At 73.8% G+C, this 55,512-nt stretch carries 57 protein-coding genes (1 of these 57 only partly in view); 24 read left to right on the top strand and 33 right to left on the bottom strand.

What is annotated here, in order from left to right:
- On the top strand, positions 1–754 hold the 3' end of the coding sequence (locus IH00_RS0128490; protein ID WP_031078551.1) for an alpha/beta hydrolase. Its footprint begins 809 nt before the window's first position; the window shows 754 of its 1,563 coding nt (coding positions 810–1,563); its start codon lies off the left edge, out of view; its stop codon occupies positions 752–754.
- Positions 755–923: 169 nt separating this feature from the next.
- Here the strand turns inward: IH00_RS0128490 and moeZ are convergent, their stop codons facing one another.
- The 7 genes from moeZ to IH00_RS0128455 form a co-directional block, all read right to left on the bottom strand.
- Positions 924–2,102 carry an adenylyltransferase/sulfurtransferase MoeZ gene (moeZ, locus tag IH00_RS0128485; protein ID WP_031078548.1) on the bottom strand — a complete coding sequence of 393 codons (1,179 nt, stop codon included), beginning with the start codon at positions 2,100–2,102 and terminating at the stop codon, positions 924–926.
- Between the two features lie 70 nt (positions 2,103–2,172).
- A complete protein-coding gene (locus IH00_RS0128480) occupies positions 2,173–2,949 on the bottom strand; it encodes a spherulation-specific family 4 protein (protein WP_031078546.1) in 777 nt (258 codons plus the stop codon).
- Positions 2,937–3,959 (bottom strand): SDR family oxidoreductase, encoded by a 1,023-nt coding sequence (locus tag IH00_RS0128475; RefSeq protein ID WP_031078544.1) that lies wholly within the window; start codon positions 3,957–3,959, stop codon positions 2,937–2,939. The genes IH00_RS0128480 and IH00_RS0128475 overlap by 13 nt, the downstream gene beginning before the upstream one ends.
- Positions 3,960–4,125: 166 nt before the next feature.
- Positions 4,126–5,334: a hypothetical protein gene (locus IH00_RS0128470; RefSeq protein WP_039947505.1), complete on the bottom strand. Its 1,209-nt coding sequence runs from the start codon at positions 5,332–5,334 to the stop codon at positions 4,126–4,128.
- Positions 5,327–7,000, bottom strand: coding sequence for a DUF3492 domain-containing protein (locus tag IH00_RS0128465; RefSeq protein ID WP_052411689.1), 1,674 nt, complete (start codon positions 6,998–7,000; stop codon positions 5,327–5,329). Before IH00_RS0128465 ends, IH00_RS0128470 begins: the two co-directional genes overlap by 8 nt.
- Before the next feature lie 226 nt (positions 7,001–7,226).
- Entirely contained in the window at positions 7,227–8,549 is a 1,323-nt protein-coding gene (locus tag IH00_RS0128460; RefSeq protein ID WP_031078537.1) for a DUF3152 domain-containing protein, read from the bottom strand.
- A gap of 8 nt (positions 8,550–8,557) precedes the next feature.
- Complete coding sequence (locus IH00_RS0128455; RefSeq protein ID WP_031078535.1) at positions 8,558–9,544, bottom strand: alpha/beta fold hydrolase; 987 nt, start codon at positions 9,542–9,544, stop codon at positions 8,558–8,560.
- 140 nt (positions 9,545–9,684) lie between these two features.
- On the opposite strand from IH00_RS0128455, the gene IH00_RS0128450 reads away from it, so the two are divergent.
- The 4 genes from IH00_RS0128450 to IH00_RS0128435 all read left to right on the top strand — a co-directional run bounded on the left by IH00_RS0128450 (position 9,685) and on the right by IH00_RS0128435 (position 11,804).
- Entirely contained in the window at positions 9,685–9,915 is a 231-nt protein-coding gene (locus IH00_RS0128450; protein ID WP_031078533.1) for a hypothetical protein, read from the top strand.
- A 237-nt stretch (positions 9,916–10,152) separates the two neighbouring features.
- Positions 10,153–10,815, top strand: coding sequence for a TetR/AcrR family transcriptional regulator (locus IH00_RS0128445; RefSeq protein ID WP_031078532.1), 663 nt, complete (start codon positions 10,153–10,155; stop codon positions 10,813–10,815).
- Between the two features lie 330 nt (positions 10,816–11,145).
- Positions 11,146–11,373, top strand: a complete 228-nt coding sequence (locus tag IH00_RS0128440; protein WP_031078531.1) for a DUF3107 domain-containing protein — start codon at positions 11,146–11,148, stop codon at positions 11,371–11,373.
- A 164-nt stretch (positions 11,374–11,537) separates the two neighbouring features.
- Positions 11,538–11,804, top strand: a complete 267-nt coding sequence (locus IH00_RS0128435) for a hypothetical protein (protein ID WP_031078529.1) — start codon at positions 11,538–11,540, stop codon at positions 11,802–11,804.
- A 24-nt stretch (positions 11,805–11,828) separates the two neighbouring features.
- Here the strand turns inward: IH00_RS0128435 and IH00_RS0128430 are convergent, their stop codons facing one another.
- Positions 11,829–12,563, bottom strand: coding sequence for a ferritin-like fold-containing protein (locus IH00_RS0128430; protein WP_031078528.1), 735 nt, complete (start codon positions 12,561–12,563; stop codon positions 11,829–11,831).
- 504 nt (positions 12,564–13,067) lie between these two features.
- On the opposite strand from IH00_RS0128430, the gene IH00_RS0128425 reads away from it, so the two are divergent.
- Positions 13,068–15,269 (top strand): DEAD/DEAH box helicase, encoded by a 2,202-nt coding sequence (locus IH00_RS0128425; RefSeq protein WP_031078527.1) that lies wholly within the window; start codon positions 13,068–13,070, stop codon positions 15,267–15,269.
- Between the two features lie 154 nt (positions 15,270–15,423).
- Positions 15,424–16,326: an alpha/beta fold hydrolase gene (locus IH00_RS0128420; RefSeq protein ID WP_052411688.1), complete on the top strand. Its 903-nt coding sequence runs from the start codon at positions 15,424–15,426 to the stop codon at positions 16,324–16,326.
- On the opposite strand, the gene IH00_RS0128415 is transcribed toward IH00_RS0128420, so the two are convergent.
- A complete protein-coding gene (locus tag IH00_RS0128415; RefSeq protein WP_052411692.1) occupies positions 16,311–17,225 on the bottom strand; it encodes an NYN domain-containing protein in 915 nt (304 codons plus the stop codon). The genes IH00_RS0128420 and IH00_RS0128415 overlap by 16 nt on opposite strands.
- Positions 17,226–17,369: 144 nt before the next feature.
- Between IH00_RS0128415 and IH00_RS43465 the strand changes: the two genes are divergently transcribed.
- Positions 17,370–17,522, top strand: coding sequence for a hypothetical protein (locus tag IH00_RS43465; protein WP_199819824.1), 153 nt, complete (start codon positions 17,370–17,372; stop codon positions 17,520–17,522).
- Positions 17,523–17,629: 107 nt separating this feature from the next.
- Here IH00_RS43465 and IH00_RS0128405 read toward each other — a convergent pair whose 3' ends face one another.
- From IH00_RS0128405 to IH00_RS0128395, 3 genes are all read right to left on the bottom strand, one after another.
- The gene (locus tag IH00_RS0128405; RefSeq protein WP_031078524.1) at positions 17,630–18,235 is read right to left on the bottom strand and encodes a MarC family protein; all 606 of its coding nucleotides are present in this window, start codon (positions 18,233–18,235) and stop codon (positions 17,630–17,632) included.
- A gap of 107 nt (positions 18,236–18,342) precedes the next feature.
- Complete coding sequence (locus IH00_RS0128400) at positions 18,343–19,212, bottom strand: PHP domain-containing protein (RefSeq protein ID WP_031078522.1); 870 nt, start codon at positions 19,210–19,212, stop codon at positions 18,343–18,345.
- A gap of 159 nt (positions 19,213–19,371) precedes the next feature.
- Positions 19,372–20,010, bottom strand: coding sequence for a DUF6758 family protein (locus IH00_RS0128395; protein WP_031078520.1), 639 nt, complete (start codon positions 20,008–20,010; stop codon positions 19,372–19,374).
- Positions 20,011–20,169: 159 nt separating this feature from the next.
- On the opposite strand from IH00_RS0128395, the gene IH00_RS0128390 reads away from it, so the two are divergent.
- Entirely contained in the window at positions 20,170–21,387 is a 1,218-nt protein-coding gene (locus tag IH00_RS0128390; RefSeq protein WP_031078518.1) for an MFS transporter, read from the top strand.
- 37 nt (positions 21,388–21,424) lie between these two features.
- Here IH00_RS0128390 and IH00_RS0128385 read toward each other — a convergent pair whose 3' ends face one another.
- Positions 21,425–22,009, bottom strand: a complete 585-nt coding sequence (locus IH00_RS0128385) for a suppressor of fused domain protein (protein WP_031078517.1) — start codon at positions 22,007–22,009, stop codon at positions 21,425–21,427.
- 476 nt (positions 22,010–22,485) lie between these two features.
- Between IH00_RS0128385 and IH00_RS0128380 the strand changes: the two genes are divergently transcribed.
- Positions 22,486–23,613 carry a magnesium and cobalt transport protein CorA gene (locus tag IH00_RS0128380; RefSeq protein ID WP_031078515.1) on the top strand — a complete coding sequence of 376 codons (1,128 nt, stop codon included), beginning with the start codon at positions 22,486–22,488 and terminating at the stop codon, positions 23,611–23,613.
- Positions 23,614–23,635: 22 nt separating this feature from the next.
- Positions 23,636–24,145 carry a pectinesterase gene (locus IH00_RS0128375; RefSeq protein WP_031078513.1) on the top strand — a complete coding sequence of 170 codons (510 nt, stop codon included), beginning with the start codon at positions 23,636–23,638 and terminating at the stop codon, positions 24,143–24,145.
- A 22-nt stretch (positions 24,146–24,167) separates the two neighbouring features.
- Here the strand turns inward: IH00_RS0128375 and IH00_RS0128370 are convergent, their stop codons facing one another.
- Positions 24,168–24,944 carry a hypothetical protein gene (locus tag IH00_RS0128370; RefSeq protein ID WP_031078509.1) on the bottom strand — a complete coding sequence of 259 codons (777 nt, stop codon included), beginning with the start codon at positions 24,942–24,944 and terminating at the stop codon, positions 24,168–24,170.
- Positions 24,945–25,120: 176 nt separating this feature from the next.
- Between IH00_RS0128370 and IH00_RS0128365 the strand changes: the two genes are divergently transcribed.
- The 3 genes from IH00_RS0128365 to IH00_RS0128355 are packed head-to-tail and all read left to right on the top strand — an operon-like array spanning position 25,121 to position 28,100.
- Entirely contained in the window at positions 25,121–26,413 is a 1,293-nt protein-coding gene (locus IH00_RS0128365; RefSeq protein ID WP_031078508.1) for a magnesium transporter MgtE N-terminal domain-containing protein, read from the top strand.
- Positions 26,391–26,924 (top strand): DUF1003 domain-containing protein, encoded by a 534-nt coding sequence (locus IH00_RS0128360; RefSeq protein ID WP_031078506.1) that lies wholly within the window; start codon positions 26,391–26,393, stop codon positions 26,922–26,924. Before IH00_RS0128365 ends, IH00_RS0128360 begins: the two co-directional genes overlap by 23 nt.
- A 42-nt stretch (positions 26,925–26,966) precedes the next feature.
- A complete protein-coding gene (locus IH00_RS0128355) occupies positions 26,967–28,100 on the top strand; it encodes an Mrp/NBP35 family ATP-binding protein (protein WP_031078504.1) in 1,134 nt (377 codons plus the stop codon).
- A gap of 100 nt (positions 28,101–28,200) precedes the next feature.
- Here the strand turns inward: IH00_RS0128355 and IH00_RS0128350 are convergent, their stop codons facing one another.
- From IH00_RS0128350 to sigE, 5 genes are all read right to left on the bottom strand, one after another.
- A complete protein-coding gene (locus IH00_RS0128350) occupies positions 28,201–28,872 on the bottom strand; it encodes a hypothetical protein (protein ID WP_031078502.1) in 672 nt (223 codons plus the stop codon).
- A 79-nt stretch (positions 28,873–28,951) separates the two neighbouring features.
- Complete coding sequence (locus IH00_RS0128345; RefSeq protein WP_031078501.1) at positions 28,952–29,374, bottom strand: sec-independent translocase; 423 nt, start codon at positions 29,372–29,374, stop codon at positions 28,952–28,954.
- Between the two features lie 105 nt (positions 29,375–29,479).
- Positions 29,480–31,075 (bottom strand): S1C family serine protease, encoded by a 1,596-nt coding sequence (locus IH00_RS0128340; protein ID WP_031078499.1) that lies wholly within the window; start codon positions 31,073–31,075, stop codon positions 29,480–29,482.
- A 97-nt stretch (positions 31,076–31,172) separates the two neighbouring features.
- On the bottom strand, positions 31,173–31,994 hold the full coding sequence (locus IH00_RS0128335; protein ID WP_039947503.1) for an anti-sigma factor family protein: 822 nt from the start codon (positions 31,992–31,994) through the stop codon (positions 31,173–31,175).
- Positions 31,991–32,788 carry an RNA polymerase sigma factor SigE gene (sigE, locus tag IH00_RS0128330; protein ID WP_199819823.1) on the bottom strand — a complete coding sequence of 266 codons (798 nt, stop codon included), beginning with the start codon at positions 32,786–32,788 and terminating at the stop codon, positions 31,991–31,993. The genes IH00_RS0128335 and sigE overlap by 4 nt, the downstream gene beginning before the upstream one ends.
- A 135-nt stretch (positions 32,789–32,923) precedes the next feature.
- Here sigE and IH00_RS0128325 point away from each other — a divergent pair, with 135 nt between their 5' ends.
- The gene (locus IH00_RS0128325; RefSeq protein WP_078888001.1) at positions 32,924–33,589 is read left to right on the top strand and encodes an O-methyltransferase; all 666 of its coding nucleotides are present in this window, start codon (positions 32,924–32,926) and stop codon (positions 33,587–33,589) included.
- A gap of 119 nt (positions 33,590–33,708) precedes the next feature.
- Here IH00_RS0128325 and IH00_RS40625 read toward each other — a convergent pair whose 3' ends face one another.
- Complete coding sequence (locus tag IH00_RS40625) at positions 33,709–33,876, bottom strand: DUF3117 domain-containing protein (RefSeq protein WP_003966491.1); 168 nt, start codon at positions 33,874–33,876, stop codon at positions 33,709–33,711.
- A 327-nt stretch (positions 33,877–34,203) separates the two neighbouring features.
- Here IH00_RS40625 and IH00_RS0128315 point away from each other — a divergent pair, with 327 nt between their 5' ends.
- Positions 34,204–34,992 carry a 2-cyclohexenylcarbonyl CoA isomerase gene (locus IH00_RS0128315; protein WP_031078492.1) on the top strand — a complete coding sequence of 263 codons (789 nt, stop codon included), beginning with the start codon at positions 34,204–34,206 and terminating at the stop codon, positions 34,990–34,992.
- A 165-nt stretch (positions 34,993–35,157) separates the two neighbouring features.
- Here IH00_RS0128315 and IH00_RS0128310 read toward each other — a convergent pair whose 3' ends face one another.
- Entirely contained in the window at positions 35,158–35,748 is a 591-nt protein-coding gene (locus tag IH00_RS0128310) for a DNA-3-methyladenine glycosylase I (RefSeq protein ID WP_031078490.1), read from the bottom strand.
- Entirely contained in the window at positions 35,745–36,176 is a 432-nt protein-coding gene (locus IH00_RS0128305; protein ID WP_078888000.1) for a hypothetical protein, read from the bottom strand. Before IH00_RS0128305 ends, IH00_RS0128310 begins: the two co-directional genes overlap by 4 nt.
- A 52-nt stretch (positions 36,177–36,228) precedes the next feature.
- Here IH00_RS0128305 and folP point away from each other — a divergent pair, with 52 nt between their 5' ends.
- A complete protein-coding gene (gene folP, locus IH00_RS0128300; protein ID WP_031078487.1) occupies positions 36,229–37,089 on the top strand; it encodes a dihydropteroate synthase in 861 nt (286 codons plus the stop codon).
- A gap of 49 nt (positions 37,090–37,138) precedes the next feature.
- Here folP and IH00_RS0128295 read toward each other — a convergent pair whose 3' ends face one another.
- The gene (locus IH00_RS0128295; RefSeq protein ID WP_031078484.1) at positions 37,139–37,912 is read right to left on the bottom strand and encodes an LOG family protein; all 774 of its coding nucleotides are present in this window, start codon (positions 37,910–37,912) and stop codon (positions 37,139–37,141) included.
- 77 nt (positions 37,913–37,989) lie between these two features.
- On the bottom strand, positions 37,990–39,105 hold the full coding sequence (dapE, locus tag IH00_RS0128290; RefSeq protein WP_234334984.1) for a succinyl-diaminopimelate desuccinylase: 1,116 nt from the start codon (positions 39,103–39,105) through the stop codon (positions 37,990–37,992).
- Between dapE and IH00_RS0128285 the strand changes: the two genes are divergently transcribed.
- Both IH00_RS0128285 and IH00_RS0128280 read left to right on the top strand, forming a co-directional pair.
- Positions 39,104–40,069, top strand: a complete 966-nt coding sequence (locus IH00_RS0128285; RefSeq protein WP_420710933.1) for a VldE C-terminal domain-containing protein — start codon at positions 39,104–39,106, stop codon at positions 40,067–40,069. The genes dapE and IH00_RS0128285 overlap by 2 nt on opposite strands.
- A gap of 325 nt (positions 40,070–40,394) precedes the next feature.
- Positions 40,395–40,832: a hypothetical protein gene (locus IH00_RS0128280; protein ID WP_031078480.1), complete on the top strand. Its 438-nt coding sequence runs from the start codon at positions 40,395–40,397 to the stop codon at positions 40,830–40,832.
- Positions 40,833–40,974: 142 nt separating this feature from the next.
- On the opposite strand, the gene IH00_RS0128275 is transcribed toward IH00_RS0128280, so the two are convergent.
- Complete coding sequence (locus tag IH00_RS0128275; protein ID WP_031078477.1) at positions 40,975–42,069, bottom strand: bifunctional succinyldiaminopimelate transaminase/glutamate-prephenate aminotransferase; 1,095 nt, start codon at positions 42,067–42,069, stop codon at positions 40,975–40,977.
- A 98-nt stretch (positions 42,070–42,167) separates the two neighbouring features.
- Positions 42,168–42,488 carry a ferredoxin gene (fdxA, locus tag IH00_RS0128270; RefSeq protein ID WP_031078476.1) on the bottom strand — a complete coding sequence of 107 codons (321 nt, stop codon included), beginning with the start codon at positions 42,486–42,488 and terminating at the stop codon, positions 42,168–42,170.
- 115 nt (positions 42,489–42,603) lie between these two features.
- Between fdxA and IH00_RS0128265 the strand changes: the two genes are divergently transcribed.
- Entirely contained in the window at positions 42,604–43,662 is a 1,059-nt protein-coding gene (locus IH00_RS0128265) for a GNAT family N-acetyltransferase (RefSeq protein ID WP_031078474.1), read from the top strand.
- Positions 43,663–43,667: 5 nt separating this feature from the next.
- The gene (locus IH00_RS0128260) at positions 43,668–44,507 is read left to right on the top strand and encodes a transglutaminase family protein (protein ID WP_031078473.1); all 840 of its coding nucleotides are present in this window, start codon (positions 43,668–43,670) and stop codon (positions 44,505–44,507) included.
- Positions 44,508–44,537: 30 nt separating this feature from the next.
- On the opposite strand, the gene IH00_RS0128255 is transcribed toward IH00_RS0128260, so the two are convergent.
- On the bottom strand, positions 44,538–45,281 hold the full coding sequence (locus IH00_RS0128255; protein ID WP_031078471.1) for a PepSY domain-containing protein: 744 nt from the start codon (positions 45,279–45,281) through the stop codon (positions 44,538–44,540).
- Between the two features lie 60 nt (positions 45,282–45,341).
- Positions 45,342–46,361 carry a LysR family transcriptional regulator gene (locus tag IH00_RS0128250; protein ID WP_031078470.1) on the bottom strand — a complete coding sequence of 340 codons (1,020 nt, stop codon included), beginning with the start codon at positions 46,359–46,361 and terminating at the stop codon, positions 45,342–45,344.
- Between the two features lie 63 nt (positions 46,362–46,424).
- On the opposite strand from IH00_RS0128250, the gene IH00_RS0128245 reads away from it, so the two are divergent.
- On the top strand, positions 46,425–47,351 hold the full coding sequence (locus tag IH00_RS0128245) for a serine hydrolase (RefSeq protein ID WP_031078468.1): 927 nt from the start codon (positions 46,425–46,427) through the stop codon (positions 47,349–47,351).
- An 84-nt stretch (positions 47,352–47,435) separates the two neighbouring features.
- Positions 47,436–48,422: an MBL fold metallo-hydrolase gene (locus IH00_RS0128240; RefSeq protein WP_052411687.1), complete on the top strand. Its 987-nt coding sequence runs from the start codon at positions 47,436–47,438 to the stop codon at positions 48,420–48,422.
- Between the two features lie 136 nt (positions 48,423–48,558).
- Here IH00_RS0128240 and IH00_RS43460 read toward each other — a convergent pair whose 3' ends face one another.
- The 4 genes from IH00_RS43460 to IH00_RS0128220 all read right to left on the bottom strand — a co-directional run bounded on the left by IH00_RS43460 (position 48,559) and on the right by IH00_RS0128220 (position 52,523).
- The gene (locus IH00_RS43460; RefSeq protein WP_039947501.1) at positions 48,559–50,586 is read right to left on the bottom strand and encodes a hypothetical protein; all 2,028 of its coding nucleotides are present in this window, start codon (positions 50,584–50,586) and stop codon (positions 48,559–48,561) included.
- Positions 50,587–50,932: 346 nt separating this feature from the next.
- On the bottom strand, positions 50,933–51,301 hold the full coding sequence (locus tag IH00_RS0128230; RefSeq protein ID WP_031078464.1) for a DUF6113 family protein: 369 nt from the start codon (positions 51,299–51,301) through the stop codon (positions 50,933–50,935).
- The gene (gene mshB / locus IH00_RS0128225; protein ID WP_031078463.1) at positions 51,298–52,182 is read right to left on the bottom strand and encodes an N-acetyl-1-D-myo-inositol-2-amino-2-deoxy-alpha-D-glucopyranoside deacetylase; all 885 of its coding nucleotides are present in this window, start codon (positions 52,180–52,182) and stop codon (positions 51,298–51,300) included. The genes IH00_RS0128230 and mshB overlap by 4 nt, the downstream gene beginning before the upstream one ends.
- Before the next feature lie 146 nt (positions 52,183–52,328).
- Positions 52,329–52,523: a hypothetical protein gene (locus IH00_RS0128220; protein ID WP_031078461.1), complete on the bottom strand. Its 195-nt coding sequence runs from the start codon at positions 52,521–52,523 to the stop codon at positions 52,329–52,331.
- Positions 52,524–52,680: 157 nt separating this feature from the next.
- On the opposite strand from IH00_RS0128220, the gene IH00_RS0128215 reads away from it, so the two are divergent.
- Positions 52,681–54,807 (top strand): S9 family peptidase, encoded by a 2,127-nt coding sequence (locus IH00_RS0128215; RefSeq protein ID WP_031078459.1) that lies wholly within the window; start codon positions 52,681–52,683, stop codon positions 54,805–54,807.
- A 148-nt stretch (positions 54,808–54,955) separates the two neighbouring features.
- On the opposite strand, the gene IH00_RS0128210 is transcribed toward IH00_RS0128215, so the two are convergent.
- On the bottom strand, positions 54,956–55,512 hold a 557-nt coding region (locus IH00_RS0128210; RefSeq protein ID WP_031078457.1), incomplete at its 5' end, for an oligopeptide/dipeptide ABC transporter ATP-binding protein.

Genomic DNA, 55,512 nt, shown 5'->3' with positions numbered 1-55,512 from the left:
CGACACGGCGGGCCACGCCCGCAACCAGACCACCGGTTTCCAGCGGGCGCTGAACAACTACTTCCGGAGCAGGGGCGAGGACCCCGCGGCGGGAACCGCGCGCGTGGCCCGGCTGCTGGAGCGGCTCGACCGCGAACCGCTGCCCTCCAGCAGCGGCCGGAAGGTCACGGAGAGCCTCGCCGTCACCGGTGTCGTCCAGACCCTGTACTCGCAGAGCATGTGGCCGCTCCTCACCCAGGCCCTCGGCGAGGCGGAGGAGCAGGGCACCGGCGACACGCTGCTGCGTCTGGCGGACATGTACAACAACCGTGACGGCAGCGGCCACTACGGCACCCAGCACCACTCGCAGCGGGCGATCTCGTGCGCCGACAGCAGCGAGCGGCCCACGGTCACCGACGCCGAGGCGCTGGTGCCCGAGCTGCGGCGGATATCGCCGGTGTTCGGTCCGTTCCTGGCGTGGGACACGGCCGCCTGGTGCGCGTCCTGGCCGGTGAAGGGCGAGGCGGCCGCGTGGGACGCGAGCGCCCCGGGTGCCGCTCCGATCCTGGTCGTGGGGACCACGGGGGACTCGGCCACGCCCTACGAGGGCGCGAAGCGGATGGCGGACGCGCTCGGCGAGGGCGTCGGCGTCCTGGTCACCAACAAGGGCGAAGGGCACGGAGCGTACGGCACGTCGGCGTGCGTGTCCCGCACGGTCGACGCCTACCTGCTGGAGGGCGAGGTGCCGGCGAACGGCACGACCTGCTCCTCCTGAGCCCCGGCACGGCCCCGGCACACGGTCGGCCCATGGAGGGCGGACGGCGCCGGCGCACGGCCCGGGCACACTCCCCCGGCGCACGGCGAAGGGCCGGACCCACCGGGTCCGGCCCTTCGTACCGTCGAGCGGCGCACCGTACGGGACGGGGCCCCTACGGAGACGTCGTCTAGTAGACCGGCTTCTGCGGCTCGATCTGGTTGACCCAGCCGATGACGCCGCCGCCGACGTGCACCGCGTCCGAGAAGCCGGCGGACTTCAGCACCGCCAGGACTTCCGCACTGCGGACACCCGTCTTGCAATGCAGGACGATCCGCTTGTCCTGCGGCAGGTCCTGGAGGGCGTTGCCCATCAGGAACTCGTTCTTCGGGATCAGGCGGGCGCCCGGGATGGAGACGATCTCGTACTCGTTCGGCTCGCGGACGTCGATGATGTCGATCTTCTCGCCCTCGTCGATCCACTCCTTGAGCTGCTTGGGAGTGATCGTCGCGCCGAGCGCCGCCTCCTGGGCCTCCTCGGACACGACGCCGCAGAAGGCCTCGTAGTCGATGAGCTCGGTGACGGTCGGGTTCTCGCCGCAGACCGCGCAGTTCGGGTCCTTGCGGACCTTGACCTGGCGGTACTGCATCTCCAGGGCGTCGTAGATCATCAGGCGGCCGACCAGCGGCTCGCCCACGCCGGCCAGGACCTTGATCGCCTCGGTGACCTGGATGGAACCGATGGACGCGCACAGCACGCCCAGCACGCCGCCCTCGGCGCAGGAGGGGACCATGCCCGGCGGCGGGGGCTCGGGGTACAGGCAGCGGTAGCAGGGGCCGTACTCGGACCAGAAGACCGACGCCTGGCCGTCGAAGCGGTAGATCGAACCCCAGACGTACGGCTTGTTCAGCAGCACGCACGCGTCGTTGACGAGGTACCGCGTGGCGAAGTTGTCCGTACCGTCGACGATCAGGTCGTACTGGCTGAAGATGTCCATCACGTTGTCGGCCTCGAGCCGCTCCTCGTGGAGGATCACGTTCACGTACGGGTTGATGCCGAGGACGCTGTCCCGGGCCGACTCCGCCTTGGAGCGGCCGATGTCGGACTGGCTGTGGATGATCTGGCGCTGCAGGTTCGACTCGTCGACCTCGTCGAACTCCACGATGCCGAGCGTGCCCACGCCGGCCGCGGCCAGGTACATCAGGGCGGGCGAGCCGAGGCCGCCCGCGCCCACACAGAGCACCTTGGCGTTCTTCAGCCGCTTCTGCCCGTCCATCCCGACGTCCGGGATGATCAGGTGGCGGGAGTACCTGCGGACCTCGTCTACGGTGAGCTCGGCAGCCGGCTCGACCAGGGGTGGCAGCGACACGGAGACCTCATCAATACAGCTGGTCGGTAGTCAGTACGGTTCTGCTTCCGTAACAGTGCCACGGCCCTTCTCATTCCGAGACACCTGGTCCGATACGCGAGACGATTTCGTCCCAGTAGCCGGGCAGCGCCGCGAATGGGTCGGTTGGTCCCCCGTGCTCCCCGGACGTGTCACCGGTGCGGTCGGTGAAGAAGATCGTCCCGGCGCCCTGCCACCGGGCGATGCGCACGGCCTCGTCCAGGTGGGTGCGGGGCACGCCGTGGACGAGGTGCACGAACCGCTCCGGCGGATGGTCCGCGGTCCACTCCGCCACCTGCGACCAGCGGTAATCGGCCCACGATCCGACGAAGGTCACCATCTGGTCGGCGATGTCGGCGTAGCCGGGGTGCGGGTGGCCGCCGTGCCCCAGGACCAGGTGACCGCCGTCGGCGTGCTCCAGGACCACCTCCAGCGTGGCCGTGGTGCGCCGGACGGCGGCGAGGTCGGCCCCGCCCGAGGGACAGTGGCCCAGCAGGAAGCCGTCCACCTGGTACCAGTCGACGAACCGCTGCGCGTCGCCGACGAGGTCGCCGAAGAGGCGGGACCCGTGGCCGAGGTCGAGGTGGCCGAGCACCTTCACGCCCGCGTTGCGCAGCCGGCCCGCCGCTTCCAGGCAGTGCGGGTCGGGCCGGGTCCCGGGGCCGTCCGCGACGTTGAGGACGGCCCAGTGCAGCGGGGCGCCGGGCCGGGTCAGCTCGCCCCACTCGACGGGCGCCACCAGCGGATGGGCGTAGCCCGGGATGCCGATGCCGAGCTCCGCCGCCCCGGTCGCCGACAGCTGCGCGCCCGTCGTGGTCAGATGCGGCATGCGGCCTCCATCCAGATGTCGGCGAGCGACTCCTCCAGGTTGATGCGGGGCCGCCAGCCGAGCCGGTCGCGGGCGGTGCGGACGTCCGCCTGCTGCCAGCTCCCGCAGCCGTCGGGGTACGGGAGGGGCGCGCCGGTCAGCCCTTCCGGCGCGCTCTCGCCGCGCTGCGCGACGATGGCCGGGCCTCCCGGGGAGTGCCCCGCGGGCGCGGGCCCACCGAGCGGGGAGGGGCCGCCGGGGGACGGCCGGCCGGGCGGCACGTCGAGCTCGTGCAGGGCGCCCGCGTAGCCCGCGACCCTGGCGAGGACGGCCGCGGCGTCCCGGAGCCGCACCGCGCGGCCCGTACCGATGTTGACGATGCCCTGCGCGGCGGAGAGGGATGCGGCGTGCACGGCCCGGGCCACGTCCCGGACGTCGACGAAGTCGCGGTGCACGCCGAGGCCGCCCAGCTTCAGCTCCCCGTCGCCGGACTGCATCGCCCGGCGCATGGCCTCCGCGAGCCGCCCGAGCGGCGAGCCGGCCGGGGTGCCGGGCCCGACGGGCGAGAAGACGCGCAGGACGACCGCGTCGAGTCCGGAGCCGAGGACCAGCTCGGACGCGGCCAGCTTCGACACGCCGTACGGCCCTCCGGGGCGCGGGACCGCGTCCTCGGCGGTGGACGAACCGGGCTGCGACGGCCCGTACTCGGAGGCACAGCCGACCTGGACCAGGCGCGCCCCGCAGCCGCTGCGGCGCAGCGCCTCGCACACGGTGGCCACGGCGACGGTGTTGTGCCGGGTCAGTTCCCGGGCACCGCCGCGGGTGGTCCCGGCGCAGTTGATGACGACGCCGGGGTGAACGGCGTCCAGGAAGCGGGTGAGCGCGCCGGGGCTCCCACCGGCGAGATCGAAGCGCACGTCGGCGTCGTCGCCGCGCCCGAGGGCGGTGAGGTGCACGGCCGGGTCGGCGAGCAGCCGGTCGGCGACGAAACGGCCGAGGAATCCATTGGCACCGAGCAGCAGCACCCTCATCGCGCGGTCCCTTCGTGCCGACCGGGCGTTGCTGGGGTTCGGTACGTCATCTCTGTTCTCTCCTAGGGTGATCGTGCCGGTGAGGGCTGTGGGTGCGGCGTCCGTGCGGCCTCGGCGCACGGGCGGCCGCCGGCCGGTGGCGGAACCGGTCGGTGGGGATCCGGGATCAGGGCGCAGCGTGGGCGGAGGCCCGGGCGAGGACGACGGCGGCCCGCGCGAGCAGGGCGAGCGCCGCCGCTCCGCATCCGACCGCCGGTACGGCGCCGGTCCCCCAGGCCGCGACGGCCGCCTCGACGGGCCGGGCGAGGAACGCGCAGCCGGGCACGCGCCCGGCGAGCACGGACGCCAGGGCGGACGCTTCGACGGCGCACGCGCCGAGCAGTCCGGTGGCGGCCGGCCCGGGGAAGCCGTGGACGGTGAGCAGCCGGGCGACGAAGAGCAGCACCCCGAGCGCCCCGCCGGACGCGATGCCTCCGGCGGGGCCCGCGGCACCGAGGAGCGCCGGGTCGCCGGGCCCGCCGGGCCGGATGGCCTCCAGGGCCGGCCCGGCGAGCAGCAGCAGCGCCGTCAGGACCGCCGTGTACAGCGTGACGGCCAGGCCGAGCAGCGGACGCGCGGCGGCGGCGAAGTCGTGCAGGCCAGGGCTGGCCGCGAGGCGGCGGCGCGCCCGTACGGCGAAGAGGCGGGCGCACCAGGCGGCGGGGGCCACGGCGAACGCCAGTGCCACGGGCGCCACGAGGGCCGGGGGCCACGGCCCGGCGGGCCCGCCGGCGACCAGCGCGGCCAGCAGGCCGTCGCCGAACAGGGCATGGGCGATCAGCAGGCCGGCCCACACGCCCAGCACGGGCGCCGTGCGTCCGCGGGCCCGCAGGGGCCCGCGCCGCAGGGACACGGAGAGCGCCACGGCGAAGGCGACGGCCCCCGTCCCCGCGACGACGACGCGCAGCGTTCCGTCCGTCGCCGCGACGCCCGCCAGGGCGGTCGCGCACACGACGCCGGGCAGCAGCGGGAGCAGCACCTGCCCGCGCCCCTGCCCTGCCGGGGGCGACGCGGGCACCGCGGGCACGGCGTCCGCCGCTACAGCCGGCGCGCCGGACGGCCCACCGGGCGGCACACCGTCCGGCCCTCCGCCGTCGCGGCGTGCGCCGTCCGGCCGCTCACCGTCGCGGTGCACGTCGTCCAGCCCTCCGCCGTAGCGCGGCACGCGGGCGTACAGCTCCTCCGCGAGCGAGAAGACGTCGCGGTGCCGGAAGCGGGCGGCGGTGCGGTCGGTGATGCCGTGCGCCTCCAGGCCCGCGGCGATCTCCAGCGGGTCGACGGCCCGCTCGCACAGGGCCCGGTGCCGCTGGAGCAGCGCCCTGACGGGGTCAGCCACGGCCGCCTCCCGCGTGGGCTCCCACCGGCCGTGCGGTGGCCCGGTCCGCCGGGCGCCCGGCCCACGCCGGCGTGGTGCCGCGCCCTGCCGGGCGGCACGTCCAGTGACCGGCCAGGAACGCCTCGGCCGGGTGGGCGAAGGGCACCGGGTCGCCGGCGGCGTTCACCGCCTCGGCGTCGCGGCGCACCGGGGCCTGCGAGAGCAGCTCCAGGTAGATGCCGCGGAATGCCGCCAGGTTCTGCTCCACGGTGAACAGTTCGAGCGCCCGGGCGCGCGCGGCGGCGCCCAGGCGCGCACGCCGCTCGGGGTCGCGCAGCAGCGCGAGGCAGGCGTCGGCGAGCGCCCGCGGATTGCGCGGGGGTACGACCAGTCCCGTACCGCCGATGACCTCGACGACCGCGCCCACGTCGGTGGAGACGGTCGCACGGCCGCAGAGCATGGCTTCCACGAGCCCGACGGGAAAGCCCTCGACCACGCTGGAGAGCACGCTCACGCCGCCCGCGGCGTACGCCTCCGCCAGGGTGCCGAGCGTCTCGAACGACACCGGCGGGTCGGCGGGGTCGGCGGGGAGGAGGCGCGCCGCCAGCTCCTGGCAGTGGGCCAGGTACGCCGCCGAGTCCGGCCGGCGTCCGGGTGCGGTGATCACCCGCAGCCGCGCCGCGGGCTCCTGCGCGTGCACCTCGGTGAAGGCCTGCACCAGCGTGACCAGGTCCTTGGCGGGCTCGGCGCGTCCGACCCAGACCAGGGTGCGCGCATCGGCCGCGCTCCCGGCCCCGTCCGCGGCCTCGCCCACCGCGGCGAAGCGTTCGGCGTCCATGCCCGGGTAGACGGTGCGCAGCCTGGCGGGATCGGCGCCGCACCTCTCCTGCCAGCGGCGGGCGTGCGTGTTGCCGGGGGTGATGACGGCCGCCTGGCGGTACACCTCGGCGGCGAGGAGCCGGTGGAAGGCGGCGAGCAGGGCGCGCACCGGAGGGTTGCCGTGGCTGCCGAGGTAGTGGGCGCGCAGTTGCACGCCGTACTCGGTGACCAGCAGCGGAACCCCGAAGAAGCGTTTGGCCAGCAGGCCCGGCAGGGCCGCCGTGCCGCCCGGAACGGCGTGGCACAGGTCGGCCGCGCCGAGGCCGTCCCGCTCGCCGTACCAGTCGAGGGAGAGCGGCCGCAGCGCGCGCTCCAGCCGCCCGGTGACGTCGAGGAGATCGGTCACGGTGGCGCCGTGCACGCTCCGGCGTGCGCCGGGGGCGCGGCACGCCGACTCCAGGGCGCGCACGGCGGTCTCGGAGCGCAGCGCCGCGTACAGTCCGCCGCGCTCGCGGGCGAGGTCCGCCAGGCCGTACAGCGCCTCGGCGAACGTGTGCCGCGCGGCCGGGCCCTCGTCGGCGGAGCACACCGCAGCGGCGAGCTGCCGGACGTGGGCGGCGAACCGGCGGCGGTCGCGCCGTCCGTGGCTGCGGCCGTCGTCCGCGGGCGCCCGGAGGGCCGCGGTCCGCACGGAGGTGATCTGCGGCGGGAGGGGGAGTCGGCCGCCGTCGTCGTCGCGGGCGCCGCGGCTGAGGGCGTAGACGTCGAACGTGTGCGGCGCGAGGCCGCGTACGAGCCGGTCGCACCAGACCCTGGATTCACCCGCCGCATACGGATACCCGCCTTCGGTGAGCAGTCCGATCCGCACGAGCTACACCCCCGATCTTCCTTGTGTCCGGCCGCCGTTGGTTCCGGCGGCTCGCGGCTGGAAGAACGTAAGCGGATATGCCGGTGACGCGATGGACGGTTGTCCGTCGCGCCACCGGAAGGGGTGAATGCGCGTAACTTTCCCGTACCCGACGCGTTCCGCCGCGCTACGGAAGCGGCCCGTCACGGGCCGTCAGGCGCGCCGCCTCCCCGGTCGGGCGCCGGCGTCAGGAGTCCCCGGGGAAGACCCACGGGTTGGGGCGGCACTTGATGCCGTCGACCTCCAGCGACTTGGTCTGCTGCTGCATGACCGGGGCGAGCGCTCCCGGCGTGCGGCAGGTGACGTGGTTGTGGCCGAGCCGGTGCCCGATCTCGTGGTTGATCAGCATCTGCCGGTACGCGTGCATGGCCTTGGGACCGAACGTCTCCGAGCCCTGCGCCCACCGGTAGGCGTTGATCATCACGCGCTCCGTCGCGGCGGAGTCGCAGGAGACGTTGTCGATCGTCGTGTCCAGGCCGGACTTGGCGCACCAGACGCCGGTGGTGCCGGGGCTGGCGAGCGTGACGACGAACTCCGGGTCGCCGGTCGAGATCCGCTCGAAGGTCATGGCACCGCCGTGCGCCCAGCTGCGGTCGTCGTTGAGGGTCTTCTGGACCGCCTCGGCGAACAGCTCGGCGTCGAGTCCCAGGCCCTTCTCCACGTCGATCCGGTAGCGCACCTTGCGGCCCTTGCCGGGCGCCTCGTCCAGGCCGGGCACGGCCTCGAACTCCCCGGCGCCCTTCAGCTTCGGGTCCATCGGGAACTGCCGGGCCATCAGCTGCTCGTACGTCACCGGGGCGGCCGGGACCCGCGGGTTCGCCGAGGGCTCCTGGGGCGGCGGCACGACGCGCTCGTCGGAGCGGGACGCGGAGCCGTCCTCGGTCCGCTCGGCGGCCTGGCCCGCGGCCCGGCCGGCGGAGAGGTCGGGGCCGACGTCGGTGACCTGCCCGGCCACGACGACGGCGAGGACGGTGGTGACGGCGGCGGCCGCGATGCCGGCGAAGGTGAGGCCCTTGCCGGGCTTCCCGTTCTTCTTCTCCACGGCCACGGCCACGGGCTCGCCCGCGCTCCGCGGCCCGGCATCGGGCCGGAGGCCGGGATCCTGCGCGGCACCGGCCGCGGCCCGGTTCCGGGCCTCCCCGGCCCGGGCGGCGCCGAACGCCTCGAGGTATTCGCGCCGGGGCCCCGGTATCCGCGCCCCGGCACCCACGCCGGTCCGGGCGCCCGCCGCCGCGGGCGTACGGGGTGCGCCGCGCCAGTCGCCGTACCGGCCGGACTCCTGGTGCTCGGGGTGTCCGCCGCGCACCGTCTGCCGCTCGCCGGGGTACGGCGTGCCGTGCTGGGGCGTGTCGTACGGCATCGGGGGCGGCGGGGAGGCCGGCGGACCGGAGCCCTTGCGGCGGCGGCCGCTGCCGGGCTGCTGCCCGGACCGCTCCGCCGGTGCCGCGGGCGCGGCGGTGTCCTCGCCCACGGCCGTCGCGGCGGGGCCCTTGCGACGATGTCGTCCCACGCCCCGGATCAGCTCCCGCCGTTGTCGTCGTCGTTGCCGTCGTCGTAGTCGTCGATCAGCTCCCGTACGGCCTTCGCGACCGTCTCGGGGTACTCCATCATCGCAACGTGGCCCGCGTCCGGAAGCGTCAGCAGCCGCGAGTCGCGGAACGAGGTGGCGGCCTTGCGGGCCATGCGGTACGAGACGAGCTGGTCGCGCCCGCCGTACACCAGCAGTGTCGGCGCGAGCACGCGCTCCGCCTGCCGCCACAGGTTGTGCTGCCCGCCCACCGTGTAGGCGTCGACGATGCCGCGCGCCGAGCGGGCCATGGCGTCCCAGAAGTACGGCAGCGCCAGGCGCCGCTCCATCTCCTCCACGGCGTTGCGGAAGCCCTCGTCGGTGACGCTGCCGGGGTCCCCGTAACAAAGGGACATCACACCGCGGACGCGCTGCTCGGCCGTCCAGTCCCGGGTCAGCCGGGAGAAGAGGGAGGCGACGCCGGGGAGTGCGAGCAGCGCGGTCGGCCAGGCGCCGCGCTGGGCCCGCAGCTCGGGCAGCGCGGGCGAGACGAGCGTGAGGGTGCGGACGAGGTCCGGGCGGACGGCGGCGACCCGGGTGGCGACGGATCCGCCCAGCGAGTTGCCGATGAGATGGACGGGCCCGCGTCCGCCGGCGTCGAGCAGCCGGATCACGGCCCGGGCGTGCGCGGTGAGCGAGTAGTTGCCGTCGTCGGGCGGCGGGGAGTCCCCGAAGCCCGGCAGATCGACCGCCTCGCCGTCCACGAGGTCGGCGAGCAGCGGCATCAGCGCGGACCAGTTCTGCGAGGAGCCGCCCAGACCGTGCACGTACAGTGCGGGCGGCAGTCCGGGGCGGTCCCCCGGGCGTGAGCGCACGGTCAGCGCCAGTCCGGGCAGCGCGACGGTGCGGAGCCGCTCGCCCTCCGCGACCCGCACGGTGCTCACCCGCGGCGCCATGGCGCCGGCGGCGAGGGTGTCCGGCAGCTCGGTCGAAGACATGCGCCAATGTTACGAGACGATCACGCCGCGATTGATGTGTTCGCGGTCACAGATCGTATAGCGCTGGGGATGGGTACCTCCTAGGCTCATAGAGAGGGCATTTCGCCCAGGCCCCCGCCCGTCCATGTGAAAGGGAGCCCATGACCGTCGACCCGACCGACTTCGAGACCTTCGACGAGTCCGCCGACGAGACCGCACCGGCCGGCGCGGTCGGCGAGGAGACCCCGGAGGCCGACGCCGCGGAGCAGCACACCGAACTGCGGCCACGGGAGGACGACCCGCTGACCCGTATCGACCCGGCCGCAGCGAACCCCGCCGACGCGGCGGAGCAGACCCGCGTGGTGGACCTGGACGAGGACGACTACCGCTGACGCCCTGCGGGGCGGACCGCCTCGGAACCGGACCGCCGGTCCTCCGGGACGACGGTGTGCCGCTTTGTCGTTTTGTCGCTTTGACGTGCCTAAATGTTGAATATCCAGCTACTGCGGAGCTACCACGGGCGTCCGGTACGTGAAATTCTGCGCTCGCGACGCGCACAGCCGGGTTACCCAAAAGTACGATGGCGGGCGCGGCGCACAGCGCCACATGGATCGATTTTGGGAGGCGGCGTGACAGCCATCGAGCAGACAGAGGCGGCGCGCCCTAGGGGCACGCGCCTGCCGCGCCGAGCCCGACGCAACCAGCTCCTGGGCGCCGCCCAGGAGGTCTTCGTCGCCCAGGGGTACCACGCGGCCGCGATGGACGACATCGCCGAGCGCGCGGGCGTCAGCAAGCCCGTGCTCTACCAGCACTTCCCCGGGAAGCTGGAGCTGTACCTGGCGCTGCTGGACCAGCACTGCGAGTCGCTGCTGCAGGCGGTCCGTACGGCCCTGGCCTCGACGAGCGAGAACAAGCAGCGGGTCGCCGCCACGATGGACGCGTACTTCGCGTACGTCGAGGACGAGGGCGGCGCCTTCCGGCTCGTCTTCGAGTCGGACCTGACGAACGAGCCGGCGGTGCGCGAGCGCGTCGAGCGGGTCAGCCTGCAGTGCGCCGAGGCGATCTCGGACGTGATCGCCGAGGACACCGGGCTGTCCAAGGACGAGTCGATGCTCCTGGCGGTCGGCCTGGGCGGCGTCTCGCAGGTGGTCGCGCGGTACTGGCTGTCGAGCGAGTCGCCGATCCCGCGCGACAAGGCGGTGCAGCTGCTGACGTCGCTGGCGTGGCGGGGCATCGCCGGGTTCCCGCTCCACGGCGCGGAGCCCCAGGGGCCGGAGTCCCCGGCGTCGTAGTCCCCGGACACCGGGCGGAGGTCGTGATCCCGGCGTCGTGATTCCGGCGTCGTGATTCCGGCGTCGTGATTCCGGCGTCGTGATTCCGGCGTCGTGATTCCGGGCGCCGTCCCGGGGGGCCTCCCCCTGATGCCGTCCGGGGGCCCGATCCCGGGTGCGGTCCGTGTCCCTGCCGTACCGGCGCGCCCGCGGTGCCGCAGTGCGCAGTGGGCCCGGGTGTTCGCTGTTGGCGTGTACCGCCGGGGCCTGTGGCGTCCCCTCGCCGGGCTAATGTGTGCTGGGTACGGCGCGGCTCACCGCGCATCGCTGACCGTTCGGAGGGACATAGCCGTGGAGGTCAAGATCGGCGTGCAGCACGCGCCCCGGGAGATCGTTCTGGAGAGCGGGCAGTCCGCCGAGGACGTCGAGGCCGCGGTGGCCGCCGCGCTGGCGGGCAAGGCACAGCTGCTGAGCCTGACGGACGACAAGGGCCGCAAGGTCCTGGTGCCGGCGGACCGGATCGCCTACGTGGAGATCGGCGAGCCCGCGACGCGCCGGGTGGGTTTCGGCGCGCTCTGAGCGCAGGAGGAAGGCCCGGCGGGTGCGTCCCGCCGGGCCTTCGTCATGTGCGCAGCCGGGCCCGGGTGCGCCCGGCGGGCCTGCCAGGGTTGTTTTGCACGCTGATCGGGTAGTACGGGCTACGACCGTTTTGCCCGCCCCGCCCTTTCGCGAGGTGATCAGCTGTGCTCCTGGAAGCTCTCGGCTCCGTCCTGCTCGGACTCGCTCTTTCCTGGGCTGCCCTCCAGCGGCTGGCCGACCGGCTTCCACCACGCCGCACGGTCCTGATCACCGGCACCCTCGGCGCCCTGTTCGGCGCCCTGATCACCCACGGGGCCCTCGGCCCGGGTCACGCGCTGGGCACCCTCGTGGGCGCTCTCGCGGTGGACGCGGTACTGCTGTCGCTGCTGCTGCGCCCGGGGCGGCGGCTGCGCCGCTCGGCCGCGGCGTAGCGGCGCGCCCCGTCACGCCGTCCGTCAGGAGGCCAGGCCGAGCGCGGCCATGCGCTTGGTGTGCGCCTTGGTGATGCGGGAGAACATCTCGCCGACCGCCGCCAGGTCGAAGCCGTCCGCGACCCCGCCCACCAGCATCGTCGACAGCGCGTCGCGCTCCGCGACCACCCGCTGGGCCTGCGACAGCGCCTCGCCCATCAGACGGCGCGCCCACAGCGCGAGCCGGCCGCCCACCCGCGGGTCCGCCTCGATCGCGGCGCGCACCTTCTCGACCGCGAAGTTGCCGTGTCCGGTGTCGTCCAGCACCGCCAGCACCAGGGCGCGCGTGTCCGAGTCCAGCCGGGCGGCCACCTCGCGGTAGAAGTCGCTGGCGATCGAGTCGCCGACGTACGCCTTGACCAGGCCCTCCAGCCAGTCGGACGGCGCCGTCTGGCGGTGGAAGTCGTCCAGCGCCTTCGCGAACGGCTCCATCGCGGCGGTCGGGTCCACGTCGATCGCCCGCAGGCGGTCCCGGAGCCGCTCGAAGTGGTGGAACTCGGCGGACGCCATCTTCGCCAGCTCCGCCTTGTCCGCGAGCGTAGGAGCGAGCTTCGCGTCCTCGGCGAGCCGCTCGAAGGCCGCCAGCTCTCCGTAGGCGAGCGCACCGAGCAGGTCCACGACCGCCGCGCGGTACTGGGGCTCGGCGGAGGCGCCGGCCCAGTCCAGGGCGGCGATCCCGGTCGGTTCTTCGGCGGCAGTGGCGTTGTCAGGCGTCTCCATGAAGCGCACAATAGCCCGCTCACCCCGCGCCGGAAGGACGAGCCCGTCCCCCGGCCGGCGGAGCGCCGGGAAGTGTGACCTGCCCCTCGTTATGAATTGGCCCAACACGCCTGCGCGAATCCGGGGTACAGTGGTATTGCGCCTGCTGAGTATTCAGTGATGTTCGTACACATACTCGGTGGGCCATCTCATGAATGAGGATGCCCGGTCGGTGGCCCGATCGGCTCCGACCCGACAGCCCTCCGTGCGCACGCGCGACACATGAGGGGCCCTCAGCGGTATGACGCTCGAGCGACGGCAGTGGTCCCGCGCCACCCGGCTGCGGCCTTGACGGCCCACGGCCGGCCGTAACCGGCACGGTAAGACCCCCAGCGTTCGCCTCATGCCGCGTCTCACAGAAGAGGCAGCACCCTGACTACGACTTTCCGAGAGCTCGGGATCCTTCCCGAGACCGCCGAGGCCCTCGAAGCCGTCGGCATCACGTCCCCGTTCCCCATCCAGGAGATGACCCTCCCGGTCGCGCTCTCCGGCACCGACGTCATCGGCCAGGCCAAGACCGGCACCGGCAAGACCCTCGGTTTCGGCCTGCCGCTGCTGGAGCGCGTCACCGTCCCCGCGGACGTCGAGGCGGGCCGGGCCGCGCCCGAGCAGCTGACCGACGCCCCGCAGGCGCTCGTGGTCGTCCCCACCCGCGAGCTGTGCACCCAGGTCACCAACGACCTGCTCACCGCCGGCAAGGTCCGTAACGTCCGCGTCCTCGCGATCTACGGCGGCCGTGCGTACGAGCCCCAGGTCGAGGCGCTGAAGAAGGGCGTCGACGTGATCGTCGGCACCCCGGGCCGCCTCCTCGACCTCGCGGGTCAGCGCAAGCTGGACCTGTCCAAGGTCAAGGCCCTCGTCCTGGACGAGGCCGACGAGATGCTCGACCTGGGCTTCCTGCCCGACGTCGAGAAGATCATCAACATGCTTCCGGCGAAGCGCCAGACGATGCTGTTCTCCGCGACCATGCCCGGCGCGGTCATCGGTCTGGCCCGCCGCTACATGTCGCAGCCCACGCACATCCGCGCCACCGCGCCGGACGACGAGGGCGCGACCGTCGCGAACATCGCGCAGTACGTGTACCGCGCGCACTCCATGGACAAGCCCGAGATGGTCTCGCGCATCCTCCAGGCCAACGGCCGCGGGCTCGCGATGATCTTCTGCCGCACGAAGCGGACGGCCGCCGACATCGCCGAGCAGCTGGAGCGGCGCGGCTTCGCCTCCGGCGCGGTCCACGGCGACCTCGGCCAGGGCGCACGCGAGCAGGCGCTGCGCGCCTTCCGCAACGGCAAGGTGGACGTCCTCGTCTGCACCGACGTCGCCGCCCGCGGCATCGACGTCGAGGGCGTCACGCACGTGATCAACTACCAGTCGCCCGAGGACGAGAAGACGTTCCTCCACCGCGTGGGCCGTACCGGCCGCGCGGGCAAGAAGGGCATCGCCGTCACGCTGGTCGACTGGGACGACATCCCGCGCTGGCAGCTGATCAACAAGGCGCTGGGCCTGGACTTCAACGACCCGGTCGAGACGTACTCGACGTCCCCGCACCTCTACGCGGAGCTGGACATCCCGGAGGGCACGAAGGGCGTCCTGCCGCGCGCCGAGCGGACGCGTGCGGGTCTGGACGCGGAAGAGGTCGAGGACCTCGGCGAGACGGGCGGCCGCGGCCGTTCGTCGCGCCCCTCGCGCCCGTCCCGTACGGAGCGCACCGAGCGCACCGAGCGCACCGAGGAGGAGCGCCCGGCGCGGACGCGCACCCCGCGCCAGCGCCGCCGCACGCGGGGCGGCGCCCCGCTGGACCCGTCGGTCGCCGAGGCGCCGGCCGCCGCGACGCCCGCCGTCGAGGAGGCCCCGGAGGCGGAGGCGGCACCCCGCACCCTGCGCCGCCGTCGCCGCACCCGCTCGGGCGCCGCGCCGGCCACGGCCACGCCGGTGACGGCCGAGCCGGTCGCCGTGGAGCCGGTCGCCGCCGAGACCGCCGTCGTGGAGCCCGTCGCGGAGCCCGTCGCGGAGGAGGCGTCCAAGCCGCGCCGCCGTACCCGCAAGAAGGCCGACCCGGCTCCGGTCGCCGAGGCCGCCGCTCCGGTCGCCGAGGTCACCGAGGTGCCCGAGGCGACGGAGACCAAGCCGCGCCGCACGCGCAAGAAGGCCACCGCGGCCCCCGCCGAAGCAGCCCCCGTCGCCGAGGTCACCGAGGTGCCCGAGGCGGCGGAGACCAAGCCGCGCCGTACCCGCAAGAAGGCGGCCCCCGCCGAAGCGGCCCCGGGCGCCGAGGTCACCGAGGTGCCCGAGGCGGCGGAGACCAAGCCGCGCCGTACCCGCAAGAAGGCGGCCCCCGCCGAAGCGGCCCCGGGCGCCGAGGTCACCGAGGTGCCCGAGGCGGCGGAGACCAAGCCGCGCCGTACCCGCAAGAAGGCGGCCCCCGCCGAAGCGGCCCCGGGCGCCGAGGTCACCGAGGTGCCCGAGGCGGCGGAGACCAAGCCGCGCCGTACCCGCAAGAAGGCGGCCCCCGCCGCCGAAGCGGCCGTGGTACCCGAGGCGGAGGCGCCCGCGCCGCGCCGCCGTGCACGGAAGACCGCCGAGCCGGCCCCCGAGGCCGCCGAGGCGGAGCCGAAGCCGCGCCGCCGCCGCACGACGAAGGCCACGGCGGCCCAGCCCGAGAGCTGACGCCCGGCCACGGCGGCCCCCGTTCCTCCCCGGAGGAGCGGGGGCCGCCGTCGTTCCCGGCCGCTGCCGGCCACGCTCACGGCCGCCGCCCGGCGGAACGGGCAGGAGGGGGCGTCCCGGTGAGGGGCCGTGGTGGCACCGGTAGCCTCGGGGCATGAGCCGGCCGCCCACCTTCACTCCTCCGCCCTGCGCCCGTGCGTACCGTCTCGGCACCGCACGTGGCGCGTTCGCCGTTCTCGACGCCCGCCCCGGTGAGGGCGCGGCGGTGAAGGGCACCGCCCTGCTGCTGCCGGGCTACACCGGCAGCAAGGAGGACTTCATCGCGATGCTCCAGCCGCTCGCCGACGCCGGGTACCGGACCGTCGCCGTCGACGGCCGGGGACAGTACGAGACCGACGGCTCCGAGGACGAAGAGACGTACGCGCAGGGCGAGTTGGCGCGGGACGTGCTCGCTCAGGCGGAGGCCGTCGCGGACGGCGGGAGGCCCGTGCACCTGCTCGGGCACTCCCTCGGCGGGCAGATCGCGCGCGCCGCCGTCCTCCTCGACGCCGCGCCCTTCGCCTCGCTCACCCTCATGTCGTCGGGTCCCGCCGAGGTCGTCCCCGCCCAGCAGCAGAAGATCAAGCTGCTGAGCGACGCCCTGCGGGTGATGGACATGGCGCAGGTGTGGGACGCCATGCGGGCGCTCGATCCCCCGGAGGAGGCCGACGACCCGCGGAGCAACCGCGAGGACCTGCGGCAGCGCTGGCTGCGCCACCACCCCGCCCAGCTCGTGGCGACCGGCCGTCAGCTGACCGTGGAACCGGACCGGGTCGGGGAACTCGCCGCCGTGCGCCCGCGGCTTCCCCTGCACGTGGTGTCCGGCGAGCGCGACGACACCTGGCCCGTTCCGCTGCTGGACGCCATGGCCGGACGGCTCGGCGCGCACCGCACCGTCATCGGCGGGGCGGAGCACTCCCCGAACACCGACCGGCCGCTGGAGACGGCGCAGGCCGTCGCCGCGTTCTGGGACGAGCGGGGGCGGACACGGCCCGCGCCGGCTCAGGAGCGCGACTGAAGCTGCTGCCAGAACCCGTCCCGCAGGGCACGCCGCAGCACGGCGTGCCCGCGCAGGGACCGGCTCAGCCGGCGCTCCGCCTCCATCAGCAGGTCCTGGTCCACCGGGCCGGGGAGGTAGGGGTGGCCGGGCAGCAGCTCGGCCATCGCCTCCGGCCCCCGCTCCGCCAGCCACGTCGCCGCGATCCGTGCGCCGAGGAGGCGCACCTCGTCGCGCGAGGGCGGCGGCTCGCCCTCGTTCTCGTACGTCGTCACCGGTCGCCGGGTGACGTACGGCCGGCAGAAGTCGAGGTCGAAGACGCGCCGGCTGTCGACCTCCCAGAGCAGCGGCTCCGCCTGGTTGCGGCCGTCCGCCGCCTCGATGCCCCACAGGTGGACGCGCGCCCCGTACCCCTGCGCCGCCTCCACCGCCGAGACAAGGTCCTCGTCGCCGCCGACCAGCGCCGCGTCGCTGATCGCCCGGTGCCGGGCGAGTGACTCCAGGTCGGAGCGGATGAGGGAGTCGACGCCCTTCTGCTGGTTGTTGGCGTTGAGGTTGCCGAGCCGGACCTTGACGTCGGGCAGTTCGGCGATGACCTGCTGTTCGGGGGTGTGGAGGCGGCGGCGTGCGCCGTCGTACCAGTACACCCGCAGCAGCCGGCTGTCGGCGAAGATCGTGCGGGCCTTGTCGATGAAGGCCTCGATCAGGCCCTCCGCGTCGAGGTCGAAGGCGCGCCGGTCCTCGGTGCCCGCCACCAGCAACCCGGCCGCAGCATAGACGTAACCGGCGTCGACGAAGATGGCATGGGTCGAGGGAGTCTTCGCCACCTCGGCCAGCATGCGCTGCAGGAGCTCATTGGTGCGCTCCAGGCGGGTGCCGAGTTCGCTCAGCGTCTCCGGGTCGTTCACACCGGCGTTCATGGGGGCGTTCATACCGGCTTCATTGTCCGACGGCGGGGCTCGGCCCGCCAGTATTTAGGCACTCGAAAATTTTCCTTAGCGTAGGGAATGTTTAAGGTCCGCAGATCGTTGTACCCGTATGCAGGACGACGAAGGGAGAAGCCCGTGCGCTTTGAGATCATGCGACTCGACGATGTCGACGGCAACGCCGTGGACAGCACCGTCGTGGATGCCGCCTCCGTCACCCGGATGGTTCAGCAGGCTGCCGCGATCGGGCAGCGCATCTACATCCGCCCGGCCGGCACGACGGCGTCGTGAGCGCCTGGGCGTGACCCGCACACCGACCGCGCCCCCGCACGGAAACACGTCCGTGCGGGGGCGCGGCCGTGCGCGGGACCACCGCGACGACGTGGGCACGAGGCGGGTCAGGCGGCCTGGATCGTCTGCGTGACGCCGTTGATGATCTGCTGCACGGCGATCGCCGACAGCATCATCCCGGCGAGCCGCGTCACCAGCACCACCCCGCCGTCCTTGATCACGCGGATGATGACCAGCGAGTAGCGCATGGTCAGCCACAGCACCACGTGCATGGCGACGATCGCGCACCACACCGACACCTGCTCCCCGGCGCTGTCCGCGTGCTGCACCGCCAGGATGACGGACACGATCGCGCCCGGCCCGGCGAGCAGCGGCATGCCGAGCGGTACGAGGGCGACGTTGACGTCCTTGGTCTGCTGGGGCTCGTCCGTCTTGCCGGTGAGCAGGTCGAGCGCGATGAGCAGCAGGAGCAGACCACCCGCGATCATCAGGGCGGGAACGGAGACGTGCAGGTAGTCCAGGATCTGCTGGCCCAGGATGCCGAAGACGGTGATCACACCGAAGGCGACGGCGACCGCCTGCCAGGCCATCCGGCGCTGCGTCTTGGCGGGGCGGCCGGAGGTCAGGGCGAGGAAGATCGGCGTGATCCCGGGGGGATCCATGATGACAAAAAGGGTGAGGAAGAGGGAGCCGAAGACGGCAACGTCGAACACAGTGTGGGCCTTGCGGGAAGAGGGTCGTACAGAAAAGGGGGAGGGAGGAGAGAGCGCAGGGCGGACCGCGGGGAGCCGCGGACGGCACCGCGGCGGCGCTGCCTGCGTTACGGGCGTCCGCCCGTGCCCGGCACCGGGAACGCGCCGGTGGCGCGGCGCGTGATCTCTCCGTAGATCTCCGGGTCGGTCGTGTACTCGCCGAGCCGGCAGGTCTTGCGGCTGCCGTGGTAGTCGCTGGATCCGGTGGTCAGCAGACCGAGGTCGGCGGCGAGGCCGCGCAGCCGTGCGCGTGCGGACTCGTCGTGGTCCATGTGGTCGACCTCGATGCCGTCGAGGCCGTGCGCGGCGAGGCCGGCCAGGACGTCCTCGGGCACGGTGCGCCCGCGCTTGACGGCGAGCGGGTGCGCGAAGACGGTGACACCGCCGGCCGCCTTGACGAGACGGATCGCGGTGTACGGGTCCAGTTCGTGCTTCTCGACGTACGCCCGGCCGCCGTCGGCGAGCCACTCGGGCGTGAAGGCGTCGGACACGCTCGCCACCACGCCGAGCTCGACGAGCGCCTCGGCTATGTGCGGGCGCCCGACGGAGCCGTCCCCGGCGATGGCCGCGACGCGCTCCCAGGTGACGGGCACGCCCAGCTCCCGGAGCTTGCCCACCATCGCCCGGGCGCGCGGCACCCGGTCGTCGCGCACGAGCTCCCGCTCGCGGGCCAGTTCGGGCTCGTCCGGGTCGAAGAGGTACGCGAGCATGTGGACGCCGATGCCGTCGACACGGCAGGAGAGCTCGGCGCCGGTGACGAGGGTGAGTTCCCGGTCGAGGCCCGCGAGCGCGGCGGCCGCTTCGGCGTGGCCGCGGGTGGTGTCGTGGTCCGTCAGCGCGACGACGTCCAGGCCGGCCGCGGCGGCGGAGCGCATGAGCTCGGCCGGGGTGTCCGTACCGTCCGAAGCCGTGGAGTGGGTGTGCAGGTCGATGCGCACGACGCGTGACTCCGGGGCTCGGGTGCGGACAGGGGACGCTCCAGGATAACCGCCTGCCGGCCACCGGCCCGCCGCGCCGGGGCGGCCCGGCACGGGGCTCCCCGGCCCCCGGCCGCGCGCCGGCACGCCGGGGCCGCGCGGCCCGGACGCTCCCCCGCCTCAGGTCAGGAGGCGGGGCGTGAGCGCGCCGCAGGGCAGGAGCTCGACCTCGGCGCCCGCCTCGCGGACGTCCGTCAGGACGAGCTCGTCGTACAGCAGCATTCCGGACCGCTCCGGCCAGACGATCGCCCACAGCCACAGCCCGCGCGCCTCCCCCGCGAAGACGGCGCGGTCGTCGGGCGCGTCGGTGACGTGCCAGAGGGGGGTGGGGCGGCCGGCCGCGAGAACCTTGGCCTGCGGGGGCTTGTCGCCGCAGATGTGCGGCCCCGGGTCGGGCCCGTCGATGCCGGCGTACCGCGCCCCGAGGCCGACGCCGAGCTCCTCGGCGACGAGCAGCAGCTCGCCGGTGCCGCCGAGCGGGGCCGGTCCGGAGCAGGCGACGACGGTGGCACGGCCGCCGCTGCGGTCGTCGCCCGCGTACGTGACACCGGTGAAGAGCCAGTCGAGCGGGAGCGGCCACGGCATCCAGACGGGGACCTGGGCGCGGCGCGTGACCACGCCGAGCGCCTCCACACTGGGCGGGAGCACGGGCTGCAGCGGCTGCACGGGACCGTGCACGGCGCACTGCCAGGAGTCGGAGAAGAGACCGGGCGCCCGGACCCGGCCTCCACACCTCGGGCAACTGGGTTCGCCCCTCATAGCGTTCAACGGTCCTACCCCTCCGGCGCCGCGTCAAGGACGATCACCCTTCCGGTGTGCCGCCATCCGCCCCGAAGTAGATGTGATTTGCATCCATTAGTTTGTCTAAATTATTGTGTGTACATGGCACCCATCCGGCGGAGTGAGGGGACACCATCCATGCGGTCGGAGGACCCCTTCGACGAAGGGGCGCACGGCATCCTGCGCCAGCCCGGGGCCGTCTGGGCCACCGCCGGCGCGTCCGTCGTCGCCTTCATGGGCATCGGACTCGTCGACCCGATCCTGCCGTCGATCGCACAGGGCCTCGATGCCACGCCGAGCCAGGTCTCGCTGCTGTTCACCTCGTACTTCCTGATCACCGCCGTCGCGATGCCGCTCACGGGATTCGTCTCCAGCCGCATCGGCGGCCGCCGCACGCTCCTGGCCGGACTCACGCTCGTGATCGTCTTCGCCGCGCTGTCCGGGACGTCCGGCTCGGTCGGCGAACTGGTCGGCTTCCGGGCCGGCTGGGGGCTCGGCAACGCCCTGTTCGTCTCCACCTCGCTGGCCGTGATCGTCGGTGCGGCGGCCGGCGGGAGCGCGGCGGCGATCCTGTTGTACGAGTCGGCGCTCGGCCTCGGCATGGCCTGCGGACCGCTGCTGGGAGCCGCGCTCGGGGACGCCGGCTGGCGCTACCCCTTCTTCGGCACGGCCGCGCTGATGGCCGTCGGTTTCCTCTGCATCGCCGCGTTCCTGGAGGAGCAGCCCCGGCCCGCCCGCCGGACGTCGCTGCTCGATCCGCTGAAGGCGCTCGGCCACGGCGGGCTGGCCTCGGCCGCCGCCTCCGCGTTCTTCTACAACTACGCCTTCTTCACGGTCCTGGCCTTCACGCCGTTCGTGCTCGACATGACGCCGTACCGGTCCGGGGCGGTCTTCTTCGCCTGGGGCGTGCTGCTCGCCCTGTTCTCCGTGCCGGTCGCACCGCGGCTGCAGGAGCGGTTCGGGTCGCTGAAGGTGCTCGGGACCTCCCTGGTGCTGCTCGCCGCCGACGTCGTCGTCCTCGGGTACGGGGACCGCACCACGGCGATCGTCTGCACGATCCTGTCCGGCGCCTTCATCGGCATGAACAACACCGTCTTCACCGAGCTGGCCCTCGACGTGTCGGACGCGCCGCGCCCGGTCGCCGGCGCCGGCTACAAATTCGTGCGCTGGTTCGCGGCCGCCGCGGCGCCCTGGCTCGCGCCGAGGATCGAGGAGTGGAGCGACGTGCGCATGCCGTTCGCGGTGGCGGGTCTCGCGGCCCTCACCGGCGCGGCCATCGTCCTCGTCCGGCGGCGCTCGCTCACCCGGGAGGCGCAGGAGCAGCTGCTGCCGCAGCCGGCGCCCGCGGCCGGCTGACCGGACCGCGGGGGAAGCCGGCACCAAGCGGCGTTCCTCAGTCGAGGGTTACGGACCTGCGCAGCGGATCGCGCAGGTCCGTGCCGGCGTTCAGCCACCGCTCCTGGAGCGCCTGCGCGCCGTGAACCCGCTTCCACGCGGCCTCGTTGGGCGTCATCGGCAGCAGCGGCAGGAACCGCACCGGATCCCTCGGCGCGTCCAGCTCCAGGTCCTCGACGAGCCCCCCGGACTCCGCGACGAGCACGGAGCTGAACGGCGCGCCCGGCCACAGCGGTTCCCCCAGGTCCAGGGACGCGCCCGGCGCCACCACCACGCCCTCCACCTGCGGCGAGGCGGCGAGGACGGCGAGCGGGCGCAGCACCTTGTCGGTGTCGGCGAGACCCGCCCGCACCGTCAGGACGAGCTCCGCGCGCGGACCCTTGACCGGGTCGGCGAGCGCCGCCGTGGGGTCGGCCATCGGCTGGGCCGACATGCCGAGCGTGGCGTACCGCACCACATCGGCCTCGGTGAAGCGGAGCACTTCGATGCGATCCGTGCCGAGGAAGGTCACCGCGGCACGCGCGTCCGGCTCGCCCAGGGCCGTGCGCAGCCGGGCCTCGACCAGTGCAAGAACTTCTTCCATCCAGCGAGCATAAAGCGCGTATGGAATGGGCAAAGAAAGGGATTGACCCTCAGTCGGCTGATAGTCTTGGCCGCTGGTCGGGAATGCGTGCCTGAGGGCGCGTCCCAGCAGCAGCTGGGGGACACGTTCCAGTCCCGACGACACGTCATCCCCCACGGGGGACCGGCCGGAGGAGGTGGGGCTGCGGTGGATCGAAGTCGATCGTGCAGTACCAACCGTTCTCCCGTCCGCGGCCTTTCTCTGTGAGCTGAGGCACGCCCGCCGCTCGCGCACATGGCGACGCACACGACGGAAGAGCACCCGTTTTTGCCTGTCTGTAGCGAACGCCGTCACCGCGAGCCATCCGCGGTGCCGCCCGCTTTGCGGACGTGCGCTCCCCCGGAGCTCCGCCTGGGAGTGTGCCCGTTACGTCCCCATTCCGGGCTGCGCCGGCATCTCCGCGCCTCGCCGACGGCCTCTCCGTGAAGGAGCCAGCCATGTCGATGATCCGTGACCTGCGCGCAGCAGTACGCCCCTCCCTGCGCAAGCGCACCGGCGCCCCGTACAACGCGTACAACTCCTACGACGCGACCCGCGACCCCTCGGCGTCGAGCGCCGTCGTCGACTGCGCCGTCTACCGCGACGGCCGCCGCCTGAAGGACGAGGCGTGCCTGACGCCGCGTGAGGCCATGCAGCAGGTCCGCGAGGGCGGTGGCTTCGCGTGGATCGGGCTGCACGAGCCGACGGAGGCCGAATTCGCGGGCATCGCCGCCGAGTTCGGGCTGCACCCGCTCGCCGTGGAGGACGCCGTCCACGCCCACCAGCGGCCGAAGCTGGAGCGGTACGACGACACCCTGTTCACCGTCTTCAAGACGATCCACTACGTGGACCACGCCGAGCTCACCGCGACCAGCGAGGTCGTCGAGACCGGTGAGGTGATGTGCTTCACCGGACGGGACTTCGTGATCACCGTCCGGCACGGCGGCCAGGGGTCCCTGCGCAACCTGCGGCACCGCATGGAGGGCGAGCCGGAGCTCCTGGAGAAGGGGCCGTCGGCCGTGCTGCACGCCATCGCCGACCACGTGGTGGACGGCTACATCGCGGTGGCCGACGCCGTGGAGATCGACATCGACCAGATCGAGATCGACGTCTTCTCGCCGCCGACGAAGGGCTCCACGCGGGGCACCGACACCGGGCGGATCTACCAGCTCAAGCGCGAGGTGCTGGAGTTCAAGCGGGCGGTCTCGCCGCTGCTGCGCCCGATGCAGCTGCTGAGCGAGCGGCCGATGCGGCTGGTGGACCCGGACATCCAGAAGTACTTCCGGGACGTCGCCGACCACCTGGCGCGGGTGCAGGAGCAGGTCGTCGGGTTCGACGAACTGCTGAACTCGATCCTCCAGGCGAACCTGGCGCAGGCGACGGTCGCGCAGAACGAGGACATGCGCAAGATCACCTCGTGGGCGGCGATCATCGCCGTACCGACGGCGGTGTGCGGCGTGTACGGCATGAACTTCGACTACATGCCGGAGCTGCGCTGGAAGTACGGCTACCCGCTGGTGCTGGTCGGGATCTCGGTCATCTGCTTCGCGATCCACCGCACCCTGAAGCGCAACGGGTGGCTGTAGCGCGAGTGGCTAAGCTGCCGGTATGACTCCGGAAACGCTGCTCGACCAGGCCCTCGTCGAGGAGGCCACCAAGAAGTCCGGCCTCATCTGGGTACGGGGCGAGGGCCCGGCCCGTCCCGTGTGGCACGTGTGGCACGACGGCGCGGCGCACCTCCTGGGCGACGGCCCCGGCGAGCAGCCGCTGCCGGGGCTCGTGGACGGCGCCACCGCCGAGGTGACCGTGCGCAGCAAGGACAAGGGCGGCCGGATCGTCTCGTGGACCGCCGCGGTGAGCGAGCTGGCGCCCGGCTCGGAGGCGTGGCAGGCGGCGGCCGCCGAGCTGAAGGGCAAGCGGCTGAACGCCCCGGACGCCGAGACGATGACCGAGCGGTGGGCACGCGAGTGCCGCCTGCTGCGGCTTGACCCGCGGGACGCGACGACGGTCCACCCCGACGGCTCCCTGGCGGCGGTCCCGCTGCCCACCCCGGTCACCACGCGCCGGCCCGTCCCGGCGGCACTCCCCCGCCTGCTCCTCAAGCGCCGCAAGCGCTGACCGCGCGCTCCGGCGCGTCCGGTCAGTCGCTGGTGCGGGGGAGCTGGCGGCCGTAGTCGACCGTCTCCTCCTTCGCGGGCGCCCTCAGGGCGAAGTCCTGGTTCCAGTCGGACAGGACCACCACGCCCGCACCCCCGCCGCGGGCGAACTGCACGGGGTACGGGGTGCCCTCCAGGGAGACGTCCAGCGTGCCGCCCTCGCCCTGCGCGCCGCCCGCCACCTTGATCGTGCGGATGCCGCCGATCTTGTCGCGGTCGCCCTTGACCACCTCGCCGTGGAGCTCCAGCAAGCCGTCCAGCAGCACGTTCTTCTCCGTGAAGCCGCGCAGCTGCTTGTAGGAGGGGTCGTCCTGCGGGACGACCACGTACTTGTCGTTGAGCTTGTCGGCCGCCGTCGTGTCCGACTCGGCGGACTCGTCGCCCCCGGTGCTCTCCGCGTGGGACCAGAAGGCCGCGTCGGCCTTCAGGTAGAGGGCGTCGCCGACCCGCAGCAGCTCGAAGGTGCTGGTCCTGGTGACGACCGAACCGATCGCCCCGGTCTCGTTCAGCCGCATGTTCAGCTTGTACGTGCCGCCCTTGCTGACCAGCGTCCCGGACAGCCGTACCGCCTTCGCGGTGTCCGCGGCGCCCTGCGCCTTGGCCTCGATCTCGGAGGCGGACAGCTTGCCCACCCCGTTGGTCCCTTCGTCCGGATCCTCACCGCACGCGGTGAGCACCGCGGCCAGCCCGGCGCAGAGCGCGACGGGAAGGGATGCCCGGACTGCCCGGCGGGCACGCGAAGCCGGGGGGAGAGCGGTCACCTGCGCACTGCCTCTCATCTGCCTGTGGGGGATCGTGAGACCGCAGCGTACCTGTGCCGTCTGCGCCGTTCGCCAGAGAGCCGGACGGACGCCCTGCCTGGGCGACCCGCACCAGGACGGGCTAGCCTGAATCGGCACGAAACCTGTGCTTTCCGGCAGACGAGGAGGTGTGCGGCATGGTGGCAGGCGCACCCCGCGTCTTCGTCTCGCACCTCGCCGGCGTACCCGTCTTCGACCCCAACGGCGACCAGGTCGGCCGCGTCCGCGACCTCGTCGCGATGCTGCGCGTGGGGCGCCGGCCGCCCCGCCTGCTGGGCCTGGTGGTCGAGGTGATCGGCCGGCGCCGGATCTTCCTGCCCATGACCCGGGTGACCGGCATCGAGTCCGGCCAGGTCATCACGACCGGGGTGCTGAACGTGCGCCGCTTCGAGCAGCGCCCCACCGAGCGCCTGGTCCTCGGCGAGCTGCTCGACCGCCGGGTCCGGCTGGTCGAGGACGGCTCGGAGGTGACCGTCCTCGACGTCTCCGTCCAGCAGCTCCCGGCCCGCCGCGACTGGGAGATCGACAAGGTCTTCGTCCGGCGGGGCGGCGGCGGGGCGCTGCGCCGCAAGGGCGAGACGCTGACCGTCGAGTGGTCCGCCGTCACCGGCTTCTCGCTGGAGGAGCACGGGCAGGGCGCGGAGAGCCTGGTCGCCACCTTCGAGCGGATGCGCGCGGCCGACCTCGCCAACGTGCTGCACCACCTCTCCCCCAAGCGCCGCTCCGAGGTCGCCGCCGCCCTCGACGACGACCGGCTCGCCGACGTGCTGGAGGAGCTGCCCGAGGACGACCAGGTCGAGATCCTCGGCAAGCTCAAGGAGGAGCGCGCCGCGGACGTCCTGGAGGCCATGGACCCGGACGACGCCGCCGACCTGCTGTCCGAGCTGCCCGAGGAGGACAAGGAGCGGCTGCTGACGCTGATGCGGCCCGACGACGCCGCCGACGTGCGCCGGCTGATGGCGTACGAGGAGCGCACGGCGGGCGGGCTGATGACCACGGAGCCGATCGTGCTGCGCCCCGACGCGACCGTCGCCGACGCGCTCGCGCGCGTGCGCCGGCAGGACCTGTCCCCCGCGCTCGCGGCGCAGGTGTACGTGTGCCGGCCGCCGGACGAGACGCCGACCGGGAAGTTCCTCGGCACCGTGCACTTCCAGCGGCTGCTGAGGGATCCGCCCTTCACCCTCGTGTCGGCGATCGCGGACACCGACCTGGCGCCGCTCACCCCGGACACCCCGCTGCCCGCGGTGACGAGCTACCTCGCCGCCTACAACCTGGTGGCCGCCCCGGTCGTGGACGACAGCGGGTCCCTGCTCGGCGCGGTCACCGTCGACGACGTCCTGGACCACCTGCTGCCCGAGGACTGGCGCGAGACCGAGTTCGAGCACGAGCCGGGCGGGGAGGCCGCGCATGGCGCTCGACCGGCAGGGTGAGCGGCCCGCGCCCCGGATCCGGCTGGACCAGCCGCGCGTCCGGCGGCCGCGGCTGCTGCCGGAGTACGACCCCGAGGCGTTCGGGCGGCTGTCGGAGCGGATCGCCCGCTTCATCGGGACCGGCCGGTTCCTGGTCTGGATGACCGCGGTCGTCATCGTGTGGGTGGTGTGGAACGTCTCCGCGCCCGACCGGCTGCGGTTCGACGAGTACCCGTTCATCTTCCTGACGCTGATGCTCTCCCTGCAGGCGTCGTACGCCGCTCCGCTGATCCTGCTCGCGCAGAACCGGCAGGCCGACCGGGACCGGGTCACGCAGGAGCAGGACCGCAAGCAGAACGAGCGCTCGATCGCCGACACCGAGTACCTGACCAGGGAGATCGCAGCGCTGCGCATGGGCCTGGGAGAGGTCGCCACGCGCGACTGGATCCGCTCCGAGCTGGAGGACCTGGTCCGCGAGCTCGCCGAGCGGCGGGACCCGGCGGCGCACGGAAGTGACGAACCCGACCGCTGAGAGCCTTTCCGGCGGCCGGGGGCGGCGCCGTACCATCTCCGTATGGTTACGGAAGACGCGGTGCGCGAAGCACTGGCGACGGTGAACGACCCCGAGATCAACCGGCCGATCACCGAACTCGGCATGGTCAAGTCGGTGGAGATCGGTGCGGACGGCGCGGTCGCCGTCACCGTCTATCTGACGGTCTCCGGCTGTCCGATGCGCGAGACGATCATCGCGCGCGTGAGCGAGGCCGTGTCGCGGGTCGAAGGCGTCACCGGCGTCGACGTGACGCTCGACGTGATGAGCGACGAGCAGCGCAAGGAGCTGGCGGCCGCCCTGCGCGGTACCACCGCCGAGCGCGAGGTGCCGTTCGCCAAGCCCGGCTCGCTGACCCGCGTCTACGCGGTGGCGTCCGGCAAGGGCGGTGTCGGCAAGTCCTCCGTGACCGTGAACCTGGCGGCGGCGATGGCCGCCGACGGGCTGAAGGTCGGCGTCGTGGACGCGGACATCTACGGGCACAGCGTGCCGCGCATGCTCGGCGCGGACGGCCGCCCCACCCAGGTCGAGAACATGATCATGCCGCCGTCGGCGAACGGCGTGAAGGTCATCTCCATCGGCATGTTCACCCCCGGCAACGCGCCGGTGGTCTGGCGCGGCCCGATGCTGCACCGTGCGCTCCAGCAGTTCCTCGCGGACGTGTACTGGGGCGACCTGGACGTCCTGCTGCTCGACCTGCCCCCGGGCACCGGCGACATCGCGATCTCCGTCGCGCAGCTCGTCCCCAACGCCGAGATCCTCGTCGTCACCACACCGCAGCAGGCGGCGGCCGAGGTCGCCGAGCGCGCCGGCTCCATCGCCGTGCAGACCCACCAGAAGATCGTGGGCGTCGTCGAGAACATGTCGGGCCTGCCGTGCCCGCACTGTGACGAGATGGTCGACGTCTTCGGCACGGGCGGGGGCCAGAAGGTCGCCGACGGCCTGACCCGCACCACGGGCGCCACGGTGCCGGTACTGGGCCAGATCCCGATCGACGTGCGGCTGCGCGAGGGCGGCGACGAGGGCAAGCCGGTCGTCCTGAGCGACCCGGACTCGCCGGCGGGTGCCGCGCTGCGCTCCATCGCGGGCAAGCTGGGCGGCCGCCAGCGCGGCCTGTCGGGCATGTCGCTGGGGATCACCCCGCGCAACAAGTTCTGAGCGCACCTGCGGCTGAGGGGCGGCCCGAGGGCCGCCCCTCAGCCGTGCACGGCGCCCGCACCGCACGTCTCGGCGGTGCGTCCGCCCGCGCTCCACGGGCCTACGCGTACGACGTGATGTCCTGCACGACCGCGAAGCCCAGCCCGTAGGCGCTCATGCCCCGCCCGTACGCGCCCAGGTGGACGCCCTCGCGGGTGGTGCCGGCCAGCACCCAGCCGAACTCGGACTCCCGGTAGTGGAACGGCATCGGCACCCCGTCGACGGGCAGCGACAGCGTCGTCCAGGCCGGGCCGCCCAGGTCGTCGGCCAGCGCGAAGGCGGTCTCCGTCTGCTGGTCCAGCCAGTCGTCCCGCAGCGAGTGGTCCAGCTGGGGCGGCCAGGTGTACGCCAGGAGCCCGGAGCCGGCCAGCCAGGCGGCGGAGGAGACGGTCGTGGCGTCCAGGACGCCCGTGCCGTCGCCGCTGCGCCGTACGGGGCTCGCGGCGACCGTGACGACGACCGCGAAGCGCTCCCGTTCGGCGGGGGCTCCGATCGCCTCGGGCCGTATCGCCGGCTCGTCACCGTGCCCGGTCGAGCCGTGCTGGACGGTGCCGTCGGCGGAGGTGCCGACCTGCATCAGCCAGCGCGATCCGGTGAACGCCTCGTCAAGTCCGTACCAGGGGAAGGGCGCGCGCAGGTAACCGTCGACCGTGCGCCGGGCCTTGGGCACCCCCTCGGGGGATCTGGCACCGGGCGCAGCACTCTGCGCCCCTACCCGACTTGTCGTCTCCATCTGTCCGGCCGCCTCCTCGATACGTGGACAGAGGGAGAGCTTAGCCACCTCACGGGGCGCGGATCGGGAAGACCTGCGGTCAGGTGGCGTCGGCGTCGAACGGAGGACGCTCGCCCTGCCCCGGCACGTCCCGCTTCTTCAGCAGGTCCGGTGCTCCCGAGGGGGCCGGGACGGAGGAGTCGCCGTGGTCGTTGACCGCGCCGGCCACCTCGTTGATCTCCTTCTTGAGATCGAAGCCGGTACGGATCTCCCTGAGATCCTCGTTCTCGGCGAGCTGCTTGCGGATGAACGTCTTGGGGTTCAGGTCCTCGAAGTCGAAGTCCTTGAACTCGGGGCCGAGCTCGCTGCGGATGTCATGCTTCGCGTTCTCCGAGAACGCGCGGATCTTCCGGATGAAGCGGGCCGCGTCCTGGATGACCTTCGGCAGCTTGTCCGGGCCGAAAATGAGCACGGCAAGGACCACGAGCGCCACGAGCTCGAATGCGCCTATGTCGTTGAACACCTTGCCGCTCCTTCTCGGGGTCCGGTTCCCGGGGCTCGGGGCCCGCTCCACGGTACCTGGCCCGGCCGACGGGGCGGTACCGGGCGATGGCCGCCGGGCGGCGGTTCAGTCACCGGTGGACGAACCCAGGGTCAGCGTCTTCGTCTGTTCCTTGCCGCCGCGCTCCAGGGTCAGCTCCAGCCGGTCGCCGGGGCGGTGGGCGCGGATCTTGACGATGAGCTCCTCACCGCTGTGCACCCGCCGGCCGTCGACCTCGGTGATGACGTCGCCGGGCCGGATGCCCGCCTTGTCGGCGGGGCCGCCGGCGATGACGGACGCGCCGCCGTCCTGGGCCTTCTCGCCGACCCGGGCGCCGTCGCCGCTGTACTTCATGTCGAGGCTGACCCCGATGACCGGGTGGGTGGCCTTGCCGGTGTTGATCAATTCCTCGGCGACGCGCTTGCCCTGGTTGATGGGGATGGCGAAACCGAGACCTATCGACCCCGCCTGCCCGCCCTCGGGGCCGGAACCGCTGTCGGCGGCGCGGATGGCGCTGTTGATGCCGATGACACGGGCCCGGGAGTCGACCAGCGGGCCGCCCGAGTTGCCGGGGTTGATCGGGGCGTCGGTCTGGAGCGCGTCGACGTAGCTGATGTCGCTGCCGTCGCCCTTCTCGCCGCCCGCGGTGATGGGCCTCTCCTTGGCGCTGATGATGCCGGAGGTGACGGTGTTCTGGAGGTCGAAGGGCGCGCCGATGGCCACGACGGGATCGCCGACGCGGACGTTGTCGGAATTGCCGAGGGGCAGCGGCTTGAGGTTGGACACGCCGGTGACCTGGACGACCGCGAGGTCGTACCCGCTGTCCTTGCCGACGAGCCGGGCGGCGGCCGTCTCCCCGCTGCTGAAGGTGATCGTGATGTCCCCGGAGGTGCCGGCGGGGTCGACGACGTGGTTGTTGGTCAGGATGTGGCCGCGCTCGTCCAGGACGAAGCCGGTTCCGGTGCCCTGTTCGCCGCCGCCGCTCACATGGAGCGTGACGACGCTGGGCAGGGCGCTGGCGGCGATCCCGGCCACGCTGTCGGGGGCGCGGCCGGTGTCCTCGCGGCCGGCCTGCGGCAGTTCGACGGTGGTGAGCCCGCCGTTGCGCTCGATGTACGCGCCGACGCCGCCGCCGAGCACACCGGTGAGCAGGGCGAACAGCAGCGCCCCGACCAGCCACGTTCCCCGGCGCGGGGCCTTGCGGGCGGGCGGCTCACCGGCGCTCGTCAGCGGCTGCGGCCGCCCGCCGGGGCTGCTCCAGGGGTCGTACTGGATCCAATGCGATGGCTGCGGGGTGCCGTACGCGGGGGGTGCCGCGGGCACCACCGTGCCGTGCGGCGGGGTGGCGACCGGCCGCTGCACGGGCGGCGCGGGCGCCCAGGGCCCGGGCTCGCCGTACGGCGGCGTGCGGTACTCGTCGGGCGCGTGCAGCGGCGGCGCGGCCGGGGCGGGGCCCGCTGCCCCGGATGCCGGGGCGGCCGGGCCGGGTACGGACACCGCGGGACCCGCGGGGGCGGCCGCGGGCTCCGGTTCGGCCGGTGCGGCCGCAGGTGCGGGCGCGGGCTTCGTCAGGGACAGCGGCGGCGCGGGGTGCGGGACCGTGGGCGCCGCCGCCCGGGTGGTGGGGCGGGCCGGACGGCTCCACCAAGTGGGCTGAGAACCGGTGGGCTTCCCGTCGTTCATGTGCTCCCCGCTACCGCGCTGCTGACCCGTCCGCGCCCCCTCGGGCGCCCTGCGCATGGATTCAACCAGGTCCGGCCGGCCTTGCGCAGTCGTCCCGTCAGCGCCGGGCGATCAGCGGCAGCATGCTGGGCGATGGCGTGGCCGGTGCGGTGGCGGTCGCGGTGGCCGCCGGCGTCAGCCCCGGGGCGGGGGCGAGGTGGAGCAGCGGCGTCAGCGGTGCGGCGGCGCCGCTCAGTGCCGTCGCCGGGAGAAAGGGATGGGCTCCCGACTGCCGTCCCTGCGAGGCCCGCACGGCGGGCAGCGGCGCGGTGGTGCCGTTCCCGGCGCCGGTCCCGCGGCGGCGTTCGGCCGCGGCGTTCGCCGACTGGCCGGGGGTGCGCAGCGGGGTGACGTTGTTGCTGCCGCCCTCGCCGCGGGTGTCGAGCGTGGCCGCCGTCGGCAGTGCGCCGCCCAGGGCGATCGCCGCGAACGACACCGCGCTGGCGGCGGCGAACGCGAACCGCCGTCCGCGCCACGGCGAACGGTCCGCAGGGCGCCCCACCTCGTGGATGCGGAAGCCGGGGCCGGGGCCACCGGGCAGCATGAAGCCGTCGGGGCTCATCTCGAAGACGCCGTCGGCGAAGGGTCCGGGCCGGAAGGCTCCGCCCCTTCCCCGGCCGTCGTCGTCATCGCCGCCGACAGCACCCCCGGGCAACCCCTGGAGGCGTGCGAGCAGCCCCTCGGAGGGCGGCGGAGGGGCGGCCTGGGCGAAGACGCTCTTCACCCGGCGCTGGGCGTCGGCCTCGGCCTTGCACTTGGCACAGGTGGCCAGGTGCGCGAGGACGCGCTCACGGGCGTCGTGACCGAGCTCGCCGTCGACCAGCGCGGCGAGCCGGTCGCCCAGGTGCTGCTCGGCGGGGGTCGGACTGGTGCCACTCACGCCGTTCCGCCCTCCCCGCCCACGGCCACGAACGTGCGCTGTTCGGCCCGCGCCTCGGGCGACCGGTGCTTGAGCGCCTTGCGCAGGTGGGAGCGGCCGCGGTGGATGCGGCTGCGGACGGTGCCGAGCTTCACGCCGAGGGTCGCGGCGATCTCCTCGTACGACAGTCCCTCGATGTCGCAGAGCACGACCGCGGCACGGAACTCCGGCGCGAGGGTGTCCAGCGCCTGCTGGACGTCGGCGTCGAAGTGGGTGTCGTGGAAGACCTGCTGCGGGGACGGCTCGCGGCTGGGCAGCCGCTCCGCCGCGTCGTCGCCGAGCGCGTCGAACCGGATGCGCTGCTTGCGGCGGACCATGTCCAGGAAGAGGTTGGTGGTGATGCGGTGCAGCCAGCCCTCGAACGTACCCGGGGTGTACGTCGACAGGGAGCGGAAGACGCGGACGAAGACCTCCTGCGTGAGGTCCTCGGCGTCGTGCTGGTTGCCGGTGAGACGGTACGCGAGGCGGTAGACGCGGCCGCTGTGGGTGCTGACGATCTCCTCCCAGGAAGGGGGAGCCCACGCCTGCGATTCCGCATCCGAGGCGAAGGTCGCGGTGGTGGGTGCGGAGTCGTCGACGGTGCGGGTTCGGGTCCCTCCCACGCCGGCAAGGCTGTGGGGGCGGTCAGCGGTGTCGGTCACGGATTTCGGCTCACCCGCCGACCTGAGGAAGCGCCGCAGCACTCCTCTCCGATCCACAGGCGCAGCCGCACCTCCCCTATCGGCTCTGGTGGTGTCCAGTGGAGCCCCTACCATAGCCACCTCGCCCGTTAGCTCCGGATAAGAATCTTTACGTGAATTTGGGACCGTCTCCCGTGTCTTGGTCCCCCTGCCTCCCCCAACGCACAGTCCCATCTGCGGGTTCCCGGCCCCGAGCGGATACAGTCACCGTTGCGCCAACTATGGGGACAGGAGAGGGTCATTACCGCCAACCGGCAGACGAGCTGGGCGTTCGCCGACGCCTTTGTCGCCGAGGACGAAGCGCTGCGCTGGGCCCGTGAGCGGGCCCGGGAGGCAGGGCTGCCCTCGGTGTCGCCAGGCACCGGCGCCGCGCTGCGTCTGCTGGCGGCCACGGCGGACGCCAAGGCGGTGGCGGAGATCGGTACCGGAACCGGGGTGTCCGGCATCTACCTGCTGCACGGCATGCGCCCCGACGGCGTCCTGACGACCGTGGACCCCGAGCCCGACCGGCAGCAGTTCGCCCGGCAGGCGTTCCGGGCAGCGGGCTTCGCCGGCAACCGGGCACGCTTCATCCCGGGCCGTGCCCTGGACGTGCTGCCCCGGCTCGCGGACGGCGGGTACGACCTCGTCTTCTGCGACGGCGACCGTACGGAGTGCCTGGAGTACCTCGCTGAATCGTTGCGCCTGCTGCGTCCGGGCGGGCTCGTCTGCTTCGAGGGCGTCTTCGCGGACGGCCGCACCGTCGACTCGGGGGCGCAGCCGGCCGAGGTGCAGCGGCTGCGCGAGCTGCTGCGGACCGTGCGGGAGAGCCAGGAGCTGCTGCCGTCGCTGCTGCCGGTGGGCGACGGCCTGCTGTGCGCGGTCCGGCGCGGCTGACCCGCCGTACTCCGGCCGACCACGGGCGGCCGGCCCATGGCCGGAAACGCACCACAGCCCCGGCCCGGCCGAAGCCGTTTCCGGGGCTGTGGGGAAAACCGTGGGCAGTGCGCGTCAGCTCAGCCGACGACCTTCTTCAGCGCGTCGCCGAGCGCGTCGGCCTCGTCCGGGGTCAGCTCGACGACAAGTCGACCGCCGCCTTCGAGCGGAACGCGCATGACGATGCCCCGCCCCTCCTTGGTCACCTCGAGCGGGCCGTCGCCCGTCCGCGGCTTCATGGCCGCCATGCTCGTTCCCCTTCCTGAAACCAGCTCATCGTCGCCGACGGCCCTCTGGCATGGGCACGCATCACCGGCATCGAACACATTGCTTCCAGGTCATTATCCCGCATGGCGGGACCCGATGACCAACATCGGGCGGCATCGCTTGCGCAACGCGCTCTCGCAAAACCGCATATTTCGGCGGTCCGCCTGCGATACTTCGCCGCCGCAGGTCGCGCCGGGCCCGGAGTTTCTTTGACGCAGGTCACATGCCGGGGCGCATGCCGGGACAGGATGATCTCCGCCATGCTGGGCGGAACACCGCCGTCAACCGACCGAGGGGACTGACCTGCCATGGCCGACACCGTGCTGTACGAGGTGAGCGACGGGCTCGCGACGATCACGCTCAACCGTCCGGAGGCCATGAACGCACTGAACATCGACACCAAGGTGGCGCTGCGGGACGCGGTGCACGCGGCGGCCGAGGACCCCGCGGTGCGGGCGGTGCTGCTGACCGCGACGGGCCGGGCCTTCTGCGTGGGCCAGGACCTCAAGGAGCACATCTCGTTGCTGGCCGACGGCTCGGGCGCGACGATGAGCACGGTGCGGGAGCACTACAACCCCATCGTCCGGGCGATCACCGGCATGGCGAAGCCGGTGGTGGCGGGGGTGAACGGGGTCGCCGCGGGAGCCGGCTTCGGCTTCGCGCTGGCGGCCGACCACCGCGTCGTGGCCGACACGGCGTCGTTCAACACCTCCTTCGCCGGGGTGGCGCTGACCGCCGACTCGGGCATCTCCTGGACGCTGCCCCGCGTGGTCGGCCCGGGCCGCGCCGCGGACCTGCTGCTCTTCCCGCGCTCCATCACGGCGCAGGAGGCGTACGAACTGGGCATCGCGAACAGGGTGGTCGCGGCGGCGGACGTGGCCGCGGAGGCGGAGAAGGTCGCCCGCACCCTGGCCGCGGGCCCGACGGTGGCGTACGCGGCGCTGAAGGAGTCCCTCGCGTACGGCGCGTCGCACACGCTCGACGAGGCGCTGGAGAAGGAGGACGAGCTCCAGACGAAGGCGGGCGCGTCGGAGGACCACACCATCGCGGTGCAGGCCTTCCTCGCCAAGGAGAAGCCGAAGTACCTGGGCCGCTAGCGGCGGCGGCCCCGGGCCTCTCGTGCGGACCCTGCAGGGCTCGTGACGCCTGGACACCGCGCCTCGCAGCGGTGTCGCCGGTCGCCGCTCCTCCGCCGTGCGGTGCCCGGCACCGGACGCCAGTGCCTGATCCGCCCTCATCCGGCCTGATCCGGACGGACGGCCCTAGACGGCGGCCCCGCCGCGGGCGGCGCAGCCGGCGAGGTGATCGTCGACCAGCCCGCATGCCTGCATCAGCGCGTACGCGGTCGTGGGCCCGATGAAGCGCAGCCCGCGCTTCTTCAGGGCCTTCGACAGCGCGGTCGACTCGTCCGTCACCGCCGGTACGTCGGCGATCGTGCGCGGCACCGGGCGGCCGGCCGGGTCGGGGGCGTGGGACCAGATCAGCGTGTCCAGCTCGCCGGGGGCCCAGTCCGCCAGGACCCGCGCGTTGGCGAGGCACGCGTCGATCTTGGCGCGGTTGCGGATGATGCCCTCGTCCGCGAGGAGCCGCTCGCGGTCGGTGTCGGTGAAGGCGGCGACCCGCGGGATGCGGAAGTCCGCGAAGGCGTGGCGGAAGCCCTCGCGGCGGCGCAGGATCGTGATCCAGGACAGGCCCGACTGGAACGCCTCCAGGCAGAGCCGTTCGAAGAGGGCGTCGTCGCCCCGGACGGGACGGCCCCACTCCTCGTCGTGGTAGGCGACGTAGTCCGGCGTGGACACGCCCCAGGGGCAGCGCGGTTTGCCGTCCGGGCCGGGTACGGCCTCCCCGGTCACTGCTCCTGCCCCCGGTCCTCGTCCTCGTCGGCCGGGCGGTCCGGCTTCTTGTCGAACAGGTCCGTCCCGCCCACCGCCGTCGCCTGCGCCCCGGCCAGCGCCGCCTCCAGCTCCGCGATCCGCGCGTCCCGCTCGGCGAGCTCCGCGCCGAGCCGGCCGAGCACGTCGTCCACGTCCGCCATCCGGTACCCGCGCGGGGCGACCGGCAGCCGCAGCGCGTCGACGTCGGCGCGGCCGACCGGCCGGGTCAGCGGCAGCGGGTCCACCAGTTGCTCGGGCGCCGCCTCGGGAAGGACGTCGCTCTCGCCGCCACCGACCACCGCGAGGGTGACCGCGGCGATCACCACGACCATCGCGATCATCAAGAACCAGAACACAGGGCTGCCTCTCCCGGGAAGGGGAAAACGGTCTGGCCCCGATCGTGCCATGCGCCGCCGGCGGCTAAGGTCGCAGGCGACCGAACGCGAGGAGGACAACGGGATGCTGCGCCTGGGACAGCGTGAATTCGACGCGCACGAGCCGGTGATCATGGCGATCGTGAACCGGACCCCGGATTCCTTCTACGACCGGGGCGCCACGTTCCGCGACGAGCCGGCGCTCGCCCGGGTCGAGCAGGCGGTGGCCGAGGGCGCGGCCATCATCGACATCGGCGGGGTGAAGGCCGGTCCCGGCGAGGAGGTGTCCGCCGAGGAGGAGGCGCGCCGCACGGTGGGCTTCGTCGCCGAGGTGCGCCGGCGCCACCCGGACGTGGTGATCAGTGTCGACACCTGGCGGCACGACGTCGGCGAGGCGGTCTGCGAGGCGGGCGCGGACCTGCTGAACGACGCGTGGGGCGGGGTGGACCCCAAGCTGGCGGAGGTCGCCGCGCGCCACGGCGTGGGACTGGTCTGCACGCACGCGGGCGGCGCGGAGCCGCGTACCCGGCCGCACCGGGTCGCGTACGACGACGTGATGGCGGACATCCTGCGCGTGACGGTGGGTCTGGCGGAACGCGCCCTGGAGCTCGGGGTGCGGCGGGACGGGATCCTCATCGACCCGGGCCACGACTTCGGCAAGAACACCCGGCACAGCCTGGAGGCGACGCGCCGCCTGGGCGAGATGACGGCCACCGGCTGGCCGGTGCTGGTGTCGCTGTCGAACAAGGACTTCGTCGGCGAGACGCTCGACAAGCCCGTCAAGGAGCGCGTCCTGGGCACGCTCGCGACCACGGCGGTCTCGGCGTGGCTGGGCGCGCAGGTCTACCGCGTGCACGAGGTGGCGGAGACCCGGCAGGTCCTCGACATGGTCGCGTCCATCGCCGGCCACCGCCCGCCGGCGGTCGCCCGCCGGGGCCTGGCCTAGGGCCGCGGCCCGCGGGCGGGGCCGGTGCCCGCGCCCGCGGCGGGGCGCGTCAGCGCGGGTGCTCGCTGCCCGTCTCCTTGGTGACCAGCGCGACCGCCTCCTCCACGTCGTCCGTCACGTGGAAGAGCAGCAGATCGTGTTCCGACGCCTTGCCCTGCGCGATGACCGTGTTGCGCAGCCAGTCCACCAGGCCCGACCAGTACTCCGTACCGAAGAGCACGATCGGGAAGCGGGTCACCTTCTGCGTCTGGACGAGGGTCAGGGCCTCGAAGAGTTCGTCCAGCGTGCCGAGGCCGCCCGGGAGGACGACGAAGCCCTGCGCGTACTTCACGAACATCGTCTTGCGGACGAAGAAGTAGCGGAAGTTGACGCCGATGTCGACGTGCGGGTTGAGTCCCTGCTCGAAGGGCAGCTCGATGCCCAGGCCCACCGAGACGCCCTTGGCCTCCCGCGCGCCCTTGTTCGCGGCCTCCATCGCGCCCGGGCCGCCGCCCGTGATCACCGCGAAGCCCGCCTCGACCAGCGCCCTGCCGATCCTGACGCCCGCCTCGTACTCCGGCGTGCCGGCCCCGGTGCGGGCCGAGCCGAAGACGCTGATCGCGCTGGGCAGTTCGGCGAGCGCGCCGAAGCCCTCCACGAACTCGGACTGGATGCGCATCACCCGCCACGGGTCGGTGTGCACCCACTCGGAGTCGCCCGCCGTGTCCAGCAGCCGCTGATCGGTGGTGCCGGGCTGCACCTGCTCCCGGCGCCGCAGCACCGGCCCCAGCCGCTGTTCGGCGAGTGCCCGCAGTCCTTCGGCCTCGGCCTCGGGGTTGCCCATGATCCGCTCCCTCCGCTGAACATCGTTTCCCGCTCAGGGTAGGGCGACACGTATGACGAATGGCGAAATTTCGGCGGTCAGGCAGTGAGCCAGTCGTACAGCCGCCGTTCGCAGTGGGTGATCCGGTCGACGGCCACGTGCTCGTCCCGCTTGTGCGCGAAGAGCGCGTCGCCGGGGCCGTAGTTGACCGCGGGGACGCCGAGGGCGCTGAAGCGGGACACGTCCGTCCAGCCGAACTTCGGCTGCGCGGTGCCGCCCACCGCCTCCATGAAGGCCGCGGCGGCCGGGTGCGACAGGCCGGGCAGGGCCGCGCCGCTGTGGTCGTCCACCACGATCTCGTCGATGCCGCAGTCCGCGAAGACCTCCCGCACGTGCGCCTCGGCCTCCTCCTGGGAGCGGTCGGGCGCGTAGCGGAAGTTGACGACGACGGTGCACGCGTCGGGGATCACGTTCGTGGCGACGCCGCCCTCGATGCCGACGGCGTTGAGCCCCTCCCGGTACTCCAGCCCGTCGATCACCGCGCGCCGCGGCTCGTACGCGGCCAGCCGGGCCAGGATCGGCGCGGCGGCGTGGATGGCGTTGGACCCCATCCAGCTGCGCGCCGAGTGGGCCCGCTCCCCCTTGGTCCGCAGGTGGACCCGGAGCGTGCCCTGGCAACCGCCCTCGACCTGGCCGTCGGACGGCTCCAGCAGCACCGCGAAGTCGCCCTCCAGCCACTCGGGGTGCGCCTCGGCCACGTGCCCGAGCCCGTTCAGGTGGGCGGCGACCTCCTCGTTGTCGTAGAAGACGAACGTCAGGTCGCGGTTGGGCTCCGGCACGGTCGCGGCGATGCGCAGCTGGACGGCGACGCCCGACTTCATGTCCGAGGTGCCGCAGCCCCACAGGATCCCGTTCTCGTCGAGCCGGGAGGGGACGTTGTCCGCGATCGGCACGGTGTCGATGTGTCCCGCCAGCACGACCCTTTCGGCCCGGCCCAGGTGCGTCCGGGCGACGATGTTGTTGCCGTACCGGTCGACCGTGAGGTGCGGAAGGCCCCGCAGGGCCTGCTCGATGGCGTCGGCGAGGGGTTTCTCGGTGCCGCTGACCGAGGGGAAGTCGACGAGTGCGGCGGTCAGTGCCGGACCGTCCAGGGTCAGGTCCAGCACCGGGTCGGCGGAGGGGTCCAGTACGCGGTCGGGCATGGTCTCGGACATGGTGCCGAGCCTATCCCGGCCCTCCAGTACGGTGGGCTCCGTGTCCGAGTCCAGCCGACCCCGCAGCCTCAGGATCGCCACCGCGCTCGGCGTGCTGCTGGCGCTGATCGCGTACGTGGTCGTGCAGTACGTGACGGGTGGCAAGGGCGCCCCGCGCTGCACGGTGGGCAGCGGGAACAACACCTACCGGTTCACCCCGGAGCAGGCCGCGAACGCCGCGACGATCTCCGCCGTCGGCACCACCCGGGGGATGCCGGAGCGCGCCGTGACCATCGCCCTGGCGACGGCCCTCCAGGAGTCGGCCCTGCGCAACATCCGGCACGGCGACCGCGACTCCGTCGGCCTGTTCCAGCAGCGCCCCTCGCAGGGCTGGGGGACCCCGGAGCAGATCCTCGACCCGGTCTTCTCCGCGAGCCGGTTCTACGAGCGCCTCGCCGAGGTCCCCGGGTACTCCCGGCTGCCGCTGACCGTCGCCGCGCAGCGCGTGCAGCGCAGCGGTTACCCGCAGGCGTACGCGAAGCACGAGCCGGACGCCGCGCTGCTCGCCGCGGCGCTGACGGGGCGCTCCGCCGCCTCGCTGACCTGCACGTCCGGCATCGGTGTGCGCAAGGCGGGCGATCCGGCGAAGGTGCGCGCCGAGCTGGTGCGGTCCTTCGGCGCGGACGTGCTGCCGCGGGGCGGGGCGCCCGCCGCCGGCGCGGCTCCGCGGGAGCTCGCCCTGCCGGTGGCGGCGGCGGTGGAGTCGGCGGGTCCCGAGGGCGGGGGCGCGGGCGGCGCCTCGCAGCGGGGCTGGGAGCTGGCGCAGTGGGCGGTGGCGCAGGCGGACGCGCTGGGGCTCGCGGAGGTGTCGTACGCGGGCCGCGTGTGGAGCGCCGAGCGGTCGGCCGAGGGGTGGCGGACCGACGAGTCCGGCGAGCCGGGCCGGGCACGCGCGGGCGAGGTCCGGATCCGGGTCGCACAGTAGCGCTGGCATTCACTCTCCCGAATGAGCCGCTCCGCTTATCGCGGCCTCTTCCGAGCCTCTTTCAACCGGCCACGAACCGGTTTTCCGCACCCGTTCCCTTTCCCGTGCGATCACTGGGGAGGGACGGTTCTCCAGCCGCGCGGCGCGGCCGCACGCCACGGCTTGTTTGCCCGTTTTTGCGTGAAACAGATAATGCGACGCATTACCCACTCTTTACCTTCGGTCACCGCAACCTCCCCCGGCCTCCGAGCGGTTGTCACAGCGTCCGATCGTCGGACAGGCACCACAGCCCACAGACAACGACCCCTCCCGTCGAAGGAGCATCATGTCCCTCCCCCTGACCCGTCGGATCGCCCGTGCCGCGCTGCTGATCGCAGCGGGCGCAGCTCCCGTGGTCGGTGCGGCCGGCTCCGCAAGCGCCGTGGAACTGCCCAAGGCCCCCGACCTCGGCGGCGTCTCCAGCCTCGACACCGCTTCGGTGACCGGGACCGTCGGCGACGCCACCCGGCACGCCACGGGCCTGGCCGGCGAGGCCGGTGGCGGGGCGGTGACGAAGGCCGTGCCCGCCGCCGGCGACACCGTCACCAGCACGGGGAAGACCGCCACCCCCGCCGCCCAGCAGGCCGTGGGTGAGGCCACGGGCACCGCCGGTGACCTCGTCGGCGGTGTCGCGGCCGCCGCGCCGGCCGACGCCCTCGCCGGAGCCCCGCTGCCGGCGGCCGACCAGCTGCCGGTCGGCAAGACCCTGCCGGCGCTCGGCTAGGGTCTGTCGTCCGGATCAGGCCGCGCGAACCCGGCGAGAGCCGGAGGACAGGCCCTGGTCACCGTGCACACCCGCACACGCGAAGGGCCCGGGAAGCACCTGCTTCCCGGGCCCTTCGCGTCGCTGCGACCGGCGGGGCCGCTCAGCCCAGCCGCTTCACCGCGGCGTCGACCCGCTCGTCGGTGGCCGTGAACGCCACGCGGACGAACCGCTCCCCCGCCTCGCCGTAGAAGTCCCCCGGCGCCACCAGGATCCCCAGCTCCGCCAGGCCGGCCACGGTCCGCCAGCACGGCTCGTCACGCGTCGCCCACAGGTACAGGCTCGCCTCGCTGTGCTCGATGCGGAAGCCGTGCGACTCCAGCGCCGCGCGCAGCGCCGCGCGCCGCGCCGCGTACCGGGCCCGCTGCTCGGCCACGTGGGCGTCGTCACCGAGCGCCGCGACCGTCGCCGCCTGCACCGGCGCGGGCGTCATCATGCCGCCGTGCTTGCGGATCTGGAGCAGCTCGCCGAGCACGGCCGCGTCGCCCGCGATGAACGCGGCACGGTAGCCGGCCAGGTTCGAGCGCTTGGACAGCGAGTGGACGGCGACGATGCCCTCGTACGACCCTCCGCTGACATCGGGGTGCAGGACGGAGACGGGGTCCGCCTCCCAGCCCAGTTCGAGGTAGCACTCGTCGCTGAAGACCAGCACGCCGTGCTCCCGCGCCCAGGCCACGATCCGGATCAGCTCGTCCTTGGGGAGGACCTTGCCGGTGGGGTTGGACGGCGAGTTGAGCCAGAGGAGCTTCAGCCCGGCCGGGTCCAGCTCGGTGGGGTCGTCGTACACGACGGGGGTCGCGCCGCACAGCCGCGCCCCGACCTCGTACGTCGGGTAGGCCAGGCGCGGGTAGGCGACCGTGTCCCCTGCGCCCAGACCCAGCTGGGTGGGCAGCCAGGCCACCAGCTCCTTGGAGCCGACGACCGGCAGGACCTCGGTGTGGGCGATCCCGCGCGCCCCCAGGCGCCGTTCGCACCAGCCGGTGAGCGCGTCGCGCAGCGCGGCGGTGCCCCACACCGTCGGATAGCCCGGCGAGTCGGCGGCCTCGACCAGGGCGCGCCGGATCAGCTCCGGGACGGGGTCCACCGGCGTACCGACGGACAGGTCCACGATCCCGTCCGGGTGCGCGGCGGCCGTCCGCTTGTACGGCTCCAGCTTGTCCCAGGGGAAGACGGGCAGGCGCGAAGAGACGGGGGACACGGTGCGGGCTCTCTTTCTCTGCTGCGGCGTGGCGCCGGGTACGCACACGCGTCGGCCCCGTACGGCGGTGGAGGGCCGTACGGGACCGAGGGCGCGCGTCAGCCGTTCTGCGGCGGAAGCGCGGCGATGAACGGGTGGTCGCGCTCGATCAGGCCGAGCTTCGAGGCACCACCCGGCGAACCCAGGTCGTCGAAGAACTCGACGTTCGCCTTGTAGTAGTCCTTCCACTCCTCGGGAGTGTCGTCCTCGTAGAAGATCGCCTCGACCGGGCAGACCGGCTCACAAGCACCGCAGTCGACGCATTCGTCCGGGTGGATGTACAAGGACCGCTGGCCCTCGTAGATGCAGTCGACGGGGCACTCCTCGATGCACGCCTTGTCCTTCACGTCGACACAAGGCTGTGCGATGACGTAGGTCACGCTGTCGTTCCTCCTTGGTAGGGCTCTGGCTTGCGCGGGAGCGCGGCGTCGTCGATGCCCGCACCTAGTATCTCCGTTCTTGGTAACGATCCGAACAAGAGGGGCGGAGAGAGCTGTGGAATTCGCTGCCGGCGGACGCCTGGAGATCCGCATTACGCCTTCCGACGTGGGCAAACGCGTCTCCGTCCGCCGGTTGAGCGACTCAGGGACGGAGCGTGGGACGTTCACCGACACGGTGGGTGTTCTCACATCATGGGACAAGGGTGTGCTGCTGATCACACGACGTACCGGGGAGTCCGTCCGAATCCCGGAAGCGTCGCTGGTCGCGGGCAAGGTGGTGCCCGCCGCCCCGGCCCGCCGGCGCGGTCCCGCCGCGGACTTCGCGGAGCTGGCGCCCGTGATGGCGCGGGCCTGGCCGCCGGTGGAGAGCGAGCCGCTCGGCCAGTGGACCCTCCGGGCCGCGGTCGTGGCGGCGCCGGCCGACGAGGGCGCCTCGGACGGCACGGCGGGCGGGCGGCGCACCGGCTTCACCCGGCGGGCCAACTCGGTGCTGCCGCTGGGTGATCCGGGCATGCCGCTGGACGCGGCGCTCGCCCGGGTGCGCACCTGGTACGGGGAGCGGGGCCTGCCCGCGTACATCCAGACGGCGACCGGCGCGGAGTCCACGCAGGAACGGTTGTGCGCGGCGCTGGAGGAGCGGGGCTGGCGGCGCGAGGTGACGGCGGAGGTACGGGTCGCGGCGCTGGCGCCGGTGGCGGACCGCGACGCGGGGGACGTGGTCGTGGCGCGCGCCTTCGACGAGGCGTGGCTGCGGCGGTACAACCGCTCGGCGCGGCCCGGTCCCGAGGTGCGCGCGGTGCTGGGCGGCGGGCCGTCGGTGTGGTTCGCCTCCGTGCCGAGCGCCGGGCGGGTCCCCGCCGCGATCGGGCGGTGCGTGGTCGACGGGCGGTGGGCCGGTTTCATGGCGGTCGAGGTGGACCCGGCCTACCGGCGCCAGGGGCTGGCCACGGCGGTCATGGCCGCGCTGGCGCGGCGCGCCCTCGACGAGGGGGCGTCCGCCGCCTGGCTGCAGGTGGAGGAGGACAACGGCGGCGCCCGCGCCCTGTACGAGGGGATGGGTTTCGCGCTCCATCACCTGTACCACCACTTCCGCGCCCCCGGATCGGGTACGTGAGCGGTATGCAGCACATGACCGAGTGGCGGCGCCGGTTCGCCGAGGAGGCCCGCGAGGAGCGGCCCGACCTCGCCTCGCTGTGCCTGCTGGTGGGCGCGGAGGCCGACCCGGAGCTGGGCGAGGCGGGGATGGACGCCGCGGAGATCGAGCTGGACCGGCTGGCCGGTCTGGTGCCGTACGGCCCCAAGAGCCCGCGGGCCTGGGCGACCGCGCTCGCCGGTCTGCTCGGTGAGCGGTGCGGCTTCCACGGCACGCCGGGCGACTACCAGCGCCTGGAGTCGTCGCTGCTGCCGGAGGTGCTGCGACGGCGCCGGGGGCTGCCCATCCTGCTGTCCGTCGTGTGGATCGAGGTCGCCCGCCGGGCGGGCGCACCCGTGTACGGGGTGGCGCTGCCCGGCCACTTCGTCGTCGGTTTCGGCGACCCGGCCGCAAGCCCGGACGAGCAGGTGCTCGTGGACCCGTTCGACCGGGGGCGGCCGCTGACCGGCACCGACGTGGAGCTGCTGGTGGCGGGGGCGACCGGGGAGCAGTTGCGGCCGTCGATGCTGCGGCCCGCCGACCCGCTCGACATCGTGCTGCGGATCCTGAACAACATCCGCGCCTGGGCCGCGGCCCGTCCCGAGTGCTCGGACATCGCCCTGTGGGCGGTCGAACTGTCCCTGCTGCTGCCCGCGCACCCGGCGCGGCTGCGCTACGAGCGGGCGCAGTTGCTCATCCAGCGGGGCGACTTCCTCACGGGGGCGGTGGAGATGGACGCGTACGCGGAGGTGGTGGACGCCGTCGAGCCGGTGGCGGCGGCGAGGGTCCGGGACCTGGCGCGGGCGGCGCGGGCGATGCTGAACTGACGCCGTCCCGGCGGGTTCCCGTGGCGCCCCTCAGTCGCGGCCGACGCGCTCGCGCAGGATCTTGCCGCTGACCGCGTCGATCTCGAACGTGGTCTTGTACCAGTCCTCGGGAGTGACGACGTCGACCGACCGGATGAGCGTGCCGGCGTCGTCCTCGTCCAGCCGGACCGCGGTGACCGTGCCCTTCTTCTTTCCGGTGGCGGTCGCGGCCGCCCGCTGGGGCGTCTGCTGCGCCCGGTCGAGCCGGCCGGTGAGCTCCCGCTCGTCGTCGGCGTCCTGGTCCGGGCCGGCCTGCGACTGGGCGACCCGGCCGGTGACCGCGTTCACCAGGACCGTGCGGACGGTCCCGTCGGGGGCGGCGACCTCCGCGGTCCACACGGGCGTGCCGGGGGTGGGGCTGCCGGGGCTCGGGCTCCCGGGGGTCGGGGTGACCGGGCTCGGGACGAACGGGTCGGGCGTGCCGGGGCCCGGGCTCCCGGTACCCCGGCGGGTGCCCGGGCGCTCCGGTTCGATCCCGGCGAGCCGGCCCTGCGGGACCTCCGCGACCGCCGTGGCGGCGGCCTTGTCCCAGGAGACCCCGGCCGCCGGTACGAGGGCCTTGCGGTCGGCCTGGTCCCGGGTGAACGGCGGGCTCGGTATCGCCTGCGCGGCGGCGACGGCCCCGGCGTGGGTCACCTCGTCCTTCCCGCAGGCGGTGACCAGCGCGGCCGAACCGGCGAGGGCGCACACGGCGGCGACGGCACGGATACGGAGGGGTCGGGTCGTAGCGCTCATGCCGCCACCCGTACCGCCCCGCCCCGGAGGCCATGCGGTGCGGCCGCAGAGCCAACCCGATCAGCCGTACACCACCGACCAGGGCCGCGGAGCCGGCGCGTCCGGACCGCGGCCGTCACCGTCCCGGTGTCCGTCACCGTCCCGGTGTCCGTCACCGGCGTCACCGGCGTCACCGCGGAGGACCGAGCCGGCCGTGTCGCGGGCCAGCACCTGCGCGGCGAGCTCCGCGAAGCGCCGGGCCGCCGGGTGCCCGCCGCGCGCCGGCCACACCGGCGCGACGCGCCGGACGAGCGGCCGTCCCGCGAGCGGACGCCACGCCACGCGCGGCTCCTTGCGGGCGACCGGCCCCTGGTCGAAGGCGACCCCGTACCCGGTCAGGACCAGACCGATGAGGAACTCCGGGTTGCGGGCATGCCGCACGCGCCCCGGCTCGAAGCCCGCCCGCCGGCACGCGTCGAGGGTCTCGTCGTACCAGCCGGGAGCCGTCGCCCGGGGGAACAGCACCAGGTCGTGCCCGGCCAGATCGGCGAGCGCCACCTCGGGGAGCCGGGCGAGCGGCGAGGTCCGGGGCAGGACGACGCCCAGCTCGAGGCGTACCTCCGGCCCGGTGGCCAGGTCGGTGACGTCCACCGGCCGGTGGACCAGGCCGACGTCGAGCCCGCCCGCGGCGAGGGCCCGCACCTGCTCGCCGGTCGTCATCTCCTGGAGGTCCACGCGCAGCCCGGGCGCGTGCCGCGCGCAGGCGGCGAGCAGCGCGTGCAGCACCGGGGCGGGCGTCTCCGGCGGCACGCCGGCCCGGAGCGTACCGAGGTCGCCCTCCGCGGCGCGCCGCACGAGCACCCGCAGGCGTTCCTCCCGGGCCAGCAGGTCACGCGCCTCGTCGAGCAGCACCGCGCCGGCGGGCGTGAGCTCCACCTGGCGGCGCGAGCGGTCGAACAGCTCGGTGCCGAGGTCCTTCTCCAGCCGGCGCACGGCCTGGCTGAGCGGGGGCTGGGCCATGCCGAGCAGGTCGGCGGCGCGGCTGAAGTGCAGCTCCTCCGCCACGACGACGAAGAGGCGCAGGTGGCGCAAGAGATCCACGGGCCGACTCTACGAGCCGGACGCGCGGCGGGACGCGGCCGCCCCCGCGGATACCGTGGCCGGGTGAGGGAGCAGCTGAGGGCGGAGTTCACCGCGGCGGGCGCGCAGGGCCGTCTGCACGCGGTGGAGGTCGACGGGGAGGACGGACGCGACGGCGGACCGGAGCCGGGCGGACTGGGGCTGGGCGCGGACGAGCCGGTCGTCATCGCGTCGGTGTTCAAGGTGCTGCTGGTGCTGGAGTTCGCCCGGCAGGTGGCGGCGGGCCAGCTCGATCCGCGGGAGCGGGTGCTGGTGCGCGCCGAGCACCGGCTGGGCGGGTGGGGCACGGCGGGCTGCGCGGACGACGTCGAACTGTCGCTGCGCGACCTGGCGTTCTTCGCCCTGTCGGTGAGCGACAACACGGCGGCCGACCTGCTGCTGGAGCGGGTCGGACCTGACACGCTCCAGCTGCTGGCCGGGGAGCTCGGCCTGCCGCGCACCAGGATCGTCGGCGGTCCGCGGCAGTTGCTGGAGACGGTGCTCGCCGAGGTGGGGGCGCGCGACGAGGCGGAGTTCGCGGCCGTCTACCCGACGCTGGACGCCGCGCAGGTGGGCCTGCTGAGCATGCTGGACCCGGCCCGTACGAACGCGAGCACCCCGCGCGAGATCACCCGGCTGCTGCGTCTCGTGTGGCGTGACGAGGCGGGTCCCGCCGAAGCGTGCGCCTTCGTGCGGGAGCTGATGGCGCGCCAGGTGTTCCGGCACCGGCTGGTGTCCGGGTTCCCCGACGACGTGGTGGTGGCGGCGAAGACCGGCACCCTGCCGGGACTGCACATCGAGGCGGGGGTGGTGACGTACCCGGACGGGGGCCGGTACGCGGTCGCGGTGTTCGCCCGGACACCGGACCTCACCACCGGGCGCACGGCGACGGACTCGGCGATCGGAAGGGCGGCACGGCTGGCGGTGGAGGCCCTGCGCACCGGGTCCGCCACCGGTCCGTACAGTGCCTGAGCTGCGCTGATACCGATCCCGATATCGGTCACGGGCAGCCCTGGTCTTGGACGGCGCGCCGCCCGGCCTGCTTGCCTGCACCGCATGACGCACACGGATCTCGCACGGCGCACGATGCTGCGCGGCGCGGCCGCGGCCGCGGCCGCCGCCACTGCCACCGCCACCGCCGCGGCCATGTCGCCGTCCTCCCCGGCCGCGGCGGCGCCCCGCACCGTACGGGCCGGCGCGGCGTCGCTGCGCTGGCTGGGCACGTCCGGCTGGCGCATCGACGCCTCCGGCCGCACCATCCTCTTCGACCCCTACATCACCCGCTTCCCGACCGGCCTCTTCACGCCCGACGGCTTCACCGACTCGACGGAACTGACCACCGACGAGGGCCTGGTGGACCGGCACGCCGGCCGTCCCGCGCTGATCCTGGTGAGCCACAGCCACTGGGACCACTTCAACGACGTGCCGTACCTGGCGCGTTCGACGGGCGCGCGGGTCGTCGGCACCGAGACGTCGTACCACCTGCTGTGCGCGCTGGGAGTGGACCCGCGGCAGATCTCGGTGGTCAAGGGCGGCGAGGTGCTGGACTTCGACGGCTTCACGGTCGAGGTCGTGGCCGGCCTGCACAGCCGCAACGCCCGCCACGCCTACCTCTTCCCCCGCACCCTGAACGCCGCCCCGGCCGAGGTCCCGAGGACGGTGGCCGACCTCCCCGAGGGTGACACCCTCGCCTTCCAGCTGACCGTCGACGGCGGCCCGTCGGTGTTCCTGATGGGCGCGAGCGACTTCGCCGAACGCGCCACCGACGGCCTGCGCCCCGACATCGCGATGGTCGCGGTCCCCTCCAGCACCTCCACGCACCGCTACGCCCCGCGCCTGATGCACGCGCTGGGCCGGCCGCCGGTGGTGGTCCCGGTCCACTGGGACAACTTCGAGCTGCCGCTGGCGTCACCGGTCCGGCGGGACCCCGCGGCGCTCCTGGAACCGCTGCTGGACCAGGTCCGCGCGTCCTCCCCCGCCTCGCGGATCGTGGTCCCGGACTACCGCACGCTCTACGGCGCCGACATGCGCGCCCTGCGCTGAGCCGGGGGACGGACGGCCCGGGGGGCCAGGGGCGGGTGCGCCGTCCCCGACGGGCCGCGGACGCGCGAAGGCCCCCGGCCCGGCGCCCGGAGTGGTCCGGGGCCGGCCGGGGGCCGGAAGGGGGCCGCGCCCCGGGTCACCCCTGGGGATCGAGTTCGATCGTCTCCGTGCGCTCCGCGGGGGTCTTGCCGAGCAGGGCCGACTGCAGGGCGTGCGCCACGTCGGCGGACGAGACCTGGTGCTTCCGGCCGTCGCCCTTGGTGATCATGACGCCGTCGAAGACTCCGTCCAGCAGCTCGTCGATCGCGTTCCTGTCGTAGACCTCGACCAGACGGCCGTTGACCGGCTTCATGGACAGGATCTTCGGCAGCGACCTCGCCGGGCCGAACTGGATCTGCTTGCCGCCGGCCTTGATGGTGACCAGGCCGGACATCGCGGGCTGGGCGAACTCCTTCATCGCCCGGTCCAGTTCGGCCCGGCTGATCGTCGGCTGCTTGGTGGTGACGGGCAGTTCGACCACGTTCTGGCGGCCGGTCTCGACGTACGCGCGGTAGGCGTCGCGGACCGAGATCATCGAGCGCCCGACGTCGAGGGCCTGGCCCGCCTTGCCGGGGACGGCGACGGCCCGGTTGGGCTCGAACTTGATCGTGCCCTCGGTGACCGAACCGGAGGTGCCCGCCAGATCCGCCAGGGCGACGCCGAGCTTCTCCTCGTCGACCGGGAACACCGGCTGGGCGACGCGTTCGGCCCCGAAGAGGGAGCCGATCACGGAGACCGGGTTGTAGTCGCTGCCCGCGGCCGCGCGGACGGTCTCCTGGCTGTCCAGGGACAGGCCGGCCTTGTCCGGGGCCAGTTGCTCCTTCTTGCCGCCCACGGAGAGCTGCAGCGGCGCGGAGGCGCGGTCGCCGAAGGCCGCCTCGAGCTTCTGGACCGCCTCCTCCTTGGTGCCGCCGCCGACGTCGACACCGAGGACCGTGGTGCCCTTGGGGACCTCGGAGTGGTTCAGCAGCAGGCCCGCGCCGTACGCCACGCCCGCCAGGGCGAACAGGCCGGCGCCGAGCAGGACCAGCTTCGAGCGGCCCTTCTTCTTCGCGGCGGGCGCCTGCCGCGCGGCCGGGGCCGGTGCGGGGGCAGGGGCGGGCGCCGGCTCCGGCCGGTCCGCCGCCGGGTACGGGGCGGGCGGCTCGTGCTCGGTGTGCGCGCCCGCGGCCTGGGCCGGGCCCGTCACGGGGAACGGCGAGGGGGACGGCGTCCGGTGGTCCGCGGGGACCACCGGGATGCCGCTGGTGAGCGTGTCGCCGGAGACGTGGCCGCCCGGGGGCGGACCGGCCGTCCCGGGGGCCGGGGTGCGGGCCGGGGCCTGCGCGTACCCGGGCTCGTACCCGGACCTGCCGTCCGGGCCGGGAGCGGGCCTGCCGTCCGGGCCGGGACCGCGGCCGGGCTCGGGAGCCGGCTTCTGCGGGGTCAGTACGGCGGTGTCGTCCGACATGCGCGGCACGGCGCCCATGGTGCCGGTCGCCGGTCCGGTGGTCGGCCCGCTGGGGCCGGCCGGGCCGGTCCCGTCCGCCATCGCCGCCAGGTCCTCCAGGGAGCTGCGGGGGCGCGGCGCCTCCTCCGCGGGCGCGGAGGCGGGCGCGGGCAGGGACGGCGGCGTCTGGGCGGCCGGTGCGGGGGACGGCGCGGGCGCGGGCGGCTTGCGCGGGGCGAACCAGTCGCTCGTCGGCTTCTCCTGGGCAGGCTGCGCGGACTGCGCGTTCTGCCCGTTCTGCGCGGACTGCCCGCTCTGCGCGTTCTGCGCAGGCGGCCGGCCCGGCGCCGGCTGCTCGGGCCGGCGCGGCTCCGCCGCCGGCTTCGCGGACGTCGCCGCGCCCTCGTCCGGCGCGGGCGCCGTGTCGGTGGTACCGCCGCCGTTCATCGGCTTGCGCATGACGACCGGCGGGATGGGCCGCGAACCCGGGATGTTGATCCGGATGCGCGTGGTCAGTGTGGTCTCGGTCCTGGGCTCGTCCGGCTCCGCGGCGGCCCGGGCCGACTCCTCCGGAGCGTCCTGCGTCGGGTGCAGCGACGGGTACTGGCGCGTTCCGTACGGCGGTGTACCGGAGGGGTACGCGGTTCCGCCGCGCCCCTGGGGGCCGGAGGACGAACTGTCAGTTTCACGACTCAAAGCAGGTTCTCCCGGTTGGCTCCGCCGCCCGCACTCACACTCGCGGGCGCCCGGCGGCGCGCACCACCATACTGGCCGCCGCCGGGACGTACCCGGTGCCCGGGGGAACGGCAACGGTCATTCCGGCCGAAGTCCGGGCGGTACGGGCACCTCCAAGGGCTTTCGTCCGGACCGGACCGGCTCGGCAGTGGCGTCCGGTGCAGGGGGTCTCCCCGGGCCCATGAGGGCCGAGGGGACGCATCGCGCGGCGGAGGAGGGAGCCGCCGCGGAGCAGCGGCGACCGACGACGACGCCGCGAGGCGCGGTGTCCAGCGGTCACGAGCCCGGCAGGGTCCGGACGAGCGCCCTAGGTCCCGCGCCGCCCCGGCGGACCGCCCGGTTGCGGGGTCCGGATCGCCGTGGCACAGATCACAGCGACGGCCATGCCGCCGAGCAGGTAGACCAGCTCCACGACGCCGCCGGCGAAGACGCCGTCGCCCTCGGGGCGGCCGAGGCTGAGCACCACGACCGCGACGAGCCAGCCGACCGCCGCCGCGCCCACGCCCACCGTGGTGCCGGTGAGCCGCAGGCCGCCGTAGAACAGGCCCGCGGTGCCCGCCAGTGCGAGCAGCAACCCACCCGGGACCCAGCCCCCTTGGACGAGCGAACCCGCGGCTCCGACCAGCACACCGAGCACCACCAGACCGGTGTACGACGCGGCACGTGCGGCGCTCATGAGGCCACCCCCGCGAAGAGGTCGTGCTCGCGCTCGCCCGGACGCGCACCGGAGCGGCCCTGCGCCAACTGGTAGTACTCCGTGGTGAAGAGCGGCTGCCCCAGCTTGTTCGACAGGGCGAAGAACGCACCCTCCACGGTGATCTGGGTGGCGTGCGCCCGCATCGCGGCCGCCTTGCGCCCCGCGTACGGCGTGCCGTCGATCTCGGCCGTGACGAGCGCGTCGTCGACGACCCCGGGGACGTCCCCGACCGCGGCGGACCGCGGGAAGGCGCCCGTGGCCCGCAGGCGGGCGAAGCCCTCCTCGGCGACCGTCCGCGGCACCCGGTTCCAGTAGACCTTGGCGATCTCGTACGGGTCGCCCAGGTCCCTGCGGTAGGCGCGCTCCGCGGCGAGTTCGGCGGCGCGCACGGCGACCCGGTGGGCCTGGATGTGGTCGGGGTGGCCGTAGCCGCCGTCCGGGTCGTAGGTGATGAGCACCTGCGGCCGCACGGACCGGATCACCTCGACGAGGTACGGCGCGGCCTCGTCCACGTCCGTGTGCCAGAAGGCGCCGTCGCGGTGGTTCTGGGGGGCGCCCATCATGCCCGAGTCGCGGAAGCGGCCGGGTCCGCCCAGGAAGCGGTGGTCGGTGACGCCCAGCTCCTTCATCGCGGCGGCCAGTTCGCCGACGCGATGCGGGCCGAGCCGGTCGTCCCGGTCGGGCGCCAGGTGGGCGAGGCCGGGCGGGATGACCTCGCCCTCCTCGCCGCGTGTGCAGGTCACGAGGGTGACCTGGGCGCCCTCGGCCGCGTACTTGGCCATGGTGGCGCCGTTGTTGATCGACTCGTCGTCGGGGTGCGCGTGCACCAGCAGCAGACGACGGGCGGGCAGTTCCGTCATACGGACACCCTAGGGGGTGTGCCGTCGATCGGGCCGGGTCGGCGAGCGGCGTCCGGTGCCGTGCCTCGCACGGTGGAGGAAGGGGTCGACGCGAGCCCGGAACGACCGGCGGGGGCACCCCCGAGGAGATGCGGGCGCCCGGGGCCTCAGAACTTGATGCCACCGATCATGCTGGCCACATTGGTGGTCAGCTCGCTGATGGTGGGGGCGATGGAGGAGCTGGCCAGGTAGAACCCGAGCAGCATGCAGACCGCCGCGTGTCCGCCCTTCAGGCCGGACTTCTTGATCAGCAGGAAGACGACGATCGCCAGCAGCACCACCGCCGAAATCGAGAGTGCCACGGCGGTTCACCTCCATACATATTCGGTCCGGACCGGGCAGCGAGCATGTGCCGGATGGTTCATACCCACCCGGTGCTACGGATCATAACTATCCGTTCCCAGGCATCGATCGGTGCACGGCAGCACATGGGGGCGCACGACCGCTAGTTTCGGACGCATGACCTCCAGGCAGCAGCTCTCGTTCCCCCGCCAGTACGCCAGGACCCAGCGCTATTCACTGGGCGCGCCCCGGGCGTTCACCGTCTCGCCCGACGGCCGGCGAGTGGTCTTCCTCCGCTCCCCCGGCGGCACGCAGCGCGCGCACCACCTGTGGGTGCTCGACCTCGACGGCGAGGTGCGCGAGCGTCCGGCCGCCGACCCCGGGGCTCTGCTGGGCGGTGCGGAGGAGGAGTTGTCCGAGGAGGAGCGGGCGCGCCGCGAGCGCAGCCGGGAGGGCGCGGGCGGCATCGTGGCCTACGCGGTGGACGCGGCCGTGGAGTTGGCGGTGTTCGCGCTGTCCGGGCGGCTGTTCGCGGCGGAACTGCGGGCCGGCACGGCGCGTGAACTGCCCGCGCGGGGACCGGTGATCGACCCGCGGCCCTCTCCGGACGGGCGGCACGTCGCGTACGTGGCGCAGGGCTCGCTGCGGGTGACCGGCGCCGGGGGCGAGGGCGACCGCGCGCTGGCCGAGCCGGAGGAGGCGGGTGTCACCTACGGGCTCGCGGAGTTCGTCGCGGCCGAGGAGATGGGCCGCCCGCGCGGTTTCTGGTGGGCGCCGGAGTCGGACCGTCTGCTGGTCGCGCGGGCCGACGACAGCGCCGTGCAGCGCTGGTGGATCCCGGACCCGGCGCATCCGGACCGCGCGCCGGCCGAGGTGGCGTATCCGGCGGCCGGGACCGCCAACGCGGAGGTGCGGCTCTTCCTGCTGGGCCTGGACCGGTCGCGCACGGAGGTCGGGTGGGACCGGGCGCGCTATCCGTACCTGGCGCGGGTGCACTGGTCGTCGGCCGGGGCGCCGCTCCTGCTGGTGCAGAGCCGTGACCAGCGCACGCAGCTGTACCTGGCCGTGGACACGGAGTCCGGGACGACGCGGACGGTGCACGTGGACGAGGACCCGGACTGGCTGGAACTGCTGGCGGGTTCGCCGGCCTGGGCACCGGACGGGCGGCTGGTGCGGATCGCGGACGAGGGAGGGGCGCGGGTGCTGGCCGTGGGCGACCGCACCCTGACCGGCGCCCCGACGCACCTGCGGGCGATTCTGGACATCGGGGACAACGACGTCCTGGTGCAGGCGTCGGCGGGTGAGGAGGCCCGCGACCCGGAAATTGGCGAGATTCATGTGTACCGGGTCAATGAACTCGGCGTCGAGAGGCTGTCGGAGGGGCCGGGTGTCCACACGGCCGTGCGGTGCGGTGCGGTCACCGTGCTCGCGTCGGCGCGCCCCGGCTCGCCGGGGTGGGAGGTGCGCGTGCTGCGGGACGGCAAGCAGGTGGCCGGAATCGCGTCGTACGCCGAGACGCCGGTGCTCTCGCCCCGGCCGGCGCTCACCGAGTCGGGCCCGCACCGCATCCCGTGCGCCGTGCTGCTGCCGAGCACGTACGAGGAGGGCGACGGGCCGCTGCCGGTTCTGCTGGACCCGTACGGCGGGCCGCACGGGCAGCGGGTGGTGGCCGCGCACAACGCGTACCTGACGTCGCAGTGGTTCGCCGAGCAGGGCTTCGCGGTGATCGTGGCGGACGGGCGGGGCGCGCCGGGCCGCTCGCCCGCCTGGGAGAAGGCGATCAGGGACCGGCTGACGCTGGCGCTGGACGACCAGGTCGAGGCGCTGCACGGGCTGGCGGACCGCTTCCCGCTGGACCTGGAGCGGGTGGCGATCCGGGGCTGGTCGTTCGGCGGCTACCTGGCCGGGCTGGCGGCGCTGCGCCGGCCGGACGTCTTCCACGCGGCGGTGGTGGGAGCGCCGCTGACCGACCAGCGGCTGTACGACACGCACTACATGGAGCGGTACCTCGGCCTGCCGCAGGAGGCGCCGGAGGTGTACGAGGCGAACTCGCTGGTGTGGGACGACGGTCTGGTGGATCCGCAGGAGCCGGCCCGGCCGATGATGCTCGTCCACGGCCTGGCGGACGACAACGTGGTCGTGGCCCACACGCTGCGGCTGTCGTCGGCGCTGCTGGCGGCGGGCCGGCCGCACGAGGTGCTGCCGCTGACGGGCGTGACGCACATGACGCCGCAGGAGCAGGTGGCGGAGAACCTGCTGCTGCTCCAGGTGGACTTCCTGAAGCGGAGCCTCGGCATGGCGTAGGGCGCGGCCGGCCGGGGTGACGGGGCGGCGCCCCGGCCGGTCAGTCACCGGGGGTCCGAGGACCGCCACCCGTCGGCCGGTCCGCCACCCGGGATCGAGGACCGTCCCCCGGGGGTCGAGGACCGCCACCCCCGGGGGTCGAGGACCGTCACCCCCGGGGGTCGAGGACCGGCCCGCCGAGCCCTCCGGGCAGGCTCCCGGCGACCGCCTTCTCCTCCGCGAAGTGGCACGCGGAGTGGTGCCGCGCCGGGCCGGGCCCCGTCCACTCCGGGACCGCCAGCGGCGGGACCTCGGTGGCGCACTTGTCCCGCGCCTTCCAGCAGCGGGTGCGGAAGCGGCAGCCGGACGGCGGATCGGCGGGGGACGGCACGTCGCCGGTGAGCAGGATGCGGTCGCGCCGGTCCCGGGCCTCCGGGTCGGGCACGGGGACCGCCGACAGCAGTGCCTGGGTGTACGGGTGCGTGGGGTGGTCGTGGATCTCGGTGTCGGTGCCGATCTCGACGATCTTGCCGAGGTACATCACGCCGACCCGGTCGGAGATGTGCCGCACGACCGACAGGTCGTGCGCGATGAAGAGGTAGGAGAGGTCGAACTCGTCCTGGAGCCGGGCGAGCAGGTTGATCACCTGGGCCTGTACGGAGACGTCCAGGGCGGACACCGGCTCGTCGGCCACGATGATCTCGGGCCGCAGGGCCAGGCCGCGGG

It is taken from the genome of Streptomyces sp. NRRL S-118 (assembly GCF_000716335.1).
GTDB lineage: Bacteria > Actinomycetota > Actinomycetes > Streptomycetales > Streptomycetaceae > Streptomyces.
The sequence above is the reverse complement of the archived record's forward strand: the minus strand, read 5'-3'. Positions and strand labels throughout refer to the sequence as shown.

Excerpts from the sequence above, each read along its gene's own strand:
- IH00_RS0128480 (WP_031078546.1), bottom strand. The coding sequence starts at position 2,949 with ATGCCGCATCTGACCACGACGGGCGCGCAGCTGTCGGCGACCGGGGCG.
- IH00_RS0128475 (WP_031078544.1), bottom strand. The coding sequence starts at position 3,959 with ATGAGGGTGCTGCTGCTCGGTGCCAATGGATTCCTCGGCCGTTTCGTC.
- IH00_RS0128455 (WP_031078535.1), bottom strand. The coding sequence starts at position 9,544 with ATGTCTTCGACCGAGCTGCCGGACACCCTCGCCGCCGGCGCCATGGCG.
- IH00_RS0128450 (WP_031078533.1), top strand. The coding sequence starts at position 9,685 with ATGACCGTCGACCCGACCGACTTCGAGACCTTCGACGAGTCCGCCGAC.
- IH00_RS0128430 (WP_031078528.1), bottom strand. The coding sequence starts at position 12,563 with ATGGAGACGCCTGACAACGCCACTGCCGCCGAAGAACCGACCGGGATC.
- IH00_RS0128425 (WP_031078527.1), top strand. The coding sequence starts at position 13,068 with ATGACCCTCCCGGTCGCGCTCTCCGGCACCGACGTCATCGGCCAGGCC.
- IH00_RS0128420 (WP_052411688.1), top strand. The coding sequence starts at position 15,424 with ATGAGCCGGCCGCCCACCTTCACTCCTCCGCCCTGCGCCCGTGCGTAC.
- IH00_RS0128415 (WP_052411692.1), bottom strand. The coding sequence starts at position 17,225 with ATGAACGCCGGTGTGAACGACCCGGAGACGCTGAGCGAACTCGGCACC.
- IH00_RS0128395 (WP_031078520.1), bottom strand. The coding sequence starts at position 20,010 with ATGAGGGGCGAACCCAGTTGCCCGAGGTGTGGAGGCCGGGTCCGGGCG.
- IH00_RS0128390 (WP_031078518.1), top strand. The coding sequence starts at position 20,170 with ATGCGGTCGGAGGACCCCTTCGACGAAGGGGCGCACGGCATCCTGCGC.
- IH00_RS0128385 (WP_031078517.1), bottom strand. The coding sequence starts at position 22,009 with ATGGAAGAAGTTCTTGCACTGGTCGAGGCCCGGCTGCGCACGGCCCTG.
- IH00_RS0128380 (WP_031078515.1), top strand. The coding sequence starts at position 22,486 with ATGTCGATGATCCGTGACCTGCGCGCAGCAGTACGCCCCTCCCTGCGC.
- IH00_RS0128375 (WP_031078513.1), top strand. The coding sequence starts at position 23,636 with ATGACTCCGGAAACGCTGCTCGACCAGGCCCTCGTCGAGGAGGCCACC.
- IH00_RS0128365 (WP_031078508.1), top strand. The coding sequence starts at position 25,121 with ATGGTGGCAGGCGCACCCCGCGTCTTCGTCTCGCACCTCGCCGGCGTA.
- IH00_RS0128360 (WP_031078506.1), top strand. The coding sequence starts at position 26,391 with ATGGCGCTCGACCGGCAGGGTGAGCGGCCCGCGCCCCGGATCCGGCTG.
- IH00_RS0128355 (WP_031078504.1), top strand. The coding sequence starts at position 26,967 with ATGGTTACGGAAGACGCGGTGCGCGAAGCACTGGCGACGGTGAACGAC.
- IH00_RS0128350 (WP_031078502.1), bottom strand. The coding sequence starts at position 28,872 with ATGGAGACGACAAGTCGGGTAGGGGCGCAGAGTGCTGCGCCCGGTGCC.
- IH00_RS0128340 (WP_031078499.1), bottom strand. The coding sequence starts at position 31,075 with ATGAACGACGGGAAGCCCACCGGTTCTCAGCCCACTTGGTGGAGCCGT.
- sigE (WP_199819823.1), bottom strand. The coding sequence starts at position 32,788 with ATGGTAGGGGCTCCACTGGACACCACCAGAGCCGATAGGGGAGGTGCG.
- IH00_RS40625 (WP_003966491.1), bottom strand. The coding sequence starts at position 33,876 with ATGGCGGCCATGAAGCCGCGGACGGGCGACGGCCCGCTCGAGGTGACC.
- IH00_RS0128315 (WP_031078492.1), top strand. The coding sequence starts at position 34,204 with ATGGCCGACACCGTGCTGTACGAGGTGAGCGACGGGCTCGCGACGATC.
- IH00_RS0128305 (WP_078888000.1), bottom strand. The coding sequence starts at position 36,176 with ATGGCACGATCGGGGCCAGACCGTTTTCCCCTTCCCGGGAGAGGCAGC.
- folP (WP_031078487.1), top strand. The coding sequence starts at position 36,229 with ATGCTGCGCCTGGGACAGCGTGAATTCGACGCGCACGAGCCGGTGATC.
- IH00_RS0128295 (WP_031078484.1), bottom strand. The coding sequence starts at position 37,912 with ATGGGCAACCCCGAGGCCGAGGCCGAAGGACTGCGGGCACTCGCCGAA.
- IH00_RS0128285 (WP_420710933.1), top strand. The coding sequence starts at position 39,104 with ATGGTGCCGAGCCTATCCCGGCCCTCCAGTACGGTGGGCTCCGTGTCC.
- dapE (WP_234334984.1), bottom strand. The coding sequence starts at position 39,105 with ATGTCCGAGACCATGCCCGACCGCGTACTGGACCCCTCCGCCGACCCG.
- IH00_RS0128280 (WP_031078480.1), top strand. The coding sequence starts at position 40,395 with ATGTCCCTCCCCCTGACCCGTCGGATCGCCCGTGCCGCGCTGCTGATC.
- IH00_RS0128260 (WP_031078473.1), top strand. The coding sequence starts at position 43,668 with ATGCAGCACATGACCGAGTGGCGGCGCCGGTTCGCCGAGGAGGCCCGC.
- IH00_RS0128255 (WP_031078471.1), bottom strand. The coding sequence starts at position 45,281 with ATGAGCGCTACGACCCGACCCCTCCGTATCCGTGCCGTCGCCGCCGTG.
- IH00_RS0128240 (WP_052411687.1), top strand. The coding sequence starts at position 47,436 with ATGACGCACACGGATCTCGCACGGCGCACGATGCTGCGCGGCGCGGCC.
- IH00_RS0128230 (WP_031078464.1), bottom strand. The coding sequence starts at position 51,301 with ATGAGCGCCGCACGTGCCGCGTCGTACACCGGTCTGGTGGTGCTCGGT.
- mshB (WP_031078463.1), bottom strand. The coding sequence starts at position 52,182 with ATGACGGAACTGCCCGCCCGTCGTCTGCTGCTGGTGCACGCGCACCCC.
- IH00_RS0128215 (WP_031078459.1), top strand. The coding sequence starts at position 52,681 with ATGACCTCCAGGCAGCAGCTCTCGTTCCCCCGCCAGTACGCCAGGACC.